This is a genomic window from Streptomyces sp. NPDC003011, from assembly GCF_053591515.1.
The window spans coordinates 1-54,908 of sequence record NZ_JBSFTY010000014.1; the positions used below are offsets into that span (position 1 = coordinate 1).

A 54,908-nucleotide genomic window follows, 5' to 3' on the forward strand; every position below is an offset into this window, starting at 1 on the left:
TGCCCACCGAGGCAACGGCCGAGATCGATAGCGTCAGCGCGGTGAACACCGACACGATCGCCATCCCTCCGGCAGCCGAATACTCGCAGGCTCGTTTCGCGCGTCCCCGCGCGAATTGCCCGCCTCCGGCGGTGGGTTATGGAATTGGCCTCCGGCCATTCCATAACCCTGCGTGCCTCCGGCACGAAAAGCGGGGAGAGGGTTTGTGCCTCCGGCACAAAATTGGGTGCTGATTTTTATTGCATAAGTGGGGAGTTCGGGTTTGAGTTCGGGTTTGGGTTGAGGGTGCGTCATGTGTCCTTTCCTTGGGGCGGGTTTAAGGGAATCTCCGATTCCCTTAAACCGGGCGGTATTTGATTAGTATTCCGTGAGGAAAAGTAAATCACGGAATACCAGAAAAGGGCAACAGTGCCCCTCCGGGACCCCGTTGCAGACGGGAGGGAGTGAGAGAACCTGCCTCCGGCAGGAGGCCGGAGGAGACGAGACAGGACAGGAGAGAGGGACCACGGCCCATCCAGCCCACCAAGTGCCCAGGACCGGTGAGCACTTGACCGGCTCCACCACCCCACCCCGCGCGACGGCCCCCGGCCGACGCGCAACACAGGAACAACCCCGCCCCGATCCCCGACGCCGCCGCACCCGACCACACCCAGCCCCCCCACCCCTTCTCTCTTCTACTTGGGCAGGGAGCAGCGGCCGCAGAGGGGATGTCAGCAGGGCTACCAGGCTGGATTGTTGGGGTGAGCAGGGGTGACGCGGAGACGCCCCAGGAGGCCGCGCAACGTCTAGCGCAACCTCTACCGCAACACCATGGCGCAACATCCAGCGCAACCCGTAGCGCAACGGGGGGGGTTCCATCCGGACCCAAGACACACTATTATTTGAAGTCCTGGGGGAGGCCACCCCCAGGTACCGCAAGGGACCACTGAAGGGGAAGAACGTGGAACTTACGATCACTGACGGGATCGTGCGCGGAGTGCGCGGCGCAGACGCGCCCATGACCGAGCTTGCAGTTCAGGCCCGCACGATCGCGAACTTCCTGCCGCTGCTGTGCGCGCGGGCAGGGGTGAAGATCGTGCACAACGCCGACCGGAATTACACCGGAATTCGGTTCGAGACCAAGGCCGCCGGTCCGGTCGTGCTGGAAATGCCGACGGGTGAGGAGCCTTACCGTCTGGTGCAGGAATTCATCGACCCGGACAAATCGGGGCGCATGGAGGTTGAGTTGAGGCGATTCCCGCAGATCTACAAGCCCCAGGGAATCGCGCTCATCACGGCCGAGTTCCTCCGGTCGACCGGGTTCCTAAAGTAATCCGCACGGGGGCGCCCCAACCGGGGCGCCCCCTTCCACCCGGCATCAACGAAAGGGAAGGGACCATGGAAAACACGCGGATTGCAGAGCAGGCTCAGGAAGCCGGAGCCCCGCTCACGGACGCCGAGAAGGAGCAGGCCCGTTACGCACTGCGGGAAATGGCGCGCAGTGAGAGGGACCCGGACGCCCTGAGGGTGTCTCGCGAGCTGCTGGACATGGTCCGGCCGTTCTTCGAACTGGGTTGGGCCATGGGCGTGCGCACCGGCCACACCGGCCCAGCCATGGCGGACGTGCCGGTCGACCGCGCGACGGTCGCGGGCGCGTTCGTGATGCTGCTGTCCGGTCGGGTGGCGGATCGGCTCGTGCTCCAGGTCGCGCAGAGTCTGGACCCCCAGCACGCCGGACCAGTGTTGTGGCAGAAGGTCGACTATCACGGCAGCCTGACGCACCATCACGGCTTTTACTGGGTATACGCGATCCACGCGCACGCCGACCCGTTCGGCGGAGGCCCCGAGTTGCGCTACGACCTGTGCGAGATACGCGGTGTCGCGCCGGTGCCGATGGTCACGAACGTACGTCGGGAGAGCCTTACGCCCCTCCCTGACTACCGCGCGTTGGCCTAAGTGTGCAGGTCAGGGGTGGGTTCACTCACTCCTGAAACACACTATTATTGAAGTTGTTCGGAGGGTGGTGGCTCCGCCCCCCGACCCGCAGAGACCAACAGCGAAGGGGAACACCGCATGACTCAGCAGTTCGCCGAGCGCGCTACGAACGTAGCCCCCACCGGTGCCCGTAACGCCGACCTGTCCGACCTGGTCCGCATCCTGGAGGACGGGCAGCACCGGAAGCTGGACGTCATCGCTCCCGCGTCCGCGCTGCGGATGCGTGAGGGAAACGTGCACGTCGAAGGCGTCGAGGCCCAACTCAGCGCGCGCGGCGTGACGGCCGTTGACGGCATCTACCGGCCGACCGCCGTTGCCGATGAGGGGATCTCTGACAAGCTGCGCATTCCGCTGGCCTACCTGCGCCGGATGCGCGCGGAAAACGTCCCGCTGCTGGACGAGAACGTGAACGCGTGGCTTCGTGAGGGTCCGGAGCGCCGTTTCATGCTCCGCGCGTTCCGGGGGGAGAACGGCCCCGGCATGCCCGGCGAGGGTGTGGCCCGCGCGCTGCTGTCCGACAGCTACAAGCTGATGGACAACCTTGACATGCTGCTGGCCGCCCTGGACGGGGTGGAGAAGTCCGGGCACCCCACCCGCGTCACGGGGTGCGACCTCACCGACCGGCGCATGTACGTGCGCGTCGAGTCCGAAGCTGTCGCGATCCAGGCCCGCAACCTGCTACGCGGCTACCGCTCCCCGTTCGACGGCCGCAGCGGTGACGAACTCCCGATGATCTCGGCCGGGTTCGTCATCACCAACAGCGAGGTGGGAGCAGGGGCGTACACCATCACCCCCCGCGCGGTCATCCAGGTCTGCCGCAACGGTCTGACCATGACCAAGGACGTCATGCGCGCCGTACACCTCGGAGGCAAGCAGGACGAGGGCGTTGTGTCCTGGTCTGGCCAGACCCAGCGCAAGACACTGGAGTTGATCACCTCCAAGACCACCGACGCCGTGCGCACGTTCCTGTCACGGGAGTACGTCGAGGCCAAGGTGTACGAGATGGAGGCCGCCGCCGGGAAGACGCTGGACGAGCCGACGAAGACCATCGAGCACGTCACCAAGTCGCTCAGCATCGGCACGGAGACGAAGGACCGGATCCTTTCCCACTTCATCCGGGGTGGGCAGATGACGGCCGGGGGCGTGATGCAGGCTGTCACGTCGACCGCGCAGACCCTCACCGACGCCGACCAGGCCGCCGCCCTGGAAGCGCTCGCGGTTCCCGCCCTCACGGCCGCCGCCGCGCACGGCTGACAGACCCCCGTGCGGGCCGGGCAACTCCCCCAGCCCGGCCCGCACGGGCCCGACCGTCCCAGAGCGCGGAGCGCGCGACCCAGCCCCGCAGGGAGCGCGGAGCGCGCCCGCCGGCCCCTGCCGCGTAGCGGCAGCGCGACGCGTCGGCGGAGCCGCCCGCGCGCCCATAAGAAGCCCGTTGTGCCCAGGGGCGCAGTACGGCCGGCCTCCGTCGCCCACCGCCCACCGCCCCGCCCCGTGAGGAGTCCTCATGTCTGCACGCCCGGAGATCACCCACCCCGGAGACGACGCCATCGCGGCCGCCATGAGCCGCACCCTGACCGCCCTTTCCGCCGTGTTCCAGGCACTCGGAGACGGTGAGCACACGCTGAACCTCGTGGCCGAGCGGACCGACAACGCGTTCGTCACGGGCCGAACCGATCTCTCGATCGGCATGGAGCCGCTGCGCCTGGCCGTCCTGGACGAAGACGAGTTCTGCGCCCTGCGCATGCTGCTGGTGTTCGCGCTGGCGGGCAGCACGATGCGCAGCGCCGTCCTGATCGCCACCACGGCCGCCGAGCCCAACCCCCGCGCGTGCGGCTGGTCCGTGCGTGACGGGTGGCTCCACCCCGTGGACACGGACGACCTCCAGGCCGCCGTCATTCCGTGCCCCGACGTCGCCGCCGTAAAGCGCGAGGTCTACCCCGCCCCCGATCTCATCCAGCTCCCCGACTCCGACGAGGAGGCCCCGCATGCCTGAACCGGAGCTCCCACGGCCCGACAACGCCGCCACGGCGTCCGCCATGGGCCGCGCCCTGCACGCGCTGACCGCGTTGTTCCCGGCCATCGGTGAGGGGAGCCACGAGCTGCACATCAACGCCGAGCGCACGGACGGCACGGAGGTGAGCGCCGACCTGTACGTGACCGTCGAGCCGGGATCGTGTCGCGTGGATCACTCCGCCGAGGAGTAAGTGCAGTTCTTCGTACTGCTGACGTTCGCGCTGGAGAACAGCACCGTGCGTGACGCCGTCCTGGTCGCCACGACCGCCGACGCAGGCATACGCACGTGCGGGTGGGAGGTACGGGCCGGATGGCTGCACCCCATGGACACGGCCGAACTCCACAAGGCCGCCACGTCCCTCCCCGCAGACGACGCCGCGCCGCACGTGGTCTGTCACGCCCCCGTCCTGCACCGCCCCCACGGGACCGCCGAGGAGCGCTCATGAGCGACAAGCCCGCCGTCACGCCGGACGGCTACTGCACCAACACCAAGCCGGTTTCCGGCACGATCGAGCAGGTCAACGGCCATGCACTCGGCGGGAAGTTCTTCAAGATGCACGGCCGCCGCTACGCGGACTGTCCCTGTGGCCGCCGCCCCAGCCTGACCGACCGGGGCAACCTCCGCCGACACAAGCCGCCGAAGGAGTAACCCCCGCAGACGCCGTCCACGCCCCTCCCCCGGTACGGGGGCGTGGACGGCCGCCCCGGCCAGCGCGCCACTGGCCGACTGCCGCCCCGCGCCCGCACCCTCCCCTTCGGCGAGTGCGGGGCGGCACGCCCCCTCAGTCCACCCGGTCGAGTCCCGAGGAGTCGCAGCCCATGACCAGTCCGATCCTGACCATCGACACGCCCGCCGGCCCCGTGCGCGCCACCGCCGGCCCCCGCGACGCCGACGCCGTTGTGTTCGAGCTGGGCGGGGCGTTGCGCGGCAGCGTGCACGTCACCGGCACCACCGACCCTCACCGCTGGGACCAGTTCACCGCCGTCCGCGCCTGTCTCGGCCCCGTGAACGCCTTCAAGACCACCGCCCCCGACGAGGACCTCCCGCGGCTCGCCCGCGGCCGCACCGGCTACCACGGCAGCCTGACCCTCTACCGCGACAGCACCGGCCGCCCCGGGGTCTCGGTATATCCGCTGTCGTCCGCCGCTGATCACCCGCCGTCGGAGAAGACGGAAGCGGTACTCACCGCCGTCCTGCGCGACTGCGCCGAGCACGTCGCGCAGCGCGCCGACCTGCCCGCGATCCTGGAGGCCTCACGGCAGCGTGACACCCCCGGCCTGCTGCGCTTCCTCACCTGGTCCGCCTCCTACCACCAGGCCGAAGCCGTCCGCCTGGAGCGCGAGGCCCGTACCGCGCTCCCGGAGCGGAAGGCCGCCGAGGCCGCATGGCGGACCGCCGCACGGTGGCTCTCTTTCTCCCCGGACCCGGTCCTGCTGCTGATGCTGGCCGACCGCCCCGACTCACTGACCCAGAAGATCAGGGGGTTGCAGTGGTGGGCCCCCTACTGCGTCAGCGCGGCCGCCGAGGAGCACGAGCGCGCCCGCCGCGCCCAGGAGGAAGCCGACTCCCTGCGTGCCCAGCAGCGCAGGCGCCCGCGCGGCCGCCGCCCGGCCCTGGTCGGCACCCCCTGACAGACGGAGGAAAAACGCAGGTCAGGGGCGGGTTCACACCCACCCTGGAAACACTATTATTGGAAGTGCGAGAGGGGGCGTCACTGGTCCTGCCCCGCCCCCTCTCGCACCCGCCCCGGACTGAAGGAGCCGCCGTGACCGAGCAGTTCACGTTCGCCGCCAACACCGGCTCGTTCGGCCGCCGGGTTCTTGACCGTCAAGATCGCAGCACCTGTTACGGGGTCGTCTGGCACGACCCGAACGGCGTCTGCGCGTGGGTGGCCGAGTTTCCCGGCAACCGCCCCGGCAGCGGCGGCGGCATCCCCGGCTTCACCAGCCGCACGTGGGCCGCGCGGTTCCTCTACCGCTACCGCAAGCCCGAGCCGTCCGGCCGCCCCTGACCCACCGCCCCTCACCCACACGCTCAGCCCGTGATCCCGGGGGCGCTTGACCACGAAGGCTCCCGAGATGGCCCTGAGTACCGGCCGGCAGTACGCCCGCACCCTCGAAACCGGCGACCGCTACATCACCACCGCCCTCGACAACACACGCCACGAGGTCACCGTCTCCACCGTCACCGAGCACCTCGACGACTCCAACTCCGTCCACCACCAGTACGCCGACCCGGTCGACCACGCGCACTTCACGTACTCGGCCGTCGTGCACGTCACCTACCGGGCGCCCCGCTGCCCCCACGGCCACGACTGGCGGTGGTGCGAGCGCCTCCCGTGCGTCGACTGCGAGTGGCCCGACGAGATCGACACCGCCTACATGGGCAACGCACCCGCCCGTACCGCCGCGTGACCACCCGACACCGAAGACAGGAGCCCCGATCATGCGTTGGCTGATGAGCCTCGGTGAGCGCACCCGCCCCGATGCGCCGACCTACGCCGAGGACCCCGCCCCCGACCAGGCGCGCGCCCTGGCCCTGGTCGACGACTTCGCCCACCTCTTCACCGTTCTGCGGGAGTGGCGGCGGGAGTACGGCGAGGAGCTGACCGCGTGGGCCGTACAGGTCGAGGCCGACAACGTCGAGAACCTCCCCGCGGAACTCATCGAGCAGTGGGAATGGGAGGGCGCCCCGGTCCGCCTCGACACCGAACGGGGCGGCTACGTGAAGGTGTCCGACTACCGCGAGGTGCCCGAGCGCCCCGGCATCAGCGCCCGCACCACCACCGGCCTCCCTCTGTGGACCGCCGCACCCTGACCCGTCCGGCAGGCCGCTCGCGTCGCTCACCCCCCCCTGGAAGGAGAAACCGTGTCCGTCGGACGCCACTTCGGCATGGTCATCAGCCGCTTGCCCCGCTTGACGTACATGGCAACGGTCCTCGCCTCTGCGGACTGCCGGTTCGTGTGCTCGACCTGCTACACCGACTGCTGGGCCATCCACCGGCTTCACGGCGAGACCGCATGGATGTGCTCGCAGTGCGCCGATCTCAAGGACAACGGTCTGACGCCCGGCCCCCGCAGCTTCCACACCCAGCCGCCCCGTCCGCTCCGGGTGGGTGAGCAGCTGCGCAGCCCTGAGGGCGTGTGGGAGGTCACCAGCTCCCAGCGCGTATGGACGTGGGGAGGCCACCCCCTCCAGCAGCAGGCCTGCGTGTATGTCGTCACCCGCGAGGACGGCCACGAGGAGGAGTGGCGGGGCCACGACATGGCCGACTTCCACCTGATCCCGGCCGAGTTCGAGCACATCACCCGGTCGCGCCGCAACGAGCTGGGCAGCGCGCTCACGGCCGCCGGCCTTTCCTGGGAGGACAACGGACGCCGGGCCACCCCACGGCGTCTGACGTACACCGTCACCGGCCCCCGCGGCCGCCAGTGGTCCATCCGGCCCGTCGCCGGAATCGACTTCGACCCGTGGCAGCCGTCGAATCTGTGGCGGGCCGTCCGCGCCGCCCCGCCCCACCAGAGCCCCGTCATGTCCGCCCGTGCTCTGGGCGACCACATCCGGGAGAGCCCCGCGTGAGCGGCCAGCTGCGCCCATGGCGCCCGGAGGACTTCGACGACCGGTGCGAGACGTGCGGCGCACCCCCAGGCCAGCTGTGCCACGCATGGTGCGACACCGGATACACCGCCGAGGACGCCCGCCGCGATGCCGAGATCCGCGACCAGGGCGCGCGGAACCCCGCCCCGAGCACACCCCCCAGCCATCCGAAGGAGTGAACAGAGCGCCATGACATGCGAGTTGATTACACAGGAGCAGTTCAACGCGTTCGCCGACGAAGTGGCGCGGGAGCTGGGTACGCACTGCCGCACGGCCGAACTCACCGACTACGAGGGCGGTTTGGGGCGGCTCATCGTCGACGGAGACGGCCGCGCCCTGCGCCTGTGCCAGCCCGACGACCGCCACCCTGACCGCTTGAAGATCCACGCCGCACTGCCGGACGAGACCAAGATGATCGCGCCGTCGATCGGGGTCACAGCCCGCAGCGCCCGCCACGTGGCCCGTGAGATCACCCGGCGGCTGTATCCCCTGCACGCCGAGGCCGCGCAGCAGGCCGCCGAAATCGCCGCACGGCAGGAAGCGGAGGAGAGCAGCCGCCGCGCCGTCGCCGAAGCCGTGGCCGGCGCACTCCCCGGGGCCCGGATCGACGAGCAGTACCGGCGCACCCGGATCATCTGGCAGCACGACACCAGGCCGCCCGGCGAGCGCGGCCCTGTCCAGGTCGACAGCGTCACCGTGCTGGTCGGCCCCTCCGGTGAGGGGGTGCAGGCCGAAGCGTCCGGGCGCCCCAGCTCCGTGATTGCCATGCTGGCCGCGTTCGCCCAGGCGTCACAGGAGTAAGAAGCGCAGGTCAGGGGTGGGTTCCCCCTCAACATAAAGACACTATTATTGGATGTCGAGAGCGGTTGACGCCCACCGGTTCCCGCCCTGCCTCCGCAGGCACTTCCCCGACAGACCTGGCAGCCGAGACGGCTCCCCCAGCCCGGCCCCCAGAGCAGGGCCGCGCCCCGCCCGACCAGGCCGAGGGGCGCGGCCCCGATAACCGAACACCGAGGTGCTGTAGCTCAGTTGGTAGAGCGCGGATCTTATAAGTCCTGAGGTCGCGGGTTCGAGTCCCGCCAGCACTACTCCAACACCGTTCCCCATGACTGGAGTTGTGATGACCGACACCGAGGTCACCCCGAAGCCCGAGACGCCCGCCGCCGTGGCGTCTGCCGTCCTGGATGCCATCGAGGCGCAGCCCGACGTCTTCCACATGGACCACTGGGCATTTCTTGCCGAGGCCCTGCGACTGCCCCCCGAGGAGGCTCCGGCGTGCGGTTCCCTGCTGTGCGCGGCCGGATGGACGGCGCACCTCACCGGCTGGACGCTCGTGTCCCTGCCCGACGAGGGAGCAGGCAGAGGTCACCGGCACGGACGATGACGGCGACGAGTACGAGACGCTCGCCAGTGTCTACGCGGAGCGAGGCGAGGAGCGCCGCCTGATCTGTGACGTTGCCGCCAAGGCTCTCAGCCTGAGGCCCAGCGAGACGTTCTGGTACGTCGACGTGCCCACCGCCTTGAAGCGGCTGCGCGAGATCGCCGGACGCTGACCCGCCGTCACCCGGCCGTCGCACCGGCGGCCCCAAGCCTGCGTAGCTCAGCGGTAGAGCGGCTCCACTTGTGGGTGGGCAGGGGTTCAAATCCCCTCGCAGGCACGCACATCGCACCCACCTGACCGTCCACGGGAGCACACGATGGCCGACACTGTCAGCATCCCGGCCGACGTCGCCCACGCGTTCACCGACGCCTGGTGCACCACCGTCATCATGTCCGACGTCGCCGCCAGCCTCGGATGCACCGAAGTCGACGCTCTGACCGACCTGCTGCACGCCCTCGGTGCCGAGCAGGCCGCCGACGAGTGGACCGCCACCCACGCCCAGGACGACGAACCGAACGACCCTCACTTTCTGGGGACCGTGCCCGTGGATGCCTCACTCGCCGCCGACGCAATGCACTGGATCCCCGGCCCTGCCGACGCCCACGATGGACGGTGATCCGAGCGGACCGGGCTACGAAACCGCAGGTCAGGGGGGTTCCACCCCCTCAAAATACACTATTATTGAAGTTGTGAGGCGGAGAGGCCGCCCAAGGAAGGCCCCCATGAAGCGGTGCGAGTGGATGTTCCACACGATCAACGCCGACGGCCAGATGTTCGGATACAACTACCCGCCCACCGGCATGGGTCCCTCGATCACAGCCGCCGAGCCGTGCGCGACGGTCGAGAACGCCTTCGAGCTCACGGGCCACGAGTTCACGCGAGCGGTGAGCTCCATGGTCACCGAGCACTGCGGCGCCCCGTACACGCCCGTATTCCAGGGACGCGGCTGGCACGTCGAGATCCGGTCCAGCTATCCGCTGTGGACCACCACCTCATGACGTCCCCGGCGACCGGCCAGCGCAGGCCGCGAGTTCCCGCCGCCCGGCCGGGCACGAGCGGTTCCCTTCAACCCACCCACGAGAAAGGCGCACACGTGACCCACGCACCCCAGTCCCCCGAGCGCCTGTCGCAGGCGGCGGGCAACACGGCGCACACCGACCGCCACACCATGCGGCGCGCGCTGCGCCGCGAAGTAGCCGGCACCATCGGCCTGCTCGCCGACGAGCACGACTTTCGCGCCATGCGGCACTACCGCACCTTCGCCTTCGCCGACTTCGAGACCTACCTGAAAGCGTTCGAAGACCTTCTCAGCAGCCGCGCCTCCCAGGGGGCCCCCACCACGGTTGCCCTCTTCGACCCGGAGCAGTACGCCGACTTCTGTGCCGACACCGGCCTCGACCCCGACAGTCCGTCGAGCCGCGCCCGATTCACTGCCCAACTCGCCGCCACGGGCCCGGCCATCCCGTACGACGGCCAGCCCCTGGCCGACCTGATCCCGGCCCTGGTCGACGAAGCCGTCCGGCAGGCCACCTGGGAGTACGCCTCCACGCTCCTGGCCCGGCTCGGGGCCTGCGCCTGTTGTGGCGAGGACATCGGCCGGACGGCCTTCGCCCGGGCATCGGGCCTGTTGGCTCGCATCCTCGACGCGGCCCGGCCGGGCAAGCGGCACCTCGTCTGCAGCGTCTCGGCTGCACCGGAAACCCTGGTCGCCGTTCTCCACGCGGATACGGACCCGGACGGCGCGTGTCAGCTCGACGAGGCCGAGGCCCTCGAGTTCACCACCGTTCTCGCCCTCGGTCTGGCGACCCGGAGTCCCGGCGGGCTGGTCATTCGGAGTTCCGCCCCGAGCTCCCCGGACCGGGTCTACGGCTGGCGGCTGCGCACGGGCGAGTTCGAACCCCTCACCGCAGGCGAGGTCTTCGACGCGTACTGCACGGACCCTGACACCGGCGATCTCGTTTCCCCGGAATCGGACGTCGACTACTGCGTTCCGCCGGACCTCGGACCGGACCTCCCGCCGTCGGCCCACCGCTGAAAGCCCGGTCGACACCGTAAACCAGCAGGTCAGACGGGGGTTCACACCAACCCAGCTCACACTATTATAGATAGTGAGCCCGGGCCGTCGCCACGCCGACACCACGCCCTCCGGGGCGACGGCCCGCCCCCTCCCCCCGATTTTCACCCCAGGAGTTCGCCGTGCAAGGGAACTTGACGCCGGTCATCGACTGGTACAGCAACAAGGCCTACCAGTGCCCGCAGTGCCACCACGACACGGTCGCTAGCCCCTCCCGCTGGGAGGTGTACACCTGCTGCAACTGCGCCACCCGATTCGCCCGCTTCCCCCGCCTACAACGCTTCCTGCGCCACGTCGGCGTCACCTGCGAGTTCTGCACGGAACGCCACCCCGTGACGGTCGACGGCGAGCCCTTCGGGTTTCTGCGCCGCCGCCACAACGGCATCGGGATGTACACGGAGCACCAGTTCGAGGCGTGGCTGTACGACACGGACGAGTTCGCCGACCACCGCGACGGTGTGAGCTACCGCAGCACCCGCACCAGCCGCGCGGAGGCCATGGCCGACCTCGCCCACTGGCGCAGCATGTTCGGCCCCATCGAGGACGGCCTCAGCCCCGTCTTCGCCGTCGTCGGCGACGAGCAGTTCGACAAGTACGGACCGGAGGTAACCGGGGAGCAGCGCGACGCGCTGCTCGACGGCACGCTGGACGTCTACGGCGTCGGCGCCCTGCGCGCCTTTGCCCCACCGCACCCCCGGCGCGGGCAGTTCTACGCCGACACCGTCACCTTCACCTGGGGCTTGATCGCTCCGTCGGGCCTGGAGGGCATCTACACCAGCGCGGCACCGAAGCCCCTGGCCGCGTACGCCCCGCAGCTCTGACGTACCGCGCACGGGCTCGCCCGATTCCCCGTTTGTGCAGGTCAGGGGCGGGTTCACGCACTCTCAACTCACACTATTATTAGTAGTGAACCGAGAGCCGTCGTCACCTTCCCCACTTCAATCACCAGGTGACGGCCCCCTTCCCCCCCTTCCAGCCCCAGGAGTTGCCATGCTTCGAACGCTGCGCCGCGCCCTGCGACCGGCACGTATCCGCATTCCCGGCCGCCGGTTCGCCGCCGGGATCGCAGAACTGCCGCCCACCGCGCGCGAAGCGCTGGGCACCGACGTCACGGCCGGGGAGGCCATCGCCTACAACCGCGTCCGTGTCGCCACCGCGACCGCCGTCGCCCTCTACCGCAGCGGATACACGCTGCCGATGACCGACGACGACCTGGACGACGCGGTGCTCGCCCTGGACTTCCCCTACTCGGTGCCGAGCGCGGAGACCCGCGCGTCCATCCGTGCCGCGCTCGCCGTCCTGGACGCCGACTACACCGTCACCGTCACCCGCTGACCACCCGTCCACCCCGCCCGTGGGCCGCCCGCCCGGGCGGCCCACATGGAAGGAGGCCCCGGTGTTTCTCGTCGTACCCGACCCCGCCCACGGACTCGTCGCCGCCCCCGAGTCCTCTGACGACCTCACGCCTGTCACCGAACAGTCCCTTGCCGCCCAGGGGTTCGCCTGGAACAGCGAGATCGAGGCGTACACCCGCCAGGCCGACCACGACCCCGCGGCCGTGGACGGCACTGCCGGCATGCTGCGCGAGCTGGGCCACTACGTCTTCTCCGCATACAGGCCGCTGCCCAGGAGGTGACCGCCGCCCGGCCGGCCTCCGCCGCCACCTCCCGCCCCTTGCGCAGATGGAGTTCCGCCATGCCCCGACGCCGCACCCAGCCGCAACGGCCCGTCCGGTACGCCGCCGCCGAGCACGACGGACGCCACCAGGTCGTGGACCAGCTCCACGGGTACACCCTCGGCAGCCACCCCACCGCCACAGCCGCCGAGGACGCGGTACGCGAGCTGACCGCCAACCCGACGGCCGCGATCGAGGCCGTCGAGGAGCTCGACGCCGCCCAGACTGGCCCGGCCGCCACCGAGCGCCGGATCCTGCGCCGGTACGGGTACGCCTGGAGCCTGCGCCAGGACGAAATGCTGTCTCTGCGCGTCGAGTTCAGCCATGACCGGCTGGAGACCCTGATCTCCGGCGGACATCTGGCCATGGTGTTCAGCCCGGCCGGGCAGCCGTACTACACCACGCCCGAGCGGTACACCCAGCTGTCGCCCCGCTGGATACGCGACGGCGACGAGTCGTTCCCGGCCGCCGACGTCTCCCGCCTCGAACGCCCCCGCCCCGCCCTGGAGTTGCTGCCCGCGCGCAAGCGCTACGAGCCGTGCGAGCTGCACGGGATCACGCTGTGGCGGTGCCTGATCTGCGGGCCGCGCGAGCGCTTCGAGTGCCAGTGGGGCGAGTGCACCGCCAACCGCGTCACGGCCTACTGCGAACGCTGCGTACGCATGGACCCCCGGCGCACCTTCCCGCTACCGCCCCACCGAGAGCACGACTGGCCGTAAAACCGCAGGTCAGGGGTGGGTTCACCTCACCCCATAAGACACTATTATTGATGTTGTTGGTCCTGCGGAACACCCCGTGCGGCGGGGCCACCACCCCGCCGTACGGGCCCCCTCACCGCCACGCCACGGAAGGACACCGACGATGAAACACGAGGAACTGGCCGCGCTGCTGGCCGAGCCGACCACGCCCCTGATCCGCGCCGCGCTCCGCGATCTGCCGCCCAAGACCCTGGACACGCTGGCCACCGTCGCCGACCAGGCGGCGGAGCAGGGATGGCGGCAGGTTGTCGCCGACCGCGTCCGAGCCTTCGCCGACGAGCAGCCGGGCGACGGACCGCAGGCCGTGGCCGCGTACTTCACGACGACGGAGCAGCGCACGGGCAGCGGGATGTCCGTGGGCTGGAGCCCGTTCATCGCGGCTCTCACGCCCACCGAGGAGATGCCGGACCTCCGGCACACCGAGACCACGGCGCGCATGGTGCCGGTCGGCGAAGCAGCGGAGGCCGAGGAGGACTTTGCGGACCCGAAGCTGTCCGAAGCGCTCCACCGGCTCGCGGCACTCGACCCGCCCGCGCACGCTGACGTCCTGCGCGTCCACCTGCCAACCTCCCGCGTCACCCGCATGACGACCTGACCACCCATGCCTGCGGGCGCCCCGGCCCAGGGGCGCCCGCGCGGAGGTGCACCGTGCGCGTTCCGATTCTCTGCCATGTCTGCCGCAGCGGCCGCTACCAGCCCGAGAGCCCTGGCACCTACCGCTGCCGATCCTGCGGCAGCCCGGCGACGGAGTCGACGTTCCCCGTCCAGAGCGACGAACGGCTCGTCGTGCTCGCGGGCGTACTCCAGATCTCTCCGCGCCCCACGGCCACCAGGTGATCACCCCCGACCGGCGCTGCTACGCCCCGCATCTGGGATGCCAGCCTGAGCCTCGCACTGCGGGTCAACCGGACACACCCGGCGTTCCGGCAGGCCGAGGACGTCAGCACCGCCGAGGACCTGCTGTCCGTCCTGGACGCCGACGAGCGGGGCCCCTGGGTGCTGCCTCCTGCGCAACTGGGGGTTCTCACGCGGGCCATGGACGTCCCCAACGCGCTGCTGCCGTCGGCGGCGAGGCAGTACCCGGACTTCGACGCGGAGATCCGGGCCGCCCGCACGCGCAGCCGGCACCCGCGCGCCACGTGAGCGCCCCGACGTCCCGAGCGCCGCCACCGTGCCCGCCCGCTCCGGCCGGCCGCGCCCGCGCCCCGCGTCGCCCGCACGCCGAACCGGCCCTCCGAGCCAGAGAGGTTGAACCATGTCCGTGTCCCAGTCCGTCTACGCCGTCTACGGGGTCGTGGTCGCGCCGCACCGGCAGCAGGAAGCGCTGGACGAGTCGCTGCGAGCCCAGGCACACCGCCCCGCCAGCGGGAACTGTGCCGACGTGCGCGTGCAGTTGTTCACGGTCGGCGACGACGAGCACATCGTTCTCGGAGCGGGCTACGAGCAGCTCGGACCCAACACGTACTGGGCAGTTCCCTCTCTCCCGGTCAGCGCCGGGTGGGACGACGCCCTGCTTGAGCAGGTGGGGAACCTGGGGCTCACGGTCTTGTCCGGTCCGTGCTGGCACGTCGTGCACGACCTGAGCTGAGGCCGGGACTCGTCGGCCGAGACCGCCGTGCGGAGCACCTCAGACACCCACAAGAAGCCACGTTCTCGCAGGTCAGACGGTATCTAGCCCTCCCCCAAAAACACACTATTATTGCATTTGCAGCGAGGGCGACACCCCAACCGCCCCAATTCGCCGAACAGGCAAGGAGAAGGAGAGCCCCATGGCCACCGCCGTCTCGACCCAGCCCACCGAACCCGTCACGCACGAGGAGGAAGACGCGCCGCAGATCGTCCTGCTTGACCCAGCGCAGGTGGTGCGTGACGAGCAGAACGCCCGCGAAACCGACACGGAACCGGACGAGGAGCTGATCGCCTCCGTCAAGGAGATCGGTGTCGAGGAGACCATCAGTGTCCGGCCCCGGCCCGACGGCACGTACGGCGCATTCAAGGGCTGGCGGCGCGCGCAGGCACAGAAGATCGCCAACGACACCGCCGAACAGGACGGCCGCCCGGTGCGCAGGATCAAGGCGCACGTGCGGGAAGACCTGGTCGGCCGTGACGGCTGGACCCGGTTCCTGTCCCTGGTCGAGAACAAGCACCGCGAGGGGATGAGCGAGCGCGACATCCTGAAGTCGCAGGAGCTGTCCCTGATCGACATGAGCGACGTCGAACGACGCCGGGCCAGCAGGGCTCTCGGCGTCAGCCGCGACGCGGCCAAGCATGCCAAGACGGCGCAGAAGCTCGACGACGCCACCCTTCGCCGGGCAACGGCCGGAGGAATGGACCTGGAGCAGACCGCCCAGCTCGCCGAGGTCGAACACGTGCCCGGCGCGGAGCGCCGTCTGCTGCGAGCGCTGGGGCGCGACCACGAGGAGGGCAACGGCGGGCGCGGCCACTGGGACCAGGAGATGGCGCTGCTCAAGGCCGAGCAGGACGACGCCGCCGCCCGGACCAAGGCCGAGGAAGACCTCAAGAAGGCCGACATCCCGCTGCTGGGGCAGCCCACCTGGGGGCAGAAGGACACGTCCAAGCCGCTGGCCGAGCTGACCACCGGGCTGGGCAATCCGCTCACCGAGGACAACCACAAGAACTGCCCCGGCCACAGTGCCCGGCTCGACGACGAGCACCAGCCTGTGTGGCACTGCTCCGACCCGGCCGCGCACGGTCACAAGGTCCGCCCGCAGCCGAAGAAGCCCAGGACGGAGCAGGACGAGCAGCGGGCGGAGGAGCGCCGCAAGGTCATCGCCTGCAACCGGGCGTGGAAGGCCGCCGCCGGTCCCCGTCAGGACTTCGTCGCCCGGCTCGTGCGCCAGAAGACCCTTCCGGATGCGGCCCGCGTCTTCGCGCAGGAGATCGTGCTCACCGTCCCGTACTTCTACAGCTCCTGGACCGACAAGCACGAGTCCGAGACCGTCGCCCGCTTCCTGGGCATCAAGGAGCCCGAGCACGCGGACCTGACGGAGACAGCAGTGCAGCTCCCCAAGGCACGTGTCGTCAACGCGCTGTTCGCGCACGTCGCCGCTGCCTGCGAGCACGACATCCGCGAGCCCAAGACGTGGTCGAACCTCAACGTGCGGCAGGCCCGCTACCTGCTGCTCCTCGAAGCGCTCGGCCAGGACGACAACGGCAGCTACCGGCTGTCCGAGGTCGAGGACGAGGCGGTCGCCCGCCACCGGCCCGGCACCGCCGCCTGACCGAGCCTCCCCGCAAGCCCCGGCCGGGCACGCCCGTGCCCGGCCGGTTCCCCACCCCCGCGTCACAGAGAGGCGACCCAGCATGACCGTCACCATGGACGAAGTCCTCGACTTCATCGGCAAGCTGCCGAATGCGATCCAGGTCGCGAAGGTCCAGGAGGCCTCCGCACTGCGGCTCAGCGCGATCGACAAGGAAGCGTTCGCCGGACTCGTGGCGGGACGCAAGGCCCACATCATCGAGTGGCTGCGCCCGGCCCTGCTGCGCGGTCTCACCAGCACCGTGCAGGAGCGCAACCGCACCGGCATCCGCGCGGGCTTCCTGCTGGACGAGGAGTCCACCCGCATCCTGCGCCGCGACCCGCGCAACACCAAGTACCGCATCCCGGAGGACATGACGCGCTTCCGGCTCCCGGGCAACGGCGTTCCCGTCGCCTGCCTGGACGAGATCGAGGACGACTGACGGGCCCGCACCCCGCCGATCAACCGGCCGGGCCTCCCAGCCCGGCCCGCACGTGAAAGGCCGTCATGACCGACCAGCAGCAGGCCCCGTCCCCCGACCCGGACGGCGAGGCCCCCGACCGCCCCTTGACCCTCGCCGTGCTGCGCCATCTGGTCCGCGAGGACTGGAAGGGCTTGCCCGGAGACACGCTCGTCGTGCTGTCCCGGGACCCCGGGGGCAACCTCTTCTCGCCGTTCTCCACCTACAGCCACTCGCGGTACGCGCCGACCCTCAGCGAGCTCGTCGGCGACATCTTCCCGCTGCCGGAGGAGCTCAAGGCGGACCAGTCCTTGCGCGAGCTGTACGGGGACCGCATCCCCGACACCGCCCTCCCAGCGCTGGTGCTCTACCCGCTCGGCTGAGCGAACGCCTGCGGGCGGGGCGCTTCCCCGTCGGCCGCCCCGCCCGCGGGCCGTCAACTCCCCCTTTCCCGAGGCTTCTTCCTGGCCACGGTCCTCACGAAAGCGACGTGTCACCGCCATGTCCGCCCCACCACAAGCCCCCCGGGAAGGACCGCAGGCCCCGGTGCTGGTGATCAGCGACAGCACCGACGACGATCCGGTCGGCCTGCGGACGAGCCCGGTCCCCCGCCTGCACATGCCATCGCCGTTGTTCAGCGCCGAGGAGTACCAGCGCGCTCCGCTCGTGCTCCTGGACGACCGCAGCTACACCGACTTCACGCTCCGCCACGTGCCGCACCGCCGGGGACTGATCGTCGTCCTGGTCGACCCCGACGACGGCACCATCTACCCCCGGGCCGCCGCCATCGGCGCGGAGGCTGTCATCCGGGCCGGAGACAACCTCAACTGGCTGCATCTGCGCCTGCACGACGCGACCGGCTGCCGCTACGCCCACTGGGAAGCGCTCCTGGCCGGCGGCCCCGCCGACCCTCCCCCACCGGCCAGCAGCTGACATCCGGCAGACGAGCCCCCGTGGCACGCCCCCCGCGATCCGAAGGAACTCACCCCATGCACGCGATACCCCAACGCTGTGCCCACCGGCCGCTGTCGGGCGGGCTGGTGGTGCCGTACGTGACCCTGATCCACGACGGCCACGCCGCCTTCGGCGTCCTTGACGCCGACAAGACCATCAACGCCTTCCGGCGGCGCCTGTGCCAGATCTGCGAACACCCGCTGGACGAACGCTGCTTCCTGCTCGTCCGCCCCGCCGACGTCGTCAAGGGCTGCTCCCCGGAACCGGCGCTGCACCCCGAGTGCCTGCCGTACACCGCCGACCACTGCCCGATGCTGAACGGCAGCCGCACGCACTACCGCCGCAGCCCGGTCCTGGTCAGCCACCCGGCCGGACGGCCCTGCACCGGTCCTTCCTGCCTCTGCCTGTCCCGCACGACGGACGAGGGGCACGCCGCCCGCAGCGGCAGCCCCGCCGACCGGTACGAGGCCTGGATGATCCACACCCGGAACTACCAGCTGGTCTCGCTGCCCGACCGGCCCGACGTGCCCTCCGGCATCAGCCTCGACGCCCCCGTCCTGCGCAAACGCGTACTGCGCACCGCGACCCTCAGCCCGGATGCGCAACACCTGATGGACCTCTGGAACGCCCTGATGGGCGGGTCCTGACCGCCCTGTTCCGCACGGAAGGAAACCGCCATGCCGATCAACCCGGACCCGGCCACGCCCGCAGGCGGGGCCATCATCGATCTGGCCGACCTGATGGACGGCCTCCAGGAGCGCACCGGCGAATGGCCGGGGGCGGACACCGTCAGCATCCTCGAAGGGTGGCTGAGCCGCTTCAGCTTCGCGGTCGAGGAGAACCTCACCCCCCAGGTGACAGGCCGCGCGTGGGTGCTGCGCCAGTGGGACCGGCACAGCGACGATGTCACGCTCTGGTCCGACGAGGCCTCCGCCCTTGCCTCGCTGGCGCAGCAAGTGCGCAGCGCCTGGGACGACGTGGCGGGCGAGGACGGCGTCCCGTTCCGTCCGCCCGCCGACGACCGCAGGGCCGTGGACCTCTTCTACGGGTCGAGGGAGGACATCGAGGGCTACACGCTGTACAACGCAGACATCTCCCGCTGCGTGCTCGCGCCCCGTAATCCCAGCCTCTCGGACGCCGAGGAGTGCGCGGAGGCGAACAGTGCGGCGGTGTTCCACGCGATGCGGGGGCCTGACGATGAGGGCCTGCCCTGCATGGAGATCGCGGGCATCCTCGTGTTCGCCTACCTCGACGCCGACCGCGGGGCCGTACGGGTCTCCGTTCATCTGGACACCACCGACGAGCAGTTGGTCCGGGCCGACAGCACGGTGCCGCTGCTGGTGGAGATCGGGGACGCCACGGTGTTCGACAACCTCACCCCGCCGCCGGCCCCGGCGCAGCCGACCGGGTGGAAGGCACGTTTCCGGCGTCTCACCCGCCGTACCGCACTCTCCGGCGGCGGGAAGTGCCGACAGGGGGGTTGACCATCCCCCGAAAGACACTATTATTTTATATAGGAGGTGTTTGCATGGCCCCGTCCGTCACGCACGTGACCGGCACCGTCGCCGGTGGCGTGGAAGTCCGCTTCACCCAAGACGGCATCGCTGTCTGCCGGTTCCGCCTCACCGAGACCCCCACGCAGTGGGATGCCACCGCGCAGAAGTGGCGTGACCTGGAGCCGATCCCCTACATCTGCACCGCCTGGCGGGACCTGGCCAGCAACGCCGCCGAATCGCTCGTCGACGGGGTCAGCGTCCTGGTCAAGGGACGCATCACCGGGGTCAAGGACGACTCCATCTACCTGAGCATCGATGACCTCGGCGTCAGCCTGCGCAGGCGCATCGCCTACACCGAGACCAGCCTGCCCAGTCCGATCGCCGCCCGCCCGGTGACCGCTCCCCCGGCGCCTCAGCCCGCCACCGCGTCCCGACCGGCCACCGGACCGGGCGGCCCACCCGCCTGGTGGGAGCAGAAGCGGTCCGCCAACTGGTCCTAGCCCGGCCACTCCACCGCAGCCGCCGACGGCAATCCCCTTCCCGTCGGCCGCTGGTCACTTCCCCCTTCGCCTGCCCCGGCGCGGCACCGGTTCGCCTGCCGGTGCCGCGCCCTGCCCGAAAGGCCAGCCATCCATGCCCGCACACGCCCTGTCCGAACGAGCCGCACGCGCCGCGCTCGCCGCCCACTTCGCCCCCGGCCAACTCGCCGCCGACCTCGCCGAGTACACCCCGGCCGAGGTGTGGGACCGGCGCGTCCGCGACGACGGCGGCAGGCTCCTTTCCTCCTACCGGCCGCGCGAGGAACTCGCCCAATCAGAGCTGACCTGCTCGTTCGTCATCCCTTCGGACAAGGAGTGGCCCACCGCCCTCGCCGACCTGGGGCCTGCGTGCCCGCTGGGCCTGTGGGTCCGCGGCCGCGAGCAACTGCCGCGGCTGACCGGCACGGCCGTCGTCGTGACCGGCAACCGGGTCCCCACCGAGCTGGCCGTCACTCGCGCGCACGACTTCGCCACCGCCCTCGCCGAGGCCGATCACACGGTCACCGCCACGCTCGCCTACGGCGTCGACTCCACCGCCCACCAGGCGGCCGCCGAGGCGGGCCGGGCGTCCCTCGCCGTCCTGCCGCGCGGCCTGGACGGCGCCCACCCTCACGCGCACGCCTCGCTGCTGCGCTCCGTCCTCGACGGCGGCGGCGCGGCGGTCAGTCTCTACCGGCCCGGCACCGCAGCCAGCGGCGCGACGCTCAAGGCCAGCGCCGTCGTGCTGGCCGCACTCGCCCGGGCGGTGATCCTCGTCGAGGCCCTGGACCACGTCGTGGCGATGTACGCGGCCGAGACGGCCGTCGCCCTCCACCGGCCCCTGCTCGCCGCGCCCGCCACCGGCGATGTCCGTTCCAGCGGCAACGCCCGCCTGCTCGACGGGCAGCTCGCCGTGAACAGCCCGGACTCCCGTCTCGCGCTCGCTCTGCCCCACGCGCGCGTGGCCCGCGCCGGCGACGTCGCGGACGGCGACCTGCTCCTGGCCGCGGTCGGGGAGCAGGGAGCCGACTACTTCACCACCCCCTACATCGCCCACCCCGAGCCTTTCGACCCGTCGTGCGGCTGCGGCGTGTGCTGCCTCGTCACGGAGCCCAGCGAGGTGGTGGTGCTGTCCCAGGGCGATCCCTGGGAGTCCTGCGATCCGTGGCCCGCCGACGACCTCCTGCTCATCGTCTCCGCCCAGCGGCTGACCGACCGGCCCTTCGAGGAGTGAGCCGCCATGTCCCGTACGACCTGCACGCCGCCGCTGCCCGGCCTCACCGCCGACGACAACCTGGACACCGTCATCAACTGGGGTGCCGGCGCCGACAGCACGGCCTACATCACCAAGATGCTCACCGCCCCGGACGCCCACGGGATCGACCTCGATCGCACCGCCGTCCTCTACATGGCCACCGGCAGCGAGTGGCCCGAGACCCGGCTCCTGGCCGACGAGTTCATGCTCCCGCTGCTGCGCGAGAACGGCGTGCGCTTCGTCCAGCTGGCGCGCAACGGGCACCTCCAGGCCGACGGGTTCACGATCCTGGACGACTCCTGCCAGCCCGAGCAGCTCTTCGCACGCGGGCCGTGGACTCTGTGGGACGACCAGGAGTCCGTCGGCACGGTGCCCCAGGTGGCCGGCACCCGCAAATGCTCCCTGTGGGCGAAGGGCGACGTCGGGGACTGGTGGCTCAAGCAGGTCTTCGGCGGCCGCCCATTCCGGCAGATCATGGGCTTCAACGCCGACGAGGAAGGCCGCCGTTTCAGCGACCAGATCACATCGAAGATGCCCGGACGCACCGGCGAGTTCCCGCTGATCGACTGGGGCTGGCACCGGCAGCAGTGCGAGGCCTACCTGCTGAAGCGGTTCGGCGTGCTCTGGCCGAAGTCGTACTGCACCTTCTGCTGCTTCTCCGCCTCCATGGGCGCGCTGCCCGCCCACATGGAGCGCATGCGCTCCCACCCGGACATCGCCGGCAAGGTGCTGCGCCTGGAGTACACGGCGATGAGCCTCAACCCGAACGCGAAGCTCTACGGCCGCAAGAGCCTCCTGGAGCTCTTCGACCCGACCCAGCCCCGGGACCGGGCGTGCCTGGAGGCGTTCGAGCGCGAGCTCGACATTCCGTGGGCGCTCTACCACGTGCGCCGCCTGTTCCTGCTGTCCGAGGACGGCAGGAACAGGCCGGTGAAGCGCTCCACCGAGCGCGTCGACCTCGGCCGCCCACACCAGCTCGCCAGGCGTCTCATCTCCATCTCCGAGCGGCACGGCGTCAACGTCGAGCACGACCCGGTGTACGGGCGCGCCCGGGCCTGGATCCGCCCCCGCGCCAAGGGCCGGCCGATGGCGGAGGAACTCTTCGCCACCGCGCCCGCCCGCGTGATCAACAAGCAGGACAAGAACTTCGAGAAGCACTGGGACGCCCTCGTCTCGGGCTCCGCCGCCCAACTCCCCCTCGTCTGAACCGCCCCTCACCGCCACCCTCAGGAAGGACTCCCCGTGCGCGCACCCATGCCCTCAGCCCCTGCTCCTCCTCCGCGTCTCCGCCGTGCTGTACCTGGCCACGCCGTCCGGAGCTGACGTACAGGCCGCCATGCAGGCCGGACTCCTGGCCTGCATGACGACCCCGGCCCTGGGCAACGTGATCCCGCCCGGCGCCCTGTACACCTGCGACAACGGCAAGTTTGGCAAGGGGTGGCCCGGCGAGCAGGCCTGGTTCGCGTGGCTGACGGCGACCGTCGACCGCTACGGCCCTGACCGCTGTCTATGGGCCGTCGCCCCCGACGTCCCGATGGACGCCGCGGCCACCCTCGCCGAGTCGATGCCTTGGCTGGAGCCCATACGCGCCCTGGGCATCCCGGCCGCGTTCGCCGCCCAGGACGGCAGCGAACACGGCCTCATCCCCTGGGACTCGATCGACGTCCTGTTCCTCGCCGGCAGCACCGAGTGGAAGACCTCACCGGCCGCCCACCGCCTGGCACTTAAAGCCCGGGAGCGCGGCCTGGCCGTCCACATGGGCCGCGTCAACTCCCGCCGGCGGCTGCGCATCGCGCAGGCCTTCGGCTGCACCAGCTGCGACCGCACCTACCTCGCCTTCGGGCCCGACACCAACCTCCCTCGCCTCCTGGCCTGGATGAACGAACTCCACACCACCCCAACTCTGTTCGGAGACGAAACATGACGACCCGCCTGCGCCATATCGGCGCCGCGATCATGGGCATCCTCAACCCCATTCCCTCCACCTCGCCCTCCCCGATGACCGAGGAGGAAGGCGCCTGGGTCCGCGCACACGCCTGGACCAAGGGACTGCGCAAGATCGACGACGCCTACCCCCACGGCTTCCACCGCTGGTGCTCCTGCGAGCGCGGCATCTGCCCCGGCTGCGCCTCCGGGCACCACGACCGCTGCGTCAGTGCCAGCGGCCCCCGCGTCGACGAGCACGCCGACACTGTCACCGACGCCCAAGGGTTCGTCGTCGCCGTGATCCGGTACGGACCGGGCCAGCGGCCCTGCCGGTGGCTCTGCCCCTGCCCCCACCCGGCGGAGGTCGAGGAGACCGCCGGCACGGGCAAAGCCGGGAAACCCCCTGCCGCCCAGCACGCCGTGCCCGCGCACCGGCCTGCAGCCGACCCGGAGGGACAGCTCACCTTCTTCGCGAGCGGCCCGCAGGAGCGCGGGGACGGGGAGGCACCGTGAGGTCCCCGGTCCAGGAGACCCTGCCGTTCGAGGACCTGCCGGAGGTACCGACCGCGTCACCCTGGTGCCAGCGGTGGCGCGAACGGAGGCACTCCTGGGCGCATGTCCGGGACGGAGGCTTCGACGCCCGCCGCTACACCGTGGACGTCATCCCCGACGAGGAGCCCGCCAAGGGCTTCGTGCTCGCACACCATTACTCCGGCTCGTACCCGGCGGCGACGATGCAGTTCGGCCTGTACGACGTCGTCGACGGCGAGCAGCGGCTGTGTGGTGTGGCTGTGTTCGGGGTGCCGGTGAGCACCGCCGTCCTCACCAAGCCACTGCCGGAGCTGCGGCCGTACACCGAGTCGTTGGTTTGTTCGCGATTCGTCCTGCTGGATGAGTGCCCCGGAAATTCCGAGTCGTGGTTCCTCGCCAACTGTCTAAAACACCTGCTCGCCAGGGGTGTACACGGAGTCGTCTCGTTCGCGGACCCAGTCCCGCGCCGGACAGCCTCGGGCGTTCTGGTCATGCCCGGGCACGTCGGCACGATCTACGCCGCGACGAATGCCGTGTACGCCGGCCGCGCTACCGCGCGGACGGTGAAGCTCCTGCCGGACGGCACGGTCTTCCATGGTGGAGTACGCGCGGGTTCCGCTGGAGCTCTGACGGCCTAGAAACCTGCATTTCAGCAGGTCCATGAGGGTGCCGCGAACACTCGATCGCTCGTGTTAGAAAACCGCAGCAACTCGCATAATCTGCGAGTGATTGCAGTAATATGTGCCCCTGTGTCAGATTCTGAAAGTCGCGTGCTGACTCTCGTGCGCCCGGCGCCGGACTCGGCGGTCGTCATGGACCCGGCCGACGTGTCGGTGGAGACCGGGCTCGCGGACGTGGTCACGCTGCAACGCAGACGCCAAGCCCGGATCTCGGTGCACGACGAGGAGAGCTTCTTCCTCGACACGTTGTCTGAGTACCAGTGGGCGCGCGACGCGGCAGGTCTGGCACCCACGACGCTGGACGGGCTGATCAAGCCGGTGATCGAGGTCTGCGAGTTCTACGGCACCGTTCCGTGGCAGCTGACCTCCCGCGAAGTCGACCGGTACTTCGCCGGACCGGGGAAGCGCGCCCGATCGACCCATCGCGGCAAGATCAACAAGATCGACGCGTACTTCGCGTTCCTGGAGCAGCGCTACGCCGGCGAGATCATGCGCCGCTTCGGTGCCTCGGTCGAGTCACCGATCGACCCGTTCAACCGGCCGCGGCATCGCGGGGACTTCGGGCTGCGCATCCCTCCCTCTCAGACGGCGATGAAGGACTTCTTCGGCCGGTGGCGCGAGGACCTGCCGAACGCGCGGAAGTACGCGGTCGCCTGCCGCGACTACGTGATGACGAAGGTCGCCTACCTCTCCGGCGTCCGGGCGGCCGAGCTGTGCGGGGTGTGCCTGGGCGACATCCACTGGGAGAACGGCCAGTGGGGCCGGTTCGTCGTCCTGGGCAAGGGCGCCCGGGGCTCCGGCCCCCGCCCGAGGGAGGCGTACCTGTTCCAGGAGGGCCGTGCCCTGCTCTGGTGGTACATCGAGGAGATCCGGGGCGAATTCGGGGACGACGCGGAGCACCCGCGGGCACCGCTGTGGCCTTCGGAGCGCAAGTCGAAGGCGATCGCCGACCTGAACGTGCCGATCGCACCGGCGATCGTGCCCTCGACGTTCCGCAAGGCGTTGCACACCGCGGCCGCGCACTACCTGTCGGGTCCGGTCACGGACCTGTTCCCGCACCTCCTGCGGCATGCCTGCGCGACCCACAACTACGAGCGTGGGATGACACTGTGGGAGATCCAGAAGGTCCTCGGACACAACTGGGCAACTACGACTCTTCGGTACATGGCGACTGCGCATGCTGACCCGGAGGTCGCGAATCTGGCGGCCAGCTCCCGGGCCGCTCAGCGACTGGTGATGGACAAGGGGAACCTTCGGTGAAGTGGAATCTACGGATGGTGGCCGCCCAGCGGGACCTGTGGCGGCCGACCGAGGTGCTCGCCGCCTTTCAGCAGGTCGGGTTCAACCCGTCGCTGAGCAAGGTGGCCGCACTGTGGAGCGGCACGCCGGTCACGGTGCGGCTCGAAGACCTGGACAAAATGTGCGCGGCTCTGAACTGCACGGTCGCCGACCTGCTCCAGGCGGAGCCGCTCGCGACGGGCCAGGCCGAGCAGGAGTCCGGCCAGCGCGCGGTCGGCGCCGAGGAGGGGCCGGGTGCGGGTCCGGTGCGGCCCGTGCCGCGCGGCCGTCGTGGCGCCGGTCCGCGCTCACTTCCGCCGAGCTGAGGGGCTGCCCGATGGCAGTGAACCGTGGGAAGGGCCTGGCCCGGAGCTGCCCGGTGTGCCTGGGGTGGCTGGTGGTGCACTGGTACCGGGTGTGTGACGTGTGCCGGCCCTGGGCGAGGAAGTACCCCGAGCTCGGGGTGTGCCCGCGGTGTCGGCACGAGGCGCACCTCAACACGGACGGGCTGTGCAAGCCGTGCCTCTCGGCGATCCGGGCCGAGGACGACGCCGAGTGGGCCCTGGGCCTGGAGGAGGCGCGGCCGCGGCCGGTCCAGCTCACAGTCGGCGGCACGTACGGCGACCGGTCGGTGTCGTCCCGACCGCTGCGCCGACCCACCAAGAACGGCTTGAGCGTGGGTGCCGAGTGGTGGACCAAGCTCCGCAAGCAGCGAGCCGATCCCGTCGGCCCGCCGGTACTTGAGGTGCAGATCCGGGGTCAGATTCCGCTCTTCACGGTGCCCCGGGTGCTGGGCGACGCCACGGTCAGCGCGATCGTCGGCCGGCCGGTCGACGGGTGGGAGCAGGCCCGGCAGGTGATCGAGGTGATCGAGGCCGAGCACGGGATGACCGCGGGCTGGCGCCGCAAGGTCGCCGAGATGGTCCGCCTCGCCCTGGCCGTCCGCGAGGCCGAGGGCGCGGAACGCCTGCCCGAGGCGATGCTGCGAGACCTTCCGGCCAACGGTGACGCGGTGCGCCTGGTCCTGCTGCGGGCCGGGTTCCTGGACGAGGCGCCCGAGCCCATGCGGTTCTCCAGGACGGACCAGCCCTCCCGCACCCCCTACATCTCCTCGCCGGCACCGCTGCCGCCCCGGGCGCCGCGGCAGTGCAGGGACTGCGACGCCTGGATTCCCGCCGGCAGCCGGGCAGGGTTCGTCTGTGACCCGTGCCGGCACTGGCGGGAGCGGACGGGGCGTGGCCAGTGCTGCCGCTGTGGCCGCGACGGGCTGGCCCTGCGCGACGACCGTTGCCGCAGCTGCCACCCCTACCGCCTCCTCGACGAAGCCCGCCCTGCCTCCCGACGGTTCACGCAACTGGTGATCTCCCTGCCGACCGGCAAGGGAGGCCCGTTCGAGGCGATTTCGGTCGGCAACAGGGAGGTGCCGGACTACGACGAGCGGCGACCTGCTCTGCACACGAGCTGCGGGCAGGAGCCGCTGTTCACCATGCGGCGGGACTGGGCCCCGGTGCTGGCCCGGCTGCGCAGCGCACCGGCGGGCGAGCCGCCACTCACCGCGAACGCCCGCCGCCTGGTGGAGGAGTTCACCCGCGATCGACCGGCACAGCGGCCGGACTACACGAAGAACACCCGCACGCTCACGATCCTGCTGTACTGGCTCGGCGCCGACGTGGCTGTCTTCGAGCGCGACGTGTACGACCTCGCCCGGATCGACGTGAATCTCGCGGCCAAGCCCGTCTGCCAGTTCCTGCGTATCCGCGGTCTGCTGGTGGAGGACCCTGACCTCCACCGGGACGCTGATCAGGCGTGGATCGAGGTGACGCTCGCCGTGCTGCCGGAGCCGGTCGCGGGAGAAGTGCGCACATGGGTGAAGGTCATGCGCGAGCAGGGCCCTCGAGAGGGCGAGCCGCGCGGGTACGACGGTATCCGCCGCTATCTAAGCCGCCTCCAGCCCGCCCTCACCGCCTGGACTACGACCGCCGGTGTGACCTCGTTGAGAGAGATCACCAAAGAGCAGGTGGAGGACGTCTTGGACGGAGTGTCCGGTTACGCCCGCCGAGGGCTGGCCACGGCACTGCGCAGCCTCTTCCGCGCGCTGAAGCGTGAACGCGTAATCTTCCGCAATCCCGCCCGGGACCTTCCGGTCGGCGACATCAAGGGCATCCCGAAGTCCATCCCGTCCGACCTGCTGATGGGGCTCCTCGACCAGGCGACGACACCGCTCGGCCGCCTCGTCGTGGTCCTCGCCGCCGTCCACGCGCTGCCCGGCGAGGAGATCCGGACCCTGCACAGCACGGGACTGGATCTCTCCCGGGGCACCCTCGAAGTCCGGCGCGGTCTGCTGCGGCACACCTTGTACCTGGAGCAGCTCACGCACCAGCTCGCCGTTGACTGGACGGCCTACCGCCACAAGCGTTGGCCGGCCTCGTCCAATCCCCACCTGCTGGTCAGCCAGAAGACCGCGGTCGATCCCGACCACCCGGCCGTCGGCATCGGCACTTTGAGCGGATCGCTGCCCGGAGGGCTGACGCTGAGCGGCCTGAGACAGGACCGCATCCTCAACGAAGCGGCGGAAAGTGCCGACCCGCTGAGGCTGATGCGTCTTTTCGGTATCACCGAACAGACCGCCATGCGGTACATCACCGCGGCCCACCCTGAACGCACCGCGAAGCTGCCCCGGTAGACCGCGCTCAGCGAGCTTGGAGCGCACCTCTACGGGACCGGAATCGATGATCTTCCGTACCGGAGCGGCCCTCTTGAGGCGACCTGTTACATGGGTGGGGTGTTGATGGCCGAGCGAGTGTGTGTGGAGACGTGTAAGGGGGTGCGGTAGGCGGTAGGTGCACATCCAGCCATTTCTTATCTGGTTTGGGTGTTTCAAGGTATCTCGCGACTTGTAGCCATATCGTCCGCAGTGGTGGCGGGTGTCCGTCCCGTGGCCGGTGGCTGTCTACCGAGGGGACATTGCCGTGACGGCAGATGGAAGCATGACGTCCGAACAGCGGCTGGAGCGGTTGCGACGCATGCTGACGGGCGAGGTCAGGACGCCGTTGGGACCCAGGGGAGTGAAGCGGCAGGGCCCCACGAAGTCGAACTTGCTGGTAGCGGTGGCGCTGCACGCCGCAGCCAGGTTGTGGAAAGGCGAACCCGCCACCGAGCTGGAGGGCCGGCTGCTGACGTTGATGCGCAGCGAATTGTCCGACGACGACATCAAGGCCATCGGTGCGCTGTACTGCTTTGTCCTGACGCATACGGTGGAGCCCCTGCTGCTTCCGGAGTCCGTCACCTCGCGCCCGGTGACGTCCGGATACGACTGGGCTGATCTTCGGGCCGACGGTCCGGCCATGCTGCACGAGCGGCTCACGCAGCCGAATGTGACGGTGGTGGACCGGGTGCTCGTCGCGTCGGGGACCGAGATCGACAGCGAGGCGTTCGTCGATTCCTTGCGGGACTACGGCAGTGGTGTGGTCGCCATGGGCCGTACGCGCAGCCAGGCCGCGGCTGCGGGCTCGGGTCAACGTGCGCCGGCGCAGCCGTTCCGTATCAAGCTGGAGGCGGATTCGTTCCATGTGCTGCGGGCGGTGGGTGACCAGGGAGGCGGCAAGGACGAGCTCTACTGGTGCTCGTCCTCCGGGAGCGACAAGGCCGCTGGCCCGGCCTTCCACTCGGAGGAGTTCCAGATGGTCGAGAGAGGCGATACCCGCGACTTCGAAAGGGACCGGACTCTCTTCGACGGGGAGGTGGGTGACTGGCTGGTCCTGCAGATGTTCTGCTTCGAGGCCGATCAGAGCAACAGTGAGTGGTACGACACCCTGCACGCTCAGCTGCGCCACCTGTCCGACACCATCTTCAGCGACCCCGGGTTCCAGATCGGCTCCAACCTGCCTGGAGGCGAGATCGCGGGATGGATGGCGGACCTCAACGCCCTCGGGGTGCTCCTCATGACGCACTTGCGCAACGAGGACGACCTGTCCTGCGCCCGCCCCTTCTACCTGGACCGCTACGACCTCGCCCTCCTCGCCGACCGCAGAACCGCGGACTGGCACTTCAACGGCGACGGGCACCACGTACTGAAGGTCAAGTACGCCAGCGCCCAGAAGATCCCGTTCCCCGCGGGCAGCCTGCAGTACACCGTTCGCACCAACGGCAGGTGGGGAGCTCCCATCACGTTGGACTGGGAATCCATCACAACGCCGGCTCTGGCCAGCTACCAGGGAAAGCTCCACGTCCTGTTCAACCGGCCCGGTGACAAGGCCCTGATGTGGGCCTACCTGGACAACGGGGTCTGGAGCGCGCCCCGCCAGATCAACAGCGAGTACTCCGACATCCCCTGTTCCCTCGCTGTGTTTCGGGGCAAGCTGTGGTGCGCCCATACCGGGACGGACGACAATCTGGGCTGGTTCACCTTCGACGGGACGACCTGGAGTCGGCGCACACGGTTCAACTACCCCACGCGTCTGGCACCGACCCTGGCGGGCGAGTACCAGGGACGGCTGTGGCTGACCCACGTCGGCTTCGAGGGCCGGCTCTACCTCAACACCCATGACGGCAACGCCTGGACCTCCCACTTCCAGGACCCTCTGAGCTGGGAGGTGGGCGACCGCGCCACCATGGCCGCCGGCGACGACGGGAGACTGTGGAGGGCGGTGCGGGGCAAGGACGGCAAGCTGTACTACAGCACCTCATCCGGCGGCTCCGACTGGAGGACGGCTACCGGCATCACCGATCCCAGTCCGGTCAGCCCCACCCTGCTGGGCCACAACGGCGGCCTGGAAATCTTCCGGCGCACGGCAGACAACCGGGTCTCCACCGAGCACTACCTCGCCTCCCAGAACACATGGACGGGCGCCGCGCTGCTCGGGATCAGCCCCGCGCGCGAGATCGCCGCAGCCGAGCACAACGGCAACCTGTACGCCATGTGCCACCGCACCTGACCCGCTCGACGCGGACCGCCACACACCCATGCCGGCGAGACGAGTATCCAGGTGACCCGGAGGTCCGGAGGCCCGCAGACAGCCCTGACCGAGTTTGGAGCGCCAAGTTCACATAACCAACAACAGCTTGAAGTCGTACCGATACGCTGTGTAGATGACGAGTTGGAGCTATGAAAACGCGGGCCTTGAGACGGATGCCATGCAGGTCGGCAGCGTCGATGTCACGCCGGACCCCCCGCAGCCGGGCGCCATCTGGACGGTCAACCTCCGGACCACCGTCCGAGAGGAAATCAAGGAAGGTGCCTACCTGGAGGTCAGGGTCAACCTGGGCCTCGTCAAAATTATGACGAGGACGTACGACCTCTTCGCGAAACTGCGCGGGGAGGGAGCCGACGACAGCGTGACGCTAACCCTCGACCCACCCGTCGAGAACGGAGTGATCAGCCCAGGCGAAGCGGTACTGACTGCCAGCCTGGCACTTGCCAGCGATGTGACGCGCGCCCCGTTCACAGTGTTGGTTGCCGGCTACACCGCGGATGACGACAATCTGATCAAGCTGAAGTTCAAGGTTAGCTTCGAGCGCACCCCAGCCTGAAGGCACCAGTGCCTCCGGCCGCGCCGTGGCCGGAGGCACTTCGCGCGCCCGGCGCCGCTACTCGTTCACCGACCGCGGGCCAGCAGCGCTCGTAGCGAGCGCACAGTCATAGTCCGGGCTCTGAAGCAGTTGGCCCCGTGATAGCGGTAACTGACATTCCCCGCTCGCGGCCAGTTACTGAACTTGAACGCGTGGTGTCGTAGGGGCGACGGACTGCCGCTAGCCGGTCAGCGCGGTCTGGGACGCGGGTCTCGCCCCGGCCATGGCAGCGCTCCGGGTGGCGCTCCATGAGGAGGCGACGTTCGACCTGCTGGTAGACGCTCTGTCGGGTCCGCCGCAGGGGAGACGAAGCGGCCGACTTGGCTCAGTCCCGCTCGCGTTGCCGGTTCCTGGAAGCCAAGCGCTCTTCATGTCCCTTCGGGGCCACTCGGCACCGCCGCACTCCAACGCACTGCGGGACCTCGCCTCAGCGATCTTGCAGGCGGTGAGGCCGTTGGGACGGTTGATGTGGGCTCCGTCAGTGTCGAGGACGATCGGGTGGTGCCGACCCTCGACCTCGGTGGTTCGGCGACGCGGCGCAAGTCGTCCTGACTGAGTATCGCGGAGACGACTGAGGTGGGAGTCGATGCCGTCGCCCAGGCGAGAGGTAGTCCGGTCCGGCGGAGGTTATCGGCTCGGGAACCCCGCGAGGACGGCGGCTGTGTCGACGGAGCCCTGGGGAGTTACCCAGCTCGCCGCATGTGCCGATGGATTGGGAACCGTTTTTTCTGTCCAGCAGATGACAACGCCACGCTCGCCGGGTTCATCAGATGGTGTGGATCACCCGGCATTAGGCGCTTTCACCCTTTTTCTCCGTTGATGATGGAGAGCGTCCGGTACCGTCCGGGGCGCATCGTCCATGACCCCGAATCACCCGGTCGCAAGCACCATCCGACCAACAGAGACGAGCCATCGTGCATCTGACTATGCATGAGCAGGAGCGCCTGCTGATCCACGTCGCGGCCGACGTGGCAGCAAAGCGCCGCGACCGGGGGCTGCTCCTGAACTACCCCGAGGCCATGGCCTTGCTGACCGCTCACGCGCTCGAAGCGGCGCGTGACGGCAAGTCGGTCAGCGACATCATGGACTCGGGGCGGCAGTTGCTCACCCGCGCCGACCTGATGACCGGCGTCCCGGAGATGATCGAAGTTCTCCAGGTGGAGGCCACCTTCCCGGACGGCACCAAGCTGGTGACGATCCACGACCCCATCCCGGATGCCGTGGTGAAGTCCCAAGGAGGCGGGGTCCACCCGGGCAAGATCGAGCACCCCCAGGAGCGCAAGGCGCATTGCCCCGTCGGCTGCGAGGCCCCCGACGCGAACGCTTGTTGCGACGTTTGTGATGACGCAGCGGCCTGGCATGAGTCGATCTTCTTCAACGTGCAGAACGAAGAGGATCAGGGCGAGCAGCCGGGCATGAAGCCGATCACGGTCAAGAACACGTCCGACCGTCCCATCCAGGTCGGCTCGCACTACCACTTCGCCGAGGTCAATCCCGGTCTTGAGCAGGTGGTCACGACCGACACGTCCGTGACCTATAAACCGCTCCTGGAAAGCACCGAGGCGAAGGGGCGCCGACTCAACATCGCCGCAGGCAAGTCCGTGCGGTTCGAACCAGGAGACGTGTGCCGCGTCGAGCTGGTCGATATCGAGGGATTTGTCAAAAGCAAAAGCAAAAGCAAAAGCAAAGGCACCGACGCCGAACCGGCTACCGAGGAGATCCTGGGTCTGCGCAAGGGGAACGTCTGATGGGTACCTACAAGAACGCCAGCAACCAGCTGAAGCGGACCGAGTACACCACCCTGTACGGGCCCACCGTCGAGGACCGTGTCCGCCTGGCCGACACCGATCTCACCGTCGAGATCGAGGCCGACTGGGCCGGCGGGCCGGGCCACAGCGGCAACGAGATGGTCTGGGGCGGCGGGAAGATGTTCCGGGAGTCGATGGGCATGTCCCACTTCGACTCCCAGGGCAAGAACCCGCGGTGGGAGGCCGGTGACGCGCGGCACTATCCCGTGGACACCGTCATCACGGGGGCCCTGATCCTCGACTGGTGGGGTGTGGTCAAGGCCGACGTCGGCATCAAGGACGGCAACATCGAGGCCATCGGCAAGGCGTACAACCCCGAGACAATGGACGAGATCGACTTCACGTATCCCTCCCGAGGTCCGGTGGCGGCTGAAGCCGTTCCGCCATGGCATGAGGACGCCCCTGCCAACCGTCGATGGAAGGCAAAGAACTTCGTGGTCGGCCCGAGCACCGAGGTCATCGCCGGTAACGGCCGGATCCTCACCGCGGGCGGCGTGGACACTCACGTCCACTTCATCTGTCCCGATGAGATCCACGAGGCCCTGGCCTCGGGCGTGACCACCCTCATCGGTGGCGGCACCGGCCCCGCCGAGGCCAGCGCGTCCACCACCGTGACTCCGGGCGCGTGGCACATCACCCGGCTCTTCGAGGCCCTGGACGAGTTCCCGGTCAATATCGGACTGCTCGGCAAGGGCAACACGATGAACATGGCGGCGCTGCAGGAGCAGTTGGACGCCGGCATCATCGGCCTCAAGCTGCACGAGGACTGGGGTGCCACACCCGCGGTGATCGACCAGGCGCTGACCTTCTGCGAAAAAAACTACATCCAGCTCGCCCTGCACGCCGACTCGCTCAACGAGGCCGGATTCCTGGAGAGCACCAAGGACGCCTTCAAGGACAGAAAGACCGGCAAGCCGCGCTCCGTCCACATCTTCCACATCGAGGGCGCCGGAGGAGGCCACGCCCCGGACATGATCGAGCTGGCCAAGGAGCCGAACGTCCTGCCCGCATCAACCAACCCCACCCGGCCCTTCACGGTGAACACCGTCAAGGAGCACATCGACATGTTGATGGTGGCCCACCACCTCAACCCGGACGTTCCGGAGGACATGGCCTTCGCGGACTCCCGCATCCGGCCGTCCACCATGGCGGCGGAGGACCTGCTCCACGACATGGGCGTCATCTCGATGATGTCCTCGGACGCCCAGGCGATGGGGCGCATCGGCGAGATGGTCATGCGCACCTGGCAGACCGCGCACGTCATGAAGGTCCGTTACGGCACACTGCCCGAAGACCGGACGTACGCGAAGATCCGAACGATCGCCGAGGATAACGACACTGAGAAAACCGATGACAACAAAGTGGACAATCAGGGTCCGGGGGACCACTCTTTCAAGGAGAATCCAGAGGCGCGGCAGCCGAACGACAACTACCGGGCGCGGCGGTACGTCGCCAAGTACACGATCAATCCCGCGATCGCGCACGGCATCGACAAGTATGTCGGATCCGTGGAGACGGGCAAGATGGCGGATCTTGTGCTGTGGGAGCCGAAGTTCTTCGGCGTCAAGCCGCACAGGATCCTCAAGCGCGGCCAGATCGCGTACGCGCAGACCGGTGACCCCAACGCCTCGATCACGACACCGCAGCCCTACCTGCCGCGGCCGGTCTGGGGCTCCACCGGTAACGCCCCGGGAAGCAACTCGGTGAACTTCGCCGCCCCACGCCAGGCGGCCAAGCTGAACCGGCGACTCGGCACCGCCAAACCCATTCCGATCGCGGCGTTGGACCTGTCGAAGCCGGCGCACCTGGCATACCTGCTGAACCAGCTGAACCTGTCGGATCTAGCAGACCTGGCGGACCTGCTGAAGCAGTTGGGCCTGTCGACCCTGTCGGACAAGGCGATCACGGCGATCCGAACGGATCTGGCGAAATTGGCGAAGCTGGCGAAGCTGTTGGACCTGGACCTGTCGAACCTGAACCTGTCGAACCTGAACCTGTCGGACGTGGATCTGTCGAAACGGCGCGGCCTGAAGGAACTGCTGAAACAGCTGGGACTGTCGAGCCTGTCGGACGTATCGAAACTGCTCGGCAAGCTGAAGCTGACGAACGCGTCGGCCCTGTCGAACCTGCTGAAACAGCTGAACCAGCTGAACCAGCTGAACCAGCAGAAAAAGCTGGACCTTCCGGCCTTGTCGAACCTGCTGACCCGGCTGAACGTGCCGAGCCCGCCGAACCTGCCGAGCCTGCCGGCCCTGTTTGCGGCTGTGAGTTCTCGGGCTGCTCAGGCCACTACAGCCCCCTGGGGCTCTCCGGGTGGCCCGATGCGAACAACCGGTCTCAACAAGGAGTTCTTCGCGATCACGAACACCCGGGGCATCATGAAAGAGAACATGCTGCTGAACAACAAGGTCGCTCAGGGGGCACCCGCCCAGGGGGCATCCGCCGAGGAATTCACGCTCGAAGTCGACCACAACACCTTCGAGGTCTCCATCGGCGGCGCGACGACGGGGGACTCCCGTACCGAGATCAACGGTGTGACCGTGCCGCGCGCCTACGTCAGCGAAGTGCCCATGGCGCAGCGGTATTTCCTCTTCTGATCCGGCGCCTGCCCGCTCGGCCGACGGCGCCACGCCGGGCACCGGGCGGGCACGACGCCAGCCCGAGGCACCGCCTCGCCCTCCGACCCCGCGAAAGGCGGCCGCTCGCCCATGAGCCGCGCAGCCCTGCTCCTTTTGGCCGACGGCCGCTTTCCCGCCGGCGGGCACGCCCACTCCGGCGGCGTCGAGGCCGCGGTCGCCCACGGAGCCGTACACGACACCGACAGCCTGGCGGCGTTCTGCCGCGGGCGCCTGCACACCACCGGTCTTACGATGGCCGGACTGGCCGCCGCGGCCGCCGCCGGGCTCGACCCGCTGCTGCTGGACGACGCCGCCGACGCACGCACCCCCGCCCCCGCGCTGCGCGCCGTCGCCCGCAAGCTCGGCCGGCAGATGCTGCGTGCGGCCCGTGCCACCTTCCCCTCGGCCGCGCTCGAAGAGCTGGCCGCCGCGCGTCCCCAGGGTGCTCACCAGCCCGTCGTTCTGGGTCTGGCAGCCCGCGCTGCCTGGCTCGCCCCGGTGGACGCCGCCCATGCCGCTGCGTACGAGAACATCAGCGGACCGGCCACCGCGGCGGTGCGCCTGCTGAGCCTTGACCCGCTCGACGCCTCAGGTCTGCTGGCCCGCCTCGGCCCCGAGACCGACGACGTCGCGCAGGCCGCGGCCGATGCCGCGACCCGCGCCACGACGGAGGGTCTCGACGCACTGCCGTCGGCTTCCTCGCCCCTGCTGGACATCACCGGGGAGCAGCACGCCGCCTGGACCGTGCGCCTCTTCGCCTCATAACCCCGAGCCCTCTACTGCACAACGGAGTTCACATGCACCTCGACCACCCCGAGATCTTCCCCCAGCGTTACACCTCCAGTGCGGAGCCGCTCCGTCCCGACGGCAGCCGCCGCGCTCTGCGGGTGGGCCTGGGCGGTCCAGTCGGCTCCGGCAAGACCGCGACCGTTGCCGCGCTCTGCCGCACCCTGCGCGACCAGTGGCATATCGCCGCAGTCACCAACGACATCTACACCCGCGAGGACGCCGAGTACCTGCGCCGCGAAGCTGTCCTGCCGCCCGAGCGCATCACCGCCGTCGAGACCGGCGCCTGCCCGCACACCGCGATCCGCGACGACATCTCCGCGAACCTCGAAGCCGTCGAACAGCTGGAGGAGGTCCACCATCCGCTCGATCTGGTGCTCGTCGAGTCCGGTGGCGACAACCTGACCGCCACTTTCTCCAAGGGCCTGGTCGATGTGCAGATCTTCATCATTGACGTGTCCAGCGGCGACGACATCCCGCGCAAGGGCGGCCCTGGCATCACCACCGCCGACCTGCTCATCGTCAACAAGACCGACCTCGCCCCTTACGTGGGCGCGGACCTGGACACCATGGCCCTCGACGCGAGGCGCCAGCGCGGTGACCTTCCCGTCATCTTCACCAGCCTCACCTCCGACGACGGCATCCGTGAGGTCGCCGACTGGGTCACCGGCCACCTCGCCAAGTGGCGCGCCGGGGCAGCCGTATGAGCCCCGCCCCCCCACTCGCCCCGCGGACCCCGGTTGCCCGCGCCGCACCTGCGACTGGTCCCCAGGAGCCCGCCGGACACCCGAACGGCGTACGTGCCACGGCCCGCATCCGCGCCGCGCACAACGGACACGCCACTGTCCTTCCGCAACTGCGCAGCGACGGCCCCTTCTACCTGCGGCGCATGCGTACCGGCGGCAACGCCGCGACGGTGGGCATCATCAGCGCGATGTACGCCCCGCTCGGCGGCGACCGGCTCACGCTCGACATCACCGCCGAGGACCGGGCCGAGCTTGAGGTCATCACGGTGGCTGCCACGCTCGCCCTGCGCGGCCCCACCACCGACGCGGCCACCTACGACGTGCGGCTCACCGTCGGGGAACACGCCCGGCTGCGCTGGCTGCCGAAGCCCCTGATCAGCGCCGCTGGCAGCAACTTGCGGCAGACGTACACGGTCGAACTCGCCGCCACCGCACGGTTGCTACTGCGGGAAGAGCAGCACCTGGGCCGGGCCGACGAGGAGCCGGGCCACCTCGTCAGCCGGATGCTGGTCCACCACGCCGGGCGCCCGCTGCTCGACCAGCGCACGGCCTACGGGGCACCGGAACCCGGCTGGGACGGACCGGCCGTCCTGAACGGGCACCGCGCCGTCGGCCAGCTCCTGGTCGTGGACCCGCACCTCGACGTCCGGCGAGACCCCGTACTGCTCGGCAACGGCGCCAAGGAAGGGTGTGCCGTCCTCGCACCGCTGGCGGGCGGCCCGGCACTGCTCGCCACCGCCGTCGCGTCCACCACCTCGACACTGCGGGACCTGCTCGACGAGGCGCAGGCACTCGCCCTCGCCCGCTAGCGCGGACGGGCCGCCGCCCCTGACAAGCGGGGAGCCATACGGGAGCCGACTTGCTCACGGAGCCTGTCCCGCACGACACAAGAGCAATGAGACCACGCCCCTGGCCAGGTCAAACGTCATCCGCGCAGGCGAGATCACCACCCGACCTCTCGTCCGGGACGAAGAGGTCGTGGGTTCACGTCCCGCCACCCCGACAGCTAAGTAGCAGGTCAGAGGGCGCGTCCTAGATCTAGGACGCGCCCTCTGTCGTTGTGCGTGACTATCTGTGTGACGACTGAAGTTGAGCTCGGGATGAGCCACTTTGTGGTTGTTCGGCGCGACCACGCCGTCGAGGTCGGCACCGCGCTCCACGGGGCGGCGCAGCGGGCGTCGTCTAGGTCCCCATTGGAAAGTCGGTTCCTTCCTGACGCCACCATCTACGCGCGTACACCCCCGGCAACCAAATGGATAAGTTACGGGCGGGACCGCTGACCCTCAACCCGCGCGCTCGTCGATGTCTGGGCGCCGCACACGATCCGGTTCCGGCGTCATCACGTCCGGGAATCCACGAACCCGCGCGCTTCCGAACGTGCGGCGCAGAAGATCCGCCGCCAGGAGCAGGGCCACGAGTACGCCGAAGCCCAGCTCGTCGCGCTCGGAGCGCCCGTGCCGCGGGCTGGCTGCATCCCGACGGTCTGGCTCCGGGATGCCCTGGTCGCGGTCGGTGCCCGCAACGTGCGGCACCGCGGCGCGCACCGCTACGTATGGCGGCTCGGCCGAAGCCGGCGTGAGCGGGAGCAGATCAAGCTCGGCCTCCCTGCTCGACAGCCCTATCCCAAGCAGGCCGACCCCGAACGAGTCGGGGTCTGACCGCTCGCAGCTGCGCGGCCGTGCTGCCACCGCGGCCGTCCCGTCAGGGACGCCCGTCACCCATCCCTGAAGGAACGGAACCATGTCGAATCCCAGCACCCTGTACGTCGACCCAGTCGAGTTCGCCGCAACCCGGCACCGCATTGTCATCAACCTGTCCGGCGGGAAGGACGGACTCGTGGCCGGAGCGATCGCGATGGACGCCGCCCGCCAGGCCGGCGTCGCCGACCGCGTCTGGACCGCACACGCAAGTCTGGGCCCGATGGAATGGCCCGCCGTCACCGTGGACGGGGTTCGCTGGCCGAGTGCCAGCGAACTCGCAGCACAGCACAGCCAGGCCCTCGGCGTGCCGCCCGAGCGGCACATCGAGGTCCGGCGCAGCCGTGAAGTCGACGGTGAACGGGTGCCATTCGACCTGCTGACTTTCATCGCGGAGCGAGGCGACTGGCCCTGGCTCGGTCGGGCCCGCACCTGCACCGGCCCGTGGAAGACAAAGATGGTGTACCAGGCGTTCACGCCGCAGGTCCGCGCGCTCAGGAAGGAGACGGACGGCCAGCTGATGTTCGCAAACGTGCTCGGGATGCGGGCTGAGGAAAGCGCGGACCGCCGCAACCGGGAGATGTGGCGCCGTACGACCGACAACTCGGCCCGGGTCGTCGACGAGTGGCTACCCGCCCACCAGGTCACCACCGAGGAGGTCTGGGAGCGCACGATCAGTGCCGGGCTGCCCTACCACTGGTGCTACGACTCGTACCCCGGCGCCAAGGACCGGCGTGGTTCCAGTCGCTGTTCGTGCTCGGCCTGCACCCTGGCCAACCACCGCGATCTGCTGCTGACCGCCGGGCGTCGCCCGCGGCTCGCCGAGCTGTGCGCGCTGGTCGAACGCGTCCGCCTGGTGCCGTTCAACCCGAACATCACCATGGCCGAGGTCATCGCGCTGTCGCGTCGGCGCGACGCACCGGACCCTGGCGTCGAGGTTGAGGAGACGGAGGACTTCGAGCGGATGGAGCGCGACGTCCACGCCGCCTTGCGTAAGCCGCCCACATGGGACTCCAAGGCCCGGACCGGGCCGGGCGAGCTCCTGCATAGCGCCGCCGGGTGCGATGGCTGCAGCTGACCACCACACCGGCGCTCACCCCCATCCGAGAGGGATACTCATTGACGATGACTACGACCCAGCGCATCCTCGACCTCGCTGCGGCGGCACCGGCCAGCCACGGCGAGGACCTGGTGCTGCTCCTGAGCGAGACGAACGAGCTGTACCAGCAGGGTCTTCAGGACCTGCACCGGGATGTGGCAGCACGTCTCGGCGGGCTGGCCACCGCGGATCTGATGTTCGCCGCGGACACCGCCGGCATACCCTGTAATCCGTCGCAGGACCGCGACGAGGTGGTCCTGCTGCTGGCCCTGGTCGAGTGGGAGATGACGCCCGCCGCCATGGCGTATGCGGAGATGGCCGAGGCCGCCGCGCGCCGCGGTATCTGCTTGGTCCCTGAGGAGTAGGCCGTGAGCCGTGAGCGCGTCGTCGGGGAGAAACCTTGAGCCGCGGACTGGACCTCCAACCGAAACTCCTGCCATTATTTGCTTTGTGAGTCGGGCTGGCCGGCTCACTGCTGACAGGACGGACGGTTCTGCCATGGCCTCGCGCCGTGAGCCTCGCCTGGCCGACGCTGCCGAGATCGCGGCTGAACAGGGCCTGACACCCGCACGGATCACCGGCCTCTATACCGAGCGTGCTGAGAACGCGGCCGGCGAGACATTCCCCGAGCCTGTCGGCAAGCGCGGCCGCGCCCGCCTGTGGGACCACGCGGAGGTCACCAAGTGGTTCGCCCGCCGGGCGCCGGCACGGCTCGCTGAACACGCACCGCCCTCGCTCGCCCCGGACACGTTGCTGAACGCGGCGGAGGCCTCGAGGTACCTCGGCTACAAGAACTCCAACCAGGTCACCACCTTCGTGCGCGACCACCCCGGTTACTTCCCCGAACCGGACGTCGTCGAAGAGAAGGGCACGGCGGAGAGCCCTTACCGCCGCCAGCTCTGGAAGGTGCAGACCCTGCAGGAGTGGATGGCCAGCCGGCCCGGCCGCGGCAGACGAGCCGGAGCCAAGGAGGCACCGCCTCTGCCTGACGTTCCTGTCGACGGCGATCCCGACGAGCTCCTGGGGGCGAGCCAGGCGGCCGCCCTGCTGGGGTACAAGAGCGTCGGCTCCTTCTCCAGCAGCCTGTCCCAGGGCAACCTTCCGCTGCTGAAGACCACCGACGGGGTCGCCGAGAATGCCGGGCGCCAGAACGGGCGCCGGCGGTGGACGCGCCGGCGCATCCTCCAGCAGGCCGCCCAGCGGTCGAGGCAGTAGTACCCGGCGGTGAGCGGACCTCCGCGCACCGCCCCATGAACGCGACAGCCGGCTTTGGACGTTGGTCCCTTGCGGGCCGGGTGTCGCACGATGGCCGGCATGGCGTGGCTCGCCACCACGCCCCGCAGCAGCCCCGGCTGCTGCGGACCGGCCATCGCCGAACTTCTGGTGGCCCTGCCTGCCCCGCAGTCCGTTTGATGGCCTGGCCGGTGGGGTCACCGGACTTCACAGAGACGAACTACGCGTCGGCACGGCCCGTGGTGGGGCCGCCGACCACGCGGCAAGCCACGAGGCCGTTTCCATTCTGTGACCGTGGTCGGGGCTCTGTGGTCGGAGATCTGGTCGGGGCCCGCCGGTTTCCTCGTCAGCAACCGAAGGTTCTGACGGAAGACCACCACAGCCCGCGAAGGAACACCCCCATGAGCAGTGCTTGGACATGCCGCGGCTGCGGCACCGAAAACGCGGCACGAGCAGCCCGACTGCCACCGCTGTCGATCTCGCGAGACCTTCCGTTCAAGATGCGGCTGCGGCTCTCGCGCCGCTGGAATGAGAGGGAGTTCGCATGACCAGCACCCTGGCCACGAGCCCGGCCCTCAGCCCAGCTGAACCCCTAAGCCACCAGGTGCTGGCCGCGCTCGCCCAGCACCGCATCGCCACGACCAGCCAGCTGCGTCGGATGCTGCGGCCGGACGGCACGCGACAGCTGCTGTCCCGCGTGCTGAACAAGCTGCGCTCCAACGGTTTCGTCGACCGCACCCTACTTCCGGATGCACACCGCTCACGTACCAACGCCTGGTACCTCACACAGGAAGGCGCACGTCTGACCCGAGATCTGCCGGTCCTTCGAGGACGGCCTCCCTACCCCATCACCTCAACCACGGCGGCCTCCCTGAAGACCCCGCACACCCTCGCCGTCGTGCGGTGCCACCTGGCTTTTGCCGCGGACGCCCGCCAGCTGGGGCACGAGCACGGCCCGTGGGACTGGACACCTGAGGTGTCCCACTCGATCGGCGAAGGCGAACGGATCGTGGCCGATGCTGTCATGTACTACACCGTCATCGACGGCGATCACCGGTGGAAGCTGCGTGCCTTCCTGGAGGTCGACCGCACCACCATGAGCAGCGAGCGCCTCGCCGTGAAACTGATCGAATACGCCCGCCTGCTCCAGTACGAAGCCCAGCCCGTCGGCCGCCGCAGACCGGCCGCCGCACACCCTGCATGGCTCCGCTGGTACCCGGTCTTCCCCCGCCTCCTCTTCGTGCTCACCGGCGCCTCCCGGGCCAGGCTCGACCACCGGATCAGCGATCTGCAGGCCATGGTCTCTCAGCACCCGCTCGTCGCCGCCCTCGCCCGCGAAGTCCCGCTCGGAGCCGCCGTACTGGAAGACATCGAGCAACACGGTCCCGCCCAGCCCGTATGGGTCCCTCTGACCGGCGGCAAGCCCCGCCCGTGGACCGACCTGTAATGACTCCACTTCGTCAGATCCACCGTTGCGGATCAATGGAGGAGAGGCGCTGAGCGGGGAGGACTGAGACGCCCTCCCCGCCGGTCATCAGCGGCTCCGGCTGATGCAGTGCTTCGCAAGGGCAGCGCCGGGCGGCGCGGCGAGGCCCCAACCTGTGACCGGGCTCTCAGGATGGCTTTGTGCTTCGGCATCCGCCGCTATGGGTCCTACCGGTCCGTCACGCGGTGCGGAGGAGCGTGCGACAGCCCGGCCTTCGTTGGGAGCGGAGGCGGATGGGCACGCTCGTACTGGTTGTGCCAAGCGGCGATCGTGAAGAGCAGTGCGATGGCTGCCACGAATAGTTGGACCGCGCCTGCGAACGGATGTGCCGCGTACAGGAAGATGACGGCGATCACGAGTACTCCCAGCGTGAACCCGCCGAGCCACAGGAGCGGAACCCAGTCCATCGGGGGTGCCACGGCCTGCTCGTCCGCACGGCCCCATCCCCGGATGACCGACGTCAGCCCCAGCAGAAGGGCGACCGGGATTTCGATGAGCAAGACGATCAGGCTTATGCAGCCACCCGCGAACCCGTCGCTTCGCGAGTCTGAGGGCTTTCCAGGCCAGCCATCGTTGCCCAGCAAGCGCGGTAAGCGAACCCGGTTCGAGCGCATGGTCACACGCTCGTACGTCAGGCCATGCACTACATCAAGGTTCACCAGGCCGAGACCCAGTCGTGGCGGAGCTGAGCCCCCTGCAAAACCTCATGGCCTGCCCTTGAGCTGCAAAAGGAACGCGCTCGCTCGTACGAGGGTACCGGGGAAGTCTGATCCTCTTGATCACGCGCGTCGGCAGAGCGGAGCGAGCAGGCCCTCGCCGGGCCAGAGCTCCCTTTCTGCTACGAGGCCGGCCAGGAATCCGCCGATGCCCTCCAGGACGTCGGCACGCTCTGCCGCTCCGTAGATGATGAAGTCGTCGCCTGCGGCGTCGAAGGTGCGTACCTGGCTCTGTGGTCCCGTGCAGATGAGAGCACGTGCGATTCCCGGCAAGCCGAGACTGAGGGCATCGCACTGTCCGTCGTAGACGAGCTGCAGCAGGTCGGTGGTGACGGCCTCCCCGTCGCCGATCGTCGGCCAGTCGGCGCCGCCGTCAAGTCCGTGGGTGAGGGTGGCCAGCGGAACGATTTCGCCCGGCGCGTGCCCTTGGGTGAGGAGGCAGTGGATCCGGGCGCCGTCGGGCTGGCGCACGTGTGGATGAAGCAGGGACTTCGCGGCCACCAGGGTCGTGTTGATCTCCCGGGTACCGGGGCCGGGGTAGTACGGCTCGTGGGCGAAGAGGAAGTAGACGTCCGCGGTGCGGGCGGCGGGGCCAGGCTGGGGCTGCGACATGAGAAAGCGTCCTTTCAGCGTGATGTGCCGCTCGTGGGTCCGGCGCTGGCCGATCTCGCCGACGCGGCTTCAGTTCTTTTCGGTCTCATCCGTCGGCGGCCTGGATGAAGCAGATGTGCGGTGGCGCAGCGCGGCGGACGGTGCCGCGGGGGTGTTCGCGGGCCCGGGCGTGCGGGCGGAACGAGGGCCGCTCGTGACGGGCGACCGCGGTCGGTGAAGTGCGGAGGGGGTCTGTCATGGGCTGCCGCTTTCCGGCTGGTTGGTCAGGGCTGAGGCGCACGTGGTGCAGCGGCCGTCTCCTTGGGGGCGGGCGCGGCGGAAAGTGGGGCCTGGGCAGGTGCGGCACAGTGGCCAGCCGAGGCAGGCCGGCAGAGGTCCTCGCTAGGGGCGGTTCCGGGAACGCCGCAGCCGGCGCATTCGACCAGGGCGCGGTAGGTGAGGGCCTCGCATACTGTGCGTGCGGCAGCGGAGGTGGTCGGCCGCGGGTCGTCCCCGGCAGGCGTGTCGTGGTGGCTGGCCGCGATGCCGGGCTGCGGGTAGGCCTGGGCGGCACGGAGCCGGGCTGCGGTGATCGCGCCGACCGAGGTACGTACCGGATGCGGCAAAGGCCGGGCGGTGATGATGTGACGCAGCTGCGCGGGACTCCAGCCGGCGTCCGGCATGACGGTCACCACCCGCCGCTGGTCGGTCAGCGGCTTGCCGGTCAGCAGAAGTTCAGGGCGGCTCGCCCCGATCTCCAGCAGCAGTCGGATTCCCGGATGCATGTCGTCTGCCGCGGGCGGCGGTGCCGACACCGTGGTCGCCTCGCAGGGGCCGCCGTTCGTGCGTGCGGCTGCGTCGCGGCCGCACGGACGGATGGGGTGGGTCTTCTGCTTGTCGGTCTTCTTAACGATGGTGTTCTTAGTGGGGCGATTAACCGACGTAGGGTTATCCACTGGTGGAAAACCCGACTCTGGCTGCGGCCTGGGGTTTTGCAGGGCAGGCAGGTCGGTGATGACGTAGGCGGCCGCGCCGAGGGTGCTGTCATGATCACGTTCGCGCTCGCGGACCAGGAAGCCGTGCTTCTCCAGCTCCTTCAGTCCGCTCTTCACGGCTGCCTCGCCGTCCCGGCCGCGGCGGGCGATGTCCGCGACGGTCATCCGCCAGCCCTCCCGATGCGTGGAGAGCATTCCGAACATGCCTTTGGCCTTGAACGACAGCTGGGTGTCGCGGAACAGGGCGTTGGCGATCTGCGTGAACTGATCGCCTGCCATCACGCCCCTGCGGATCCCCGCCCCGAAGCGGCTCACCACCGTGCTGCCCCAGCAAGCTGCGCACGGCGGCCCGGGCAGCACGCCGGCCCCGCCGCACTGAGACGGCCGGCGGTCGTGGCTGCGCAAGCGTGCGTGTGCTCCATACGTGTCAGCTCACCCGCCGGCCCCGACCAGGCTGGCGACCATGAGCCCCGACCACCGGTCACGATCCGGCAACGGAGGCCGTCTAGCTGCCGTGGTCGGGTCTGTGGTCGGCCCTGACCACGCTCCTTCAGCCCGGTGCGCAGCGGCTGTGCATCCCGGCTGCCCGGCCAGGCTGCGCGATCGGGACGTGATCCTGCGCAGTCATCCGGCAGCATGCATCGGCTGCGCAGTCCGCCCACGGAGGTCTGGGGTTTCTCGTGCGCAGACCCAGGTGCCTCGGTGCGCAGGGCCGGTTCCAGGTCGCACGGGTCCCGCTCGCAGCGGTCGTCATCGGGACGCCGCTGGTCCCGGCCGGCCGCGTGGTCGGGGTCGTGGTCCGACCACGGCCCCGACCACGGGCCTCGTGTCCCCATCGTGACCGTGGTCGGGCTCTCGTGGTCGGTGGTCTGGTCGGGGTCTGCGGATTTTCTCGAGGTCAGCCACGACGGATCTGACCTGGGAGTTCATGATGTCCCCTGGCAAGCAGGCTTCGCAGAGCAAGGGTGTGGCGCCGATAGCGGAAGGCGCCGGGCTGGAGGCCATGCGGCGCCGGGTCCGCTTCTCGCGCCTGGCGGTGTGGACCGCCATCGCGGCCGGCCCCATCGCCCTGTGCGTTGCCGTTGCCTCCACCCCGACCACGGTTCAGGCAGCCACCTCTGCCAGGCCCGCCGTCGTGCGCAGCGCGGCTGCCGCCGATCCGGGCGGCTATGCGCAGTTGTTCGTGAGCGTGTGGTTGCGCAGCAGCGTTGATGACGCCACGAGTGCGCAGGCGCGGCTTGCGCAGTCGATGGCGCCGGACGTCGGCCTGCCCGACCCGGCCGCGGATGCGCAGCCGGCGCTGCAGTCGGTTGCGGCGGTGCGCAGTGCGCAGCGCTCGCAGGACGCGTGGTCGGTGACGGTGGCTGCGCAGTATGCCGATGGGTCGGTGCGGTACTTCGCCGTGCCGGTGGCCGCGGACCGCAGGGGTGCCTCGTTCACGGTGACGGGTGCTCCCGGTGTGGTGGCCGGTCCGGCCCGGGCCGCGGTGCCCGCGTCGCCGTACCGGGTGGCTGTCCCCGAGGGTGATCTGGCTTCCACCGTGGAGGAGTTCCTTGCCGCCTTCCTGACCGCGGCCAGCGAGGTCGACCGCTATCTGGCGCCCGGCGTGAAGCTCACGGTCCTCTCCCCCGCCCCCTACACGACGCTCACCGTCCAGCACCTGTCAGCCGTTGAGGAGGCCGCGGCCGCCGAGCAGGTGCCGGCCGACGGCACCACGGTGCGCGTATACGCGGCGGTCGAGGCCCGAGATGACGTAGGGCGGTGGCCGCTGGCGTACGAGCTCACCCTCACGGCCCGCTCGGGCCGGTGGGACGTTGCGGCCCTCGAGTCCGGGACCGCCCAGGACGGGGGCGCCCGGTGAACAGCGTGCAGACTCTGATGCTCGCCGGAAAGCTGGACGACCTCGGCGACTCGTGGATCGCGATGCTGGAGGACTGGGCGGCCAAGGGGCTGCAGGCCGGGCTGATCTGCCTCGTCGTCATCATCATGATCCAGCGTTTCAGCCTCAAAGCCGGGATCGGCGCACTGCTCCTGATGATCATCGCGCTGGGGCTGTATGACTCCCGCGAAGACCTCGCCGACATGTTCGAGGACGAGGTCAAAAACCCGGCCCACGGTGCGCCCAGAGCCCCCGCCGTCGTCCAGTCCGCGCCTGTCACGCGGCAGGGCGGCCAGGGTGCCGGAGGCGCGCTGTGACCGCCGCGGGGCGGGTGAGCCGCTTCTACACCGCCGCCCGCCGCCACCCCTGGGTGCTGGGCAAAGTCGCCGACTGGAGGATCCCGCTGGGTCCGTACACGCCCGCGCAGATCATGGTCGCTGTCGGCGGCGGCTTGCTCCTGGTCAAGACCATCAGCTGGTGGTCGTGGATGGGCCCGGTCCCGATCGCTGCGTGGGTGCTGACGATCTGGACGGTACGCCGGCCACGGATCCAGGGCCGTGCCCCGCTGCAGGCGGCACTGGGCTGGATGCTCCTGGTGTGGCAGCCGCACGGAGGACGGATCGGCGGGCGCGCCGCCCGCGACCACGCTCCCCGCCCCCTGCTCGGCGGCTTCACGATCGAGGATGCGCACGCACCAGGCCCCGCCACGGACAAGACCACGCCGCCCCGTGCGGCTCGGCCACGTGCCGCACGGGCGCCGTCCCCGGACGCGCGTCCGGGTGCGGGCCGCTCGTTGGCGCGGCGTCGCCGCACGCAACCAGCCGATCCCGCCGTGGCGCCGGTGTCGGGTGTGCAGCAGTTGCTCGCCCTCGCCGGACAGGCGGGGGGTGCGCGATGAGGGTGCCGGTCCGTCACATCGCCGGGCACCTCGCCTGGTCGACACACGGCAGCGTGTGGGCGCTTTACCGGCTGCACCCGGGCCCGGACGCGCGCGGACAGCGTGAGGAGATCGTCCAGGGCACCTACGTGCCCCCCGCAGTCCGTGACGAGCAGCTCGCGAAGGTCACACACTTGATCCGCTCGTTGACGGGGGCGCCGCGCCTGTTCGGGCTGTGCGCACAGGTCGACCCGGGCGAGATCGCGCTGCGCATGATCGAGGGCATCGAGCCTGGCGACCAGCCCTCCGGCGCTACGCATCCGTGGGTGGAGAACGTCGAAGCGACGCTGGATCTGCTGGACGGCCAGGAGATGCACCGCCGCACGCTGTGGCTGGCGGTGCCGCTGCACAACGACGCCGCCGGCGGACAGGTGACCGCGTCGCTCGGCGCGGCCTGGGCGGACGTCGCGCCGATGCTGGGCATGCGGGCCACGCCCGTGGCGCAACGCGAGGTGACCTCCTACCGCGAGCAAGCGGCCCGGGTGGAAGCTGCGCTCGCCGGCAGCGTCGCCTACCGGCCCGCCCGCCCGGCGGAGACCGTGTGGATGATCCAGCACGCCCTGCACCGCGGCTTGGCCGAACCCCTGCTCACCGAAGCCGAGACCAGCAACCTGTACGGCGGGCAGATCCGCAGCGGTGTGCTGCACTCCCCCAGCTACGCCGACCTCGGCCAGGTCCGCCTCCAGGAAGGCGGCATCGATCCTGCGCTCGATGACGCCGAGGACCTGGCGGGCGCAGACCGGATCACGCGCTCGGGCCGCAATGCCTGGTGGCGGCTCAACACATCCTCCCCGCTTCGGCGGCGGTGGCTGCAGGTCGAATCCGACACCGGCACCGGCTACCAGGCCCAGTTGGTACTGGCTGAGTGCCCGCCCGCCGTGAGCCAGGACGCCGCCGACCTGTTCGCGCAGCTGGAGAGCCTGGACTTCCCCGTCGACTACACCGTCGACCTCACGCTGGTGGCGGCGGAGAAGGCTCGGGATCAGGTGCGGCGCAAGAAGAACGAACTCATCGACCAGGCCGACCAGTACGACGCCCGTCCCACCGGCATGCCCGCCTCGCTGACCGACGCCGCCCGCGACCTGGATGAGTTGGACGCGCGCCTGTCACGCACCAGCGTGGAGGTCGAGGTCCAGTCGGTGACGGTGCTGACAGTGTGGGGGCCTACCGCCGCCGTCTGCGACGCCCGCGCGAGGGCCCTGGCCGCACTGCTGGGCGGCGCCGACTACCGCGCCGTGCGCCCCGCCGGGCTGCAGGAGGCCTTGTTCACCCTCGGGCTGCCCGGCACCGTCCGGCCCGGTGTGGTGCGGGAGTTCACCCAGCACCAGGTCTCTGAGGACTGGGCACTTTCCGGCGCGTTCACCGCCGCGGAGGTCGGCGACCCCAACGGGATGCTCCTCGGCCTCGACCTGGACTGCGGCACCACCCGCCCCGTCATGATCAACGTGGCGGACGCGCCTAAGCAGGACGCCTCCGCCTCCATGGGAATCATCGGCGATCTCGGCGCCGGCAAGAGCGTCCTGGAGAAGTTGATTTCCGAGTCGGTGTGGGCGCGCGGCGGGGTCGCCATCTGTATCGACCGCACCCCGGTGCGGGAATGGGCCAAGTTTGCCCGTACTGCTGCCGCGGGCCGCTGCCAGATCATCGACGCCGCCCAGGCGGAGGTGTCCATCGACCCGCTGCGCATGTTCGCCGGGCCCGAAGGCCGTCACTACGCCCTGTCCTACCTCACTCTGCAGCTCGGCATCGGCCCGATGAGCACCAACGGGGAGGTCCTGCACCACGCCGTCGAACAGGCCGCCGCCAGCAAGCGGCCGTCCATGCACCGCGTGCTCCAGGTCCTTCAGGAGATGGCGAAGCGCGAGGTGGGCAAGCGGCAGGACGCGGCCGCCACCCTCGCCGGCCTCATCCGCGTCGTGGCCAGTAACCCTCTCGCCGCGATGGTGTTCGACCCGAACCTGCCGCCCGTGCGGTTGGACGCCTCGAGCGCCTCCGACATGAGCGTGATCACGACGGCCGGTCTGAGGCTGCCGCCCAAGGCCGCGTTCGAGAATCCGGAGGTCCTGCATCAGCAGCCGCTGGAAGCTTTGATCGGGCGCGCGGTCCTCTACCTGATCGCGGCGATCGCCCGGCAGACCGCGTTCGAGGACCCGGAGCGGTTCACCGCCGTGGTACTGGACGAGCTGTACTGGCTGACCTCGTCGGCCGAGGGCACCGCCCTGGTCCACGAGATCCTCCACGACGGCCGCAAGCACGGCGCGGGCCTGATCGCCGGCTCGCACGACGCCGCCGAACTCGGTCCCGACCGCGGGCTGATGGCCTACCGGGCGCTCGCCCGCACCGCGGACCGCGAACGCGCCCGCCGCGGGCTGGAGTTCCTCGGCCTCGACCCGAACGACTCCGAGCTGCTGCGGCTGGTGACCACGGGCCTGTCCCCCGTCGGACAACGCGGCCGCGAAGGCGAGTTCCTCATCGCGTGCCCGCGGCAGAACACCGGCCGCGTCAAGGTCGTCGTCCCCCGCATCCCGCGCATCACCACCTCCATCACCACCACACCCGGACGCCGCACGAGCACTGCCGCTCCTGCCATGTCCGGGGCGCCCGCCGGTGAAGCCGCCGAGGCCCGTTTGAAGGAACCGTTGCGATGATCTCCTCTTCTTGGGACCGCGCCGTACGTCTTCGTGCGGCCGCGAGCATCCTCGCGATGGTGGCTGTCGCCGTCGGTGTGCTGGTCCTGGCCGTCGGGATGAGCCTGCCGGAGGCGTGGTGGCCCCGCACCGGGCACGCCTTCACCACCCGACCAGCTGAGGATCCGTGCGGTCTGATCGCGGGTCCGGCCAAGGCCCACTGCGAGCGCCGCACCATCACCTCCGCCTACGCCGAACACCCTGCCGGGGCAGCCTGGAGGCTGGTGCCTCTCGGCGCGGGCCTGGCCGCCCTCATACTGTCGCGGCGCCGCACCTTCACCGGGCAAGGGCGGCCCTGACATGGTCCGTCCAGACCGCGCCACCTTGCGCTCGGCAGGCTTGGTTGCACTGCTTGCGGGTCTGTTTCTCATCGTGAACACCCAGGTCGTGTACGCGGCCGGCAGCAACAGCGAGACCGGAGACCTCCTGGCACCGCTGAACATCACCTCCTCCGAGGGGGTGGCGATCGACGGGTATGAGCTGAACGCGTCCGGCGGCTCCCTCGTCGCCTTCAAAACCCAGGCCCTGGCCTTTGCCATGTCCGGGCTGTTCACCCTGATCCGGCTGCTGGTGGGCCTGGCCGGGTGGGCGATCGAGGTGGCTTTCCGGTTTCCGCTGTTGAAGATCCTCACCCGCCCGGCGCAGAAGGTCGCCGACGCCTACGCCGAGGTGGTCGTCGACACGCTCGGGGTGAAGGGGATTGTGCTGGCCTGGGCGTTTGTTTTCACCGGGTTCATGATCGTGCGCGGTCGGGTCGGCCGTGGTCTGGGCGAAATGTTCCTGACCCTGCTCATCGGGGCGTTGGCCGCGTCCGCGTTCGTCCGGCCTGACTACCTGCTCGCCCAGGACGGGCCGCTGGGGCAAGCCCAACAGGTGGGCGCCGAGGTGGCCCAGCAGAGTGTCAACTCCTACGACTGGGGCGGCAAGCTCGCCAGCCGCGGCCCCTGCGACGGCATGGCCGGCATGCAAGAGACCAAATGCCTGGAGCGGGAAGGCGAAGGACCGGTCTCCGCGGCGGAGGTGGCCCGCCCTCTGCAGGATTCGATCACCAACGCCCTGATCGTCCGGCCGTACATGCTGCTGCAGTACGGGCGCATCCTCGACCCCACTACGGCTGCCGACCGCAAGGCCTACGCCGTCCACCTGAAGTGGATCACCGGCGGATACCGGGCCGGCGAGACCCCGCAGGACAGGAAGAAGGCCTGCAGCCTGGTCTACGGTCCGGCCAAGCAGCACTGTGAGCGCGGCAGCGCGGGCAGTGCCGGCGGCGGTCTGCCGGAACTCACGCCCGGGGGTGAGCTCCTGGACTCCCCCACCGCGATCGTCACCGATGAGGACCAGCAGTTCGCTGCCTTCCTCGCCGACCTGAAGAAGGCCGGGGAGGTAGGCAAAGCGTGTGCCGCCTACGCCGAGGAGCCCACGTGGTGGCGGGTCGGCGGCGCCGCCCTGCTGCTGATCGCCGCTCTGTTCATCTGCGGCATGCTGCTGTCCAGCGCGATCGTCCTGCTGGGCACCCAGGGCGTGTGCGCGGCGGCCGCGGCCGCCGGCGGCGTCACCTTCATCGCGGGCATGCTGCCCGGGCCCGCACGCCAGTCGGTGTGGAAGTGGCTGTCGATCTGGGGCGTCTCCGTGCTGGCCGTGGTCGGGATCTGCGCGTTCGTGCCGTTCTTCGGGATCGCCCTCGACGCCACCCTCACCGACGGTCCCGACCTGATGGTGGAACGGATCCTGCTGATCGACGTGCTGGCCATCGCGGGCGCTGCCGGGCACCGCCGTCTGCTGACCGGGATCGCGTCCTTCGGCCAGCGCATGGCGATGCGGATGCGTTACGCCAAGGTCGGCGGCACCCACCTGCCCGGCGACACCTCGGAGCTCGGTGCCGCGCTCGCCATGAACTCCCCCGCCGCGATGGGCGGATACGGCGGCAGCCTGCGCGCCTTCACCGGTGGGGGCGGCCGGTTCGGGCTGCTCGGCACCCGCCAGCGCCTGATGGGGGCGCTGACGTCGCTGGCTGACGGGGCGGGCATGCCGGTGGACACCGGCCGGATACTCGCGGACGCAGGCGCCGAAGCCGGGCGAGGTCTCGCACCCCTCACCGCGGCCGCCGCCGTGGGCGGGCTGGGCGCACGGCTCGGCGGCAAGGGCGCGCACTGGCTGCTGATCGGCAAGCGGCCGGACTGGGAGCAGCTGGGCAGGTGGCGTAAGCCCACCGCCGGCGGCGACCCGGGCACTGGCGGACCGAGCTCCGGCGGCTCCCCGGACGACGGACCGGGCGGCGCAGGCAGTGAGGGCGGTGGCGGACCGCGCAGGCCCGGCGGGCCGCCCGACCGCTACCGCAACGAGGACGGCCAGGTCGTCGACCCCCGCTCGGGTCAGGTGCTGCACGACCAGAACACCGACCGCACCCTGCTGTCCACGCGTGCCCACAACCATCTGGTGCGCTTGCGCGGCTACCGCATCCTCCACCGGGCCGGCAGGACCGCGTACGGGGCGACGCTCGGACTGCCGGCAAACGTGCACCGTGCCCGGGCAGGCGCATCGCAGTACCGGCAGGACGCCCGCCAGCAGCGGCAGGTCTGGCAGAACACGGTGCGCGAAGACGTGCGGGCCTGGGGCGACACAGCACGCCACGTCTCCCGCGTCCGGCACCAGCCCCCTGGTGACAGCAGCGGGCAAGGCCCGGTCGGTGGCCTCCGCCTGCCGACCCCGACATCGCCAGCCGCGGCCACTCGACGCCCCGCGGCGTCCGGCGGCGCGCGCGGCACCGTCCCGCCTTCCGCGCCCACCAGCGCACCCACCACCCGCCCTCAGGGCACCGCCCCAGCACCGGCTGCTCCGCCCACGTCCCCTTCGATACGCCAAAGCAGCAGCGGCCCCCAGCCTCCGGCGAGCAACATCCCGGACGGGCCTTTCCTGCCCGGGGTGGGCAGCGCGCGCAACAGCACGCGCGACCAGGCGCGGGAGCGGATGCAGGACTTGCTGCGGCGGACCGCACCCGAGGCCGAGCGCCTGCGCCAGGAGCAGGCCGAGCGGGCGCGCCGACGGGACGACGAGAACCGTGAGGACGGTGAGGAGGGGTGAGGCCGCCCGGGCGTCGCATCAGGCGGTGGGGCTGCATGGTGGCACTGCTCCTGTTCGCCGCCGTGTGCTGCGCCGCACCGGTATCGAACGCGATCAGCGCCTACGTCGCGCTGCAGACCGGCACCGGCGACGTCGACGGGATCGCCGACGGCGGCTCGGCTGCGGACTTCCCGGCGCGCATGCTGACCGCCTACAAGAAGGCCGTCCAGCAGGTCGGGAAGTACGTGCCCAAGTGCCAGGGCATGCGCTGGCCGGTCCTGGCCGGGATCGCCAAGGTCGAGTCGAACCACGCCATCGGCCGCAGCGTCACAGCAGGCGGCGACATTCGCCCGCGCATCTACGGAGTGCTCCTCAACGGCTCCGGCGCGGGCGGCAACACCACCGTCTTCCCTGACACCGACGGTGGCAAGTGGGACGGCACCGCCAGCGGGGAGCGCGCCGTCGGACCGTTTCAATTCCTGCCCTCCACCTGGGACGGCGTGGGAAAGGACGGCAACAGCGACAGGCGGACAGACCCGCACAACGCCGACGATGCCGCCCTCGGCGCCGCGATCTACCTGTGCGGCAGCGGACGCGACTTGACCAAGCGGGCTCAGCTTGGGGCTGCGATCCTCCAGTACAACCACTCAGCCGAGTACGTCTCGAACGTGCTGGGCTGGATCGACCAGTACACGGCGGCCGCCAAGGACCCGGACCTGAAGAACGTGTCCGGGAAGGTCCGCACCGTGATCAAGGCGGCGCTCTCCCAGCGCGGTGTCCCCTACTCGTGGGGCGGCGGCAACGCCAGCGGCACGTCGACCGGGATCTGCTGCTCGCCGAGCGGCAAGAGCGGCACGAAGATCAAGGGCTTCGACTGCTCCGGGCTGACCGTGTACGCGTACGCCAAGGCCGGCATCCGCCTGCCCCGTACCGCGGCCGCGCAGGCTGGTGTCGGCCAGCGGATACCCGCCGGTCTCGGCACCGGAGCACTGAAGGCCGGCGACCTCGTCTTCTACGCCGACGCCCCCGGATACGACGCGACGATCTACCACGTCGGGATCTACCTGGGCAGCGGTCAGATGATCAACGCCGCCCGCCCCGGCACGGTTGTCCGCCTGGACGCGGTCAACGCGATGCCGGGATACGCGGGAGGGGTCCGGCTGCTGTGACC

63 protein-coding genes, 2 tRNA genes and 2 pseudogenes (1 of these 67 running past the window's edge) are annotated in these 54,908 nt (G+C 69.9%); 62 read left to right on the top strand and 5 right to left on the bottom strand.

Annotation, left to right across the window (positions count from 1 at the left end):
* The first annotated feature begins 940 nt into the window (after positions 1–940).
* The 50 genes and pseudogenes from ACWD0J_RS09825 (at position 941) to ACWD0J_RS10070 (ending at position 38,166) form a co-directional block, all read left to right on the top strand.
* Entirely contained in the window at positions 941–1,312 is a 372-nt protein-coding gene (locus ACWD0J_RS09825; protein ID WP_451495253.1) for a hypothetical protein, read from the top strand.
* A gap of 65 nt (positions 1,313–1,377) precedes the next feature.
* Entirely contained in the window at positions 1,378–1,935 is a 558-nt protein-coding gene (locus ACWD0J_RS09830) for a hypothetical protein (RefSeq protein WP_451495254.1), read from the top strand.
* A 117-nt stretch (positions 1,936–2,052) separates the two neighbouring features.
* Positions 2,053–3,228: a DUF932 domain-containing protein gene (locus ACWD0J_RS09835; protein WP_451495255.1), complete on the top strand. Its 1,176-nt coding sequence runs from the start codon at positions 2,053–2,055 to the stop codon at positions 3,226–3,228.
* Between the two features lie 250 nt (positions 3,229–3,478).
* Positions 3,479–3,967: a hypothetical protein gene (locus ACWD0J_RS09840; RefSeq protein WP_451495256.1), complete on the top strand. Its 489-nt coding sequence runs from the start codon at positions 3,479–3,481 to the stop codon at positions 3,965–3,967.
* On the top strand, positions 3,960–4,178 hold the full coding sequence (locus ACWD0J_RS09845; RefSeq protein ID WP_451495257.1) for a hypothetical protein: 219 nt from the start codon (positions 3,960–3,962) through the stop codon (positions 4,176–4,178). Before ACWD0J_RS09840 ends, ACWD0J_RS09845 begins: the two co-directional genes overlap by 8 nt.
* The gene (locus ACWD0J_RS09850; RefSeq protein ID WP_451495258.1) at positions 4,179–4,433 is read left to right on the top strand and encodes a hypothetical protein; all 255 of its coding nucleotides are present in this window, start codon (positions 4,179–4,181) and stop codon (positions 4,431–4,433) included.
* Positions 4,430–4,636: a hypothetical protein gene (locus tag ACWD0J_RS09855; protein ID WP_393804435.1), complete on the top strand. Its 207-nt coding sequence runs from the start codon at positions 4,430–4,432 to the stop codon at positions 4,634–4,636. The genes ACWD0J_RS09850 and ACWD0J_RS09855 overlap by 4 nt, the downstream gene beginning before the upstream one ends.
* A gap of 170 nt (positions 4,637–4,806) precedes the next feature.
* Entirely contained in the window at positions 4,807–5,619 is an 813-nt protein-coding gene (locus ACWD0J_RS09860; protein ID WP_451495259.1) for a hypothetical protein, read from the top strand.
* 134 nt (positions 5,620–5,753) lie between these two features.
* Complete coding sequence (locus ACWD0J_RS09865) at positions 5,754–5,999, top strand: hypothetical protein (protein ID WP_314223685.1); 246 nt, start codon at positions 5,754–5,756, stop codon at positions 5,997–5,999.
* Between the two features lie 67 nt (positions 6,000–6,066).
* A complete protein-coding gene (locus tag ACWD0J_RS09870; protein WP_451495260.1) occupies positions 6,067–6,402 on the top strand; it encodes a hypothetical protein in 336 nt (111 codons plus the stop codon).
* Between the two features lie 31 nt (positions 6,403–6,433).
* A complete protein-coding gene (locus ACWD0J_RS09875) occupies positions 6,434–6,805 on the top strand; it encodes a hypothetical protein (RefSeq protein WP_328743717.1) in 372 nt (123 codons plus the stop codon).
* Positions 6,806–6,856: 51 nt separating this feature from the next.
* The gene (locus tag ACWD0J_RS09880; protein ID WP_451495261.1) at positions 6,857–7,567 is read left to right on the top strand and encodes a hypothetical protein; all 711 of its coding nucleotides are present in this window, start codon (positions 6,857–6,859) and stop codon (positions 7,565–7,567) included.
* On the top strand, positions 7,564–7,764 hold the full coding sequence (locus ACWD0J_RS09885; RefSeq protein WP_216586702.1) for a hypothetical protein: 201 nt from the start codon (positions 7,564–7,566) through the stop codon (positions 7,762–7,764). The genes ACWD0J_RS09880 and ACWD0J_RS09885 overlap by 4 nt, the downstream gene beginning before the upstream one ends.
* A gap of 10 nt (positions 7,765–7,774) precedes the next feature.
* Complete coding sequence (locus tag ACWD0J_RS09890; RefSeq protein ID WP_451495262.1) at positions 7,775–8,386, top strand: hypothetical protein; 612 nt, start codon at positions 7,775–7,777, stop codon at positions 8,384–8,386.
* A gap of 213 nt (positions 8,387–8,599) precedes the next feature.
* Positions 8,600–8,673, top strand: a tRNA-Ile gene (locus ACWD0J_RS09895).
* Between the two features lie 32 nt (positions 8,674–8,705).
* Positions 8,706–8,969: a hypothetical protein gene (locus ACWD0J_RS09900; RefSeq protein WP_451495263.1), complete on the top strand. Its 264-nt coding sequence runs from the start codon at positions 8,706–8,708 to the stop codon at positions 8,967–8,969.
* A gap of 205 nt (positions 8,970–9,174) precedes the next feature.
* Positions 9,175–9,243, top strand: a tRNA-OTHER gene (locus ACWD0J_RS09905).
* Between the two features lie 39 nt (positions 9,244–9,282).
* Positions 9,283–9,582, top strand: coding sequence for a hypothetical protein (locus tag ACWD0J_RS09910; RefSeq protein WP_451495264.1), 300 nt, complete (start codon positions 9,283–9,285; stop codon positions 9,580–9,582).
* 106 nt (positions 9,583–9,688) lie between these two features.
* On the top strand, positions 9,689–9,964 hold the full coding sequence (locus ACWD0J_RS09915; RefSeq protein WP_451495265.1) for a hypothetical protein: 276 nt from the start codon (positions 9,689–9,691) through the stop codon (positions 9,962–9,964).
* A 170-nt stretch (positions 9,965–10,134) separates the two neighbouring features.
* Positions 10,135–11,001 carry a hypothetical protein gene (locus ACWD0J_RS09920; protein ID WP_451495363.1) on the top strand — a complete coding sequence of 289 codons (867 nt, stop codon included), beginning with the start codon at positions 10,135–10,137 and terminating at the stop codon, positions 10,999–11,001.
* A gap of 161 nt (positions 11,002–11,162) precedes the next feature.
* Complete coding sequence (locus tag ACWD0J_RS09925) at positions 11,163–11,861, top strand: hypothetical protein (RefSeq protein WP_451495266.1); 699 nt, start codon at positions 11,163–11,165, stop codon at positions 11,859–11,861.
* A gap of 169 nt (positions 11,862–12,030) precedes the next feature.
* Positions 12,031–12,375 (top strand): hypothetical protein, encoded by a 345-nt coding sequence (locus ACWD0J_RS09930; protein ID WP_210549074.1) that lies wholly within the window; start codon positions 12,031–12,033, stop codon positions 12,373–12,375.
* A gap of 61 nt (positions 12,376–12,436) precedes the next feature.
* A complete protein-coding gene (locus ACWD0J_RS09935) occupies positions 12,437–12,676 on the top strand; it encodes a hypothetical protein (protein WP_210549075.1) in 240 nt (79 codons plus the stop codon).
* Between the two features lie 59 nt (positions 12,677–12,735).
* Positions 12,736–13,434 (top strand): hypothetical protein, encoded by a 699-nt coding sequence (locus tag ACWD0J_RS09940; protein ID WP_451495267.1) that lies wholly within the window; start codon positions 12,736–12,738, stop codon positions 13,432–13,434.
* A 142-nt stretch (positions 13,435–13,576) separates the two neighbouring features.
* Positions 13,577–14,068 (top strand): hypothetical protein, encoded by a 492-nt coding sequence (locus ACWD0J_RS09945; protein ID WP_451495268.1) that lies wholly within the window; start codon positions 13,577–13,579, stop codon positions 14,066–14,068.
* Between the two features lie 53 nt (positions 14,069–14,121).
* Complete coding sequence (locus ACWD0J_RS09950) at positions 14,122–14,310, top strand: hypothetical protein (protein ID WP_451495269.1); 189 nt, start codon at positions 14,122–14,124, stop codon at positions 14,308–14,310.
* Between the two features lie 418 nt (positions 14,311–14,728).
* Positions 14,729–15,061 carry a hypothetical protein gene (locus ACWD0J_RS09955; protein ID WP_451495270.1) on the top strand — a complete coding sequence of 111 codons (333 nt, stop codon included), beginning with the start codon at positions 14,729–14,731 and terminating at the stop codon, positions 15,059–15,061.
* Positions 15,062–15,242: 181 nt separating this feature from the next.
* Complete coding sequence (locus ACWD0J_RS09960) at positions 15,243–16,715, top strand: ParB/RepB/Spo0J family partition protein (protein WP_451495271.1); 1,473 nt, start codon at positions 15,243–15,245, stop codon at positions 16,713–16,715.
* An 82-nt stretch (positions 16,716–16,797) separates the two neighbouring features.
* Positions 16,798–17,175, top strand: a complete 378-nt coding sequence (locus ACWD0J_RS09965) for a hypothetical protein (RefSeq protein WP_451495272.1) — start codon at positions 16,798–16,800, stop codon at positions 17,173–17,175.
* A 65-nt stretch (positions 17,176–17,240) separates the two neighbouring features.
* Positions 17,241–17,576 (top strand): hypothetical protein, encoded by a 336-nt coding sequence (locus tag ACWD0J_RS09970; protein ID WP_451495273.1) that lies wholly within the window; start codon positions 17,241–17,243, stop codon positions 17,574–17,576.
* A gap of 163 nt (positions 17,577–17,739) precedes the next feature.
* Positions 17,740–18,126 (top strand): hypothetical protein, encoded by a 387-nt coding sequence (locus ACWD0J_RS09975; protein ID WP_451495274.1) that lies wholly within the window; start codon positions 17,740–17,742, stop codon positions 18,124–18,126.
* A 56-nt stretch (positions 18,127–18,182) separates the two neighbouring features.
* The gene (locus ACWD0J_RS09980) at positions 18,183–18,794 is read left to right on the top strand and encodes a cell envelope biogenesis protein OmpA (protein WP_451495275.1); all 612 of its coding nucleotides are present in this window, start codon (positions 18,183–18,185) and stop codon (positions 18,792–18,794) included.
* A gap of 30 nt (positions 18,795–18,824) precedes the next feature.
* A complete protein-coding gene (locus ACWD0J_RS09985) occupies positions 18,825–19,631 on the top strand; it encodes a hypothetical protein (RefSeq protein WP_451495276.1) in 807 nt (268 codons plus the stop codon).
* Between the two features lie 44 nt (positions 19,632–19,675).
* On the top strand, positions 19,676–20,143 hold the full coding sequence (locus tag ACWD0J_RS09990) for a single-stranded DNA-binding protein (RefSeq protein WP_451495277.1): 468 nt from the start codon (positions 19,676–19,678) through the stop codon (positions 20,141–20,143).
* Between the two features lie 133 nt (positions 20,144–20,276).
* Positions 20,277–21,395, top strand: a complete 1,119-nt coding sequence (locus tag ACWD0J_RS09995) for a DNA-processing protein DprA (RefSeq protein WP_451495278.1) — start codon at positions 20,277–20,279, stop codon at positions 21,393–21,395.
* Positions 21,396–21,401: 6 nt separating this feature from the next.
* On the top strand, positions 21,402–22,622 hold the full coding sequence (locus ACWD0J_RS10000) for a hypothetical protein (RefSeq protein ID WP_451495279.1): 1,221 nt from the start codon (positions 21,402–21,404) through the stop codon (positions 22,620–22,622).
* Positions 22,623–22,752: 130 nt separating this feature from the next.
* On the top strand, positions 22,753–23,340 hold the full coding sequence (locus tag ACWD0J_RS10005) for a hypothetical protein (protein WP_451495280.1): 588 nt from the start codon (positions 22,753–22,755) through the stop codon (positions 23,338–23,340).
* On the top strand, positions 23,337–23,855 hold the full coding sequence (locus ACWD0J_RS10010) for a DUF6248 family natural product biosynthesis protein (RefSeq protein WP_451495281.1): 519 nt from the start codon (positions 23,337–23,339) through the stop codon (positions 23,853–23,855). Before ACWD0J_RS10005 ends, ACWD0J_RS10010 begins: the two co-directional genes overlap by 4 nt.
* Positions 23,852–24,511 (top strand): Mom family adenine methylcarbamoylation protein, encoded by a 660-nt coding sequence (locus ACWD0J_RS10015; protein WP_451495282.1) that lies wholly within the window; start codon positions 23,852–23,854, stop codon positions 24,509–24,511. Before ACWD0J_RS10010 ends, ACWD0J_RS10015 begins: the two co-directional genes overlap by 4 nt.
* A 174-nt stretch (positions 24,512–24,685) precedes the next feature.
* Positions 24,686–25,813, top strand: coding sequence for a tyrosine-type recombinase/integrase (locus tag ACWD0J_RS10020; protein WP_451495364.1), 1,128 nt, complete (start codon positions 24,686–24,688; stop codon positions 25,811–25,813).
* Complete coding sequence (locus ACWD0J_RS10025) at positions 25,810–26,157, top strand: helix-turn-helix domain-containing protein (RefSeq protein ID WP_451495283.1); 348 nt, start codon at positions 25,810–25,812, stop codon at positions 26,155–26,157. The genes ACWD0J_RS10020 and ACWD0J_RS10025 overlap by 4 nt, the downstream gene beginning before the upstream one ends.
* A gap of 11 nt (positions 26,158–26,168) precedes the next feature.
* Positions 26,169–28,514 (top strand): hypothetical protein, encoded by a 2,346-nt coding sequence (locus ACWD0J_RS10030; RefSeq protein ID WP_451495284.1) that lies wholly within the window; start codon positions 26,169–26,171, stop codon positions 28,512–28,514.
* A 304-nt stretch (positions 28,515–28,818) separates the two neighbouring features.
* Positions 28,819–30,765 carry a hypothetical protein gene (locus tag ACWD0J_RS10035; RefSeq protein WP_451495285.1) on the top strand — a complete coding sequence of 649 codons (1,947 nt, stop codon included), beginning with the start codon at positions 28,819–28,821 and terminating at the stop codon, positions 30,763–30,765.
* Positions 30,766–30,919: 154 nt separating this feature from the next.
* Positions 30,920–31,360, top strand: a complete 441-nt coding sequence (locus ACWD0J_RS10040; protein WP_451495286.1) for an ML domain-containing protein — start codon at positions 30,920–30,922, stop codon at positions 31,358–31,360.
* 953 nt (positions 31,361–32,313) lie between these two features.
* Positions 32,314–32,610 (top strand): annotated as a pseudogene (locus ACWD0J_RS10045) (urease subunit gamma); the annotation flags it as partial.
* A gap of 204 nt (positions 32,611–32,814) precedes the next feature.
* A complete protein-coding gene (locus ACWD0J_RS10050) occupies positions 32,815–33,147 on the top strand; it encodes an urease subunit beta (RefSeq protein WP_451495365.1) in 333 nt (110 codons plus the stop codon).
* Positions 33,147–35,804: an urease subunit alpha gene (locus tag ACWD0J_RS10055; RefSeq protein ID WP_451495287.1), complete on the top strand. Its 2,658-nt coding sequence runs from the start codon at positions 33,147–33,149 to the stop codon at positions 35,802–35,804. Before ACWD0J_RS10050 ends, ACWD0J_RS10055 begins: the two co-directional genes overlap by 1 nt.
* A gap of 111 nt (positions 35,805–35,915) precedes the next feature.
* Entirely contained in the window at positions 35,916–36,590 is a 675-nt protein-coding gene (locus ACWD0J_RS10060; protein ID WP_451495288.1) for an urease accessory protein UreF, read from the top strand.
* A gap of 32 nt (positions 36,591–36,622) precedes the next feature.
* On the top strand, positions 36,623–37,318 hold the full coding sequence (gene ureG, locus ACWD0J_RS10065) for an urease accessory protein UreG (protein ID WP_451495289.1): 696 nt from the start codon (positions 36,623–36,625) through the stop codon (positions 37,316–37,318).
* 227 nt (positions 37,319–37,545) lie between these two features.
* Positions 37,546–38,166, top strand: coding sequence for an urease accessory protein UreD (locus tag ACWD0J_RS10070; protein ID WP_451495366.1), 621 nt, complete (start codon positions 37,546–37,548; stop codon positions 38,164–38,166).
* A 474-nt stretch (positions 38,167–38,640) separates the two neighbouring features.
* Here the strand turns inward: ACWD0J_RS10070 and ACWD0J_RS10075 are convergent, their stop codons facing one another.
* Positions 38,641–39,099, bottom strand: coding sequence for a hypothetical protein (locus ACWD0J_RS10075; protein ID WP_451495290.1), 459 nt, complete (start codon positions 39,097–39,099; stop codon positions 38,641–38,643).
* Between ACWD0J_RS10075 and ACWD0J_RS10080 the strand changes: the two genes are divergently transcribed.
* The 4 genes from ACWD0J_RS10080 to ACWD0J_RS10095 all read left to right on the top strand — a co-directional run bounded on the left by ACWD0J_RS10080 (position 39,098) and on the right by ACWD0J_RS10095 (position 42,833).
* On the top strand, positions 39,098–40,132 hold the full coding sequence (locus ACWD0J_RS10080; RefSeq protein WP_451495291.1) for a phosphoadenosine phosphosulfate reductase: 1,035 nt from the start codon (positions 39,098–39,100) through the stop codon (positions 40,130–40,132). The two genes, ACWD0J_RS10075 and ACWD0J_RS10080, sit on opposite strands and share 2 nt — an antisense overlap.
* Before the next feature lie 47 nt (positions 40,133–40,179).
* Complete coding sequence (locus tag ACWD0J_RS10085; protein WP_451495292.1) at positions 40,180–40,518, top strand: hypothetical protein; 339 nt, start codon at positions 40,180–40,182, stop codon at positions 40,516–40,518.
* Positions 40,519–40,651: 133 nt separating this feature from the next.
* Positions 40,652–41,368: a hypothetical protein gene (locus tag ACWD0J_RS10090; RefSeq protein ID WP_451495293.1), complete on the top strand. Its 717-nt coding sequence runs from the start codon at positions 40,652–40,654 to the stop codon at positions 41,366–41,368.
* A 562-nt stretch (positions 41,369–41,930) separates the two neighbouring features.
* The gene (locus ACWD0J_RS10095; protein ID WP_451495294.1) at positions 41,931–42,833 is read left to right on the top strand and encodes a replication-relaxation family protein; all 903 of its coding nucleotides are present in this window, start codon (positions 41,931–41,933) and stop codon (positions 42,831–42,833) included.
* Between the two features lie 206 nt (positions 42,834–43,039).
* On the opposite strand, the gene ACWD0J_RS10100 is transcribed toward ACWD0J_RS10095, so the two are convergent.
* From ACWD0J_RS10100 to ACWD0J_RS10115, 4 genes and pseudogenes are all read right to left on the bottom strand, one after another.
* Positions 43,040–43,486, bottom strand: a complete 447-nt coding sequence (locus tag ACWD0J_RS10100) for a DUF6234 family protein (protein WP_451495367.1) — start codon at positions 43,484–43,486, stop codon at positions 43,040–43,042.
* A 165-nt stretch (positions 43,487–43,651) separates the two neighbouring features.
* Entirely contained in the window at positions 43,652–44,200 is a 549-nt protein-coding gene (locus ACWD0J_RS10105; protein WP_451495295.1) for a hypothetical protein, read from the bottom strand.
* Positions 44,201–44,285: 85 nt separating this feature from the next.
* Positions 44,286–44,438 carry a hypothetical protein gene (locus ACWD0J_RS10110; protein ID WP_451495296.1) on the bottom strand — a complete coding sequence of 51 codons (153 nt, stop codon included), beginning with the start codon at positions 44,436–44,438 and terminating at the stop codon, positions 44,286–44,288.
* Positions 44,435–45,480 (bottom strand): annotated as a pseudogene (locus ACWD0J_RS10115) (hypothetical protein); the annotation flags it as partial. The pseudogene ACWD0J_RS10115 and the gene ACWD0J_RS10110, both read right to left, overlap by 4 nt.
* A 625-nt stretch (positions 45,481–46,105) precedes the next feature.
* Between ACWD0J_RS10115 and ACWD0J_RS10120 the strand changes: the two are divergent.
* The 8 genes in view from ACWD0J_RS10120 to ACWD0J_RS10155 are tightly spaced (at most 35 nt apart) and all read left to right on the top strand, a layout consistent with a single transcriptional unit that may run on beyond the window.
* On the top strand, positions 46,106–47,035 hold the full coding sequence (locus ACWD0J_RS10120) for a conjugal transfer protein (protein ID WP_451495297.1): 930 nt from the start codon (positions 46,106–46,108) through the stop codon (positions 47,033–47,035).
* The gene (locus tag ACWD0J_RS10125) at positions 47,032–47,370 is read left to right on the top strand and encodes a hypothetical protein (protein ID WP_451495298.1); all 339 of its coding nucleotides are present in this window, start codon (positions 47,032–47,034) and stop codon (positions 47,368–47,370) included. Before ACWD0J_RS10120 ends, ACWD0J_RS10125 begins: the two co-directional genes overlap by 4 nt.
* On the top strand, positions 47,367–47,951 hold the full coding sequence (locus ACWD0J_RS10130) for a hypothetical protein (RefSeq protein WP_451495299.1): 585 nt from the start codon (positions 47,367–47,369) through the stop codon (positions 47,949–47,951). Before ACWD0J_RS10125 ends, ACWD0J_RS10130 begins: the two co-directional genes overlap by 4 nt.
* Positions 47,948–50,638: an ATP-binding protein gene (locus ACWD0J_RS10135; protein WP_451495300.1), complete on the top strand. Its 2,691-nt coding sequence runs from the start codon at positions 47,948–47,950 to the stop codon at positions 50,636–50,638. Before ACWD0J_RS10130 ends, ACWD0J_RS10135 begins: the two co-directional genes overlap by 4 nt.
* Positions 50,635–50,976 (top strand): hypothetical protein, encoded by a 342-nt coding sequence (locus ACWD0J_RS10140; protein WP_451495301.1) that lies wholly within the window; start codon positions 50,635–50,637, stop codon positions 50,974–50,976. Before ACWD0J_RS10135 ends, ACWD0J_RS10140 begins: the two co-directional genes overlap by 4 nt.
* Position 50,977: 1 nt before the next feature.
* The gene (locus tag ACWD0J_RS10145) at positions 50,978–53,758 is read left to right on the top strand and encodes a hypothetical protein (RefSeq protein WP_451495302.1); all 2,781 of its coding nucleotides are present in this window, start codon (positions 50,978–50,980) and stop codon (positions 53,756–53,758) included.
* A 35-nt stretch (positions 53,759–53,793) separates the two neighbouring features.
* A complete protein-coding gene (locus ACWD0J_RS10150; RefSeq protein ID WP_451495303.1) occupies positions 53,794–54,906 on the top strand; it encodes a C40 family peptidase in 1,113 nt (370 codons plus the stop codon).
* Positions 54,903–54,908: the 5' portion of a hypothetical protein gene (locus tag ACWD0J_RS10155; protein WP_451495304.1), read on the top strand. Its footprint extends 645 nt past the window's final position; the window shows 6 of its 651 coding nt (coding positions 1–6); it begins with the start codon at positions 54,903–54,905; its stop codon lies beyond the right edge, outside the window. Before ACWD0J_RS10150 ends, ACWD0J_RS10155 begins: the two co-directional genes overlap by 4 nt.

Coding starts and splice junctions, on each gene's coding strand:
- ACWD0J_RS09830 (WP_451495254.1), top strand. CDS start 1,378: ATGGAAAACACGCGGATTGCAGAGCAGGCTCAGGAAGCCGGAGCCCCG.
- ACWD0J_RS09835 (WP_451495255.1), top strand. CDS start 2,053: ATGACTCAGCAGTTCGCCGAGCGCGCTACGAACGTAGCCCCCACCGGT.
- ACWD0J_RS09840 (WP_451495256.1), top strand. CDS start 3,479: ATGTCTGCACGCCCGGAGATCACCCACCCCGGAGACGACGCCATCGCG.
- ACWD0J_RS09845 (WP_451495257.1), top strand. CDS start 3,960: ATGCCTGAACCGGAGCTCCCACGGCCCGACAACGCCGCCACGGCGTCC.
- ACWD0J_RS09855 (WP_393804435.1), top strand. CDS start 4,430: ATGAGCGACAAGCCCGCCGTCACGCCGGACGGCTACTGCACCAACACC.
- ACWD0J_RS09860 (WP_451495259.1), top strand. CDS start 4,807: ATGACCAGTCCGATCCTGACCATCGACACGCCCGCCGGCCCCGTGCGC.
- ACWD0J_RS09870 (WP_451495260.1), top strand. CDS start 6,067: ATGGCCCTGAGTACCGGCCGGCAGTACGCCCGCACCCTCGAAACCGGC.
- ACWD0J_RS09875 (WP_328743717.1), top strand. CDS start 6,434: ATGCGTTGGCTGATGAGCCTCGGTGAGCGCACCCGCCCCGATGCGCCG.
- ACWD0J_RS09890 (WP_451495262.1), top strand. CDS start 7,775: ATGACATGCGAGTTGATTACACAGGAGCAGTTCAACGCGTTCGCCGAC.
- ACWD0J_RS09900 (WP_451495263.1), top strand. CDS start 8,706: ATGACCGACACCGAGGTCACCCCGAAGCCCGAGACGCCCGCCGCCGTG.
- ACWD0J_RS09910 (WP_451495264.1), top strand. CDS start 9,283: ATGGCCGACACTGTCAGCATCCCGGCCGACGTCGCCCACGCGTTCACC.
- ACWD0J_RS09915 (WP_451495265.1), top strand. CDS start 9,689: ATGAAGCGGTGCGAGTGGATGTTCCACACGATCAACGCCGACGGCCAG.
- ACWD0J_RS09920 (WP_451495363.1), top strand. CDS start 10,135: ATGCGGCGCGCGCTGCGCCGCGAAGTAGCCGGCACCATCGGCCTGCTC.
- ACWD0J_RS09930 (WP_210549074.1), top strand. CDS start 12,031: ATGCTTCGAACGCTGCGCCGCGCCCTGCGACCGGCACGTATCCGCATT.
- ACWD0J_RS09940 (WP_451495267.1), top strand. CDS start 12,736: ATGCCCCGACGCCGCACCCAGCCGCAACGGCCCGTCCGGTACGCCGCC.
- ACWD0J_RS09945 (WP_451495268.1), top strand. CDS start 13,577: ATGAAACACGAGGAACTGGCCGCGCTGCTGGCCGAGCCGACCACGCCC.
- ACWD0J_RS09955 (WP_451495270.1), top strand. CDS start 14,729: ATGTCCGTGTCCCAGTCCGTCTACGCCGTCTACGGGGTCGTGGTCGCG.
- ACWD0J_RS09960 (WP_451495271.1), top strand. CDS start 15,243: ATGGCCACCGCCGTCTCGACCCAGCCCACCGAACCCGTCACGCACGAG.
- ACWD0J_RS09965 (WP_451495272.1), top strand. CDS start 16,798: ATGACCGTCACCATGGACGAAGTCCTCGACTTCATCGGCAAGCTGCCG.
- ACWD0J_RS09970 (WP_451495273.1), top strand. CDS start 17,241: ATGACCGACCAGCAGCAGGCCCCGTCCCCCGACCCGGACGGCGAGGCC.
- ACWD0J_RS09980 (WP_451495275.1), top strand. CDS start 18,183: ATGCACGCGATACCCCAACGCTGTGCCCACCGGCCGCTGTCGGGCGGG.
- ACWD0J_RS09985 (WP_451495276.1), top strand. CDS start 18,825: ATGCCGATCAACCCGGACCCGGCCACGCCCGCAGGCGGGGCCATCATC.
- ACWD0J_RS09990 (WP_451495277.1), top strand. CDS start 19,676: ATGGCCCCGTCCGTCACGCACGTGACCGGCACCGTCGCCGGTGGCGTG.
- ACWD0J_RS09995 (WP_451495278.1), top strand. CDS start 20,277: ATGCCCGCACACGCCCTGTCCGAACGAGCCGCACGCGCCGCGCTCGCC.
- ACWD0J_RS10000 (WP_451495279.1), top strand. CDS start 21,402: ATGTCCCGTACGACCTGCACGCCGCCGCTGCCCGGCCTCACCGCCGAC.
- ACWD0J_RS10005 (WP_451495280.1), top strand. CDS start 22,753: ATGCAGGCCGGACTCCTGGCCTGCATGACGACCCCGGCCCTGGGCAAC.
- ACWD0J_RS10010 (WP_451495281.1), top strand. CDS start 23,337: ATGACGACCCGCCTGCGCCATATCGGCGCCGCGATCATGGGCATCCTC.
- ACWD0J_RS10020 (WP_451495364.1), top strand. CDS start 24,686: ATGGACCCGGCCGACGTGTCGGTGGAGACCGGGCTCGCGGACGTGGTC.
- ACWD0J_RS10030 (WP_451495284.1), top strand. CDS start 26,169: ATGGCAGTGAACCGTGGGAAGGGCCTGGCCCGGAGCTGCCCGGTGTGC.
- ACWD0J_RS10035 (WP_451495285.1), top strand. CDS start 28,819: ATGACGTCCGAACAGCGGCTGGAGCGGTTGCGACGCATGCTGACGGGC.
- ACWD0J_RS10040 (WP_451495286.1), top strand. CDS start 30,920: ATGACGAGTTGGAGCTATGAAAACGCGGGCCTTGAGACGGATGCCATG.
- ACWD0J_RS10050 (WP_451495365.1), top strand. CDS start 32,815: ATGAAGCCGATCACGGTCAAGAACACGTCCGACCGTCCCATCCAGGTC.
- ACWD0J_RS10055 (WP_451495287.1), top strand. CDS start 33,147: ATGGGTACCTACAAGAACGCCAGCAACCAGCTGAAGCGGACCGAGTAC.
- ACWD0J_RS10060 (WP_451495288.1), top strand. CDS start 35,916: ATGAGCCGCGCAGCCCTGCTCCTTTTGGCCGACGGCCGCTTTCCCGCC.
- ureG (WP_451495289.1), top strand. CDS start 36,623: ATGCACCTCGACCACCCCGAGATCTTCCCCCAGCGTTACACCTCCAGT.
- ACWD0J_RS10070 (WP_451495366.1), top strand. CDS start 37,546: ATGTACGCCCCGCTCGGCGGCGACCGGCTCACGCTCGACATCACCGCC.
- ACWD0J_RS10080 (WP_451495291.1), top strand. CDS start 39,098: ATGTCGAATCCCAGCACCCTGTACGTCGACCCAGTCGAGTTCGCCGCA.
- ACWD0J_RS10075 (WP_451495290.1), bottom strand. CDS start 39,099: ATGGTTCCGTTCCTTCAGGGATGGGTGACGGGCGTCCCTGACGGGACG.
- ACWD0J_RS10085 (WP_451495292.1), top strand. CDS start 40,180: ATGACTACGACCCAGCGCATCCTCGACCTCGCTGCGGCGGCACCGGCC.
- ACWD0J_RS10090 (WP_451495293.1), top strand. CDS start 40,652: ATGGCCTCGCGCCGTGAGCCTCGCCTGGCCGACGCTGCCGAGATCGCG.
- ACWD0J_RS10095 (WP_451495294.1), top strand. CDS start 41,931: ATGACCAGCACCCTGGCCACGAGCCCGGCCCTCAGCCCAGCTGAACCC.
- ACWD0J_RS10100 (WP_451495367.1), bottom strand. CDS start 43,486: ATGCGCTCGAACCGGGTTCGCTTACCGCGCTTGCTGGGCAACGATGGC.
- ACWD0J_RS10105 (WP_451495295.1), bottom strand. CDS start 44,200: ATGTCGCAGCCCCAGCCTGGCCCCGCCGCCCGCACCGCGGACGTCTAC.
- ACWD0J_RS10110 (WP_451495296.1), bottom strand. CDS start 44,438: ATGACAGACCCCCTCCGCACTTCACCGACCGCGGTCGCCCGTCACGAG.
- ACWD0J_RS10120 (WP_451495297.1), top strand. CDS start 46,106: ATGTCCCCTGGCAAGCAGGCTTCGCAGAGCAAGGGTGTGGCGCCGATA.
- ACWD0J_RS10135 (WP_451495300.1), top strand. CDS start 47,948: ATGAGGGTGCCGGTCCGTCACATCGCCGGGCACCTCGCCTGGTCGACA.
- ACWD0J_RS10140 (WP_451495301.1), top strand. CDS start 50,635: ATGATCTCCTCTTCTTGGGACCGCGCCGTACGTCTTCGTGCGGCCGCG.
- ACWD0J_RS10145 (WP_451495302.1), top strand. CDS start 50,978: ATGGTCCGTCCAGACCGCGCCACCTTGCGCTCGGCAGGCTTGGTTGCA.
- ACWD0J_RS10150 (WP_451495303.1), top strand. CDS start 53,794: ATGGTGGCACTGCTCCTGTTCGCCGCCGTGTGCTGCGCCGCACCGGTA.